Source organism: Pseudomonas sp. UBA2684 (genome assembly GCA_002354655.1).
GTDB lineage: Bacteria > Pseudomonadota > Gammaproteobacteria > Pseudomonadales > Pseudomonadaceae > Aquipseudomonas.
The window spans coordinates 1-55,766 of the sequence record DELY01000053.1; the positions used below are offsets into that span (position 1 = coordinate 1).

Sequence of the window (55,766 nt, forward strand, 5' to 3'; positions counted from 1 at the left end):
TAAACCTATTTCAGGACTAGACATGGAGAAAAACCGATGAACATGCCGTCCTTGCGTGCGCAGCACTGGCTGATCTTTGCCGCCATTGGCGCGCTGTTCTTCGCCTGCGGCACCTGGTTGGTGCGCCTGGCGCAGCCGGCCGAGCCGTTGCCAGGGCTGCGCGAATGGCAGGCCGAGGTGTTCACGCCGTTGGCCGATGAGCGTTTGACCCTGGCCCGGCTGACGGCCGCGGCCGCCGGCCAGCTGTGGTTGCAGCCGCGTCTGGACGGTGCGCGCTTGCTGTATCGGGCCGAGTGGCAGACGGGTGACCAGCCGTGGGCGCTGGAGGCGGAACTGGCGCTGACTCAGGCCGAGCGCGCCAGCCTGCTGAGCGCGTTTGGTGCCAGTGTGCAAGCCGGCGAGCAGTCGCTCGGTGAGCAATTGTTGGCTCAGTTGGGCAGTCACCAGATTGCCAGCCTGAGTCTCACGCCACTGCACGATGTCGCCGCCGAACGCCTGATCAGCAGCCTCGGGGCGCCGCGTCTGCGCCTGGCGCTGGGCGGCGGCCAGGCCTGGGTGTATCCCGATCTGGGGCTGACAGCGCACACGGATGGCGAGCGGCTGCGCCTGTTGCATGCCGTGCCGCGTGAGGCGCAGCAGCGCTAGGCTTGTTCTCTGGGGCGGTGCGCGCGAGTATGCCGAGGCCATAACCAGACACGGAGGCGGCTATGCCCATCGCTCAACGTTACCTGCTCGGGTTGGCGGCGTTTCTCGGGTATCTGTACATCGCGTTGCTGGTCTGCAAACCCTACCCGCTGAGCTGGTTGCTCAAACCGCTGCCGATGCTGCTGTTTGCCTGGTTGGTCTGGCGCAGCCCGGGTGGGGTCGGTGGTCGTTGCCTGGCGGTGGGTTTTATCGCGGCGGCAGCGGGGGATTTCTTTCTCGATTACGGCAATCGCGACGGCCTGTTCATCCAGGCGCTGCTGGCTTTTCTGTTGACCCAGGTGGCGTTCATCGGCGGTTTTCTCCAGCTCGGCCATGGCCGGCCGTGGCGTTGCTGGTGGAGCTTGCCGGTGATCGTCTATACCGCGTCGATGACGGCCTGGATGCTGCCGGGAACAGGTACGTTGCAGGTGCCGGTGGCGCTGTATTTTCTGGGTCTGCTGGGCATGGCGCTAGCGGCGGTGCGCGTCGCAGAGCGGCCAGGGCGCCTGTGGGCGGGTGCGCTGCTGTTTCTGTTGGCGGATTCGCTGATCGGGGTGAACAAGTTCATCCAGCCGTTTCCGTACGCGGTGCCGGTGATCGTGACGTTGTACTTCACCGGCCAGTTGCTGATTGCCTGGGGCCTGCTCAGGCTTTCAGCCAGTCCGGCCACCAGTCCGGGCGTGTCGGTTGCAGCTGATTGATGTAGTGGCTGCCGCCGAGTTGGCGCATCTGTTGACGAATCCAACTGGCGCGCCGGCTGACATAGCCGCTCGGGCGGCTGGCGCTCCATTCCCGCGGGTTCGGCAGCACGGCCGCCAGCAAACTGGCTTGCTGAGCCGACAGGTAAGGCGCGCCAACCTTGAAGTGATGCCGCGCCGCGGCTTCGGCGCCGAACACGCCAGCGTCCCATTCGACGCTGTTGAGGTACACCTCGAGAATCCGCTGCTTGGGCCAGAGCAGTTCGATCAGCGCGGTGAACCAGACTTCGGCGCCTTTGCGCAGCCAGCTGCGCCCCGACCAGAGGAACAGGTTTTTCGCTACCTGCTGGCTCAAGGTGCTGGCGCCGCGCACCGAGCCGCCTTGCTGATTGTGCGCCAGCGCGGCCTGGATCGCCGCGACATCGAAGCCCCAGTGTTCGGCGAACTTCTGGTCCTCGCCGGCGATCACTGCGATTTTCAAATCGTCCGACAGCTCATCCCAAGGGCGCCAATTGCGTTGCAGGTCGATCGGTTGGCCGTCGATCCAGGATTCGATCTTGCGCTCGACCATCAGCGCCGTGCCGGGCGGCGGCAGCCAACGGAACACGAGCACCAGCAGAGCCGAGCCGGCCATCAGCCAAAGCAGCAGTTTGAACAGGCGACGGCGAATGGATCGGAACATGCGAGCTTGGCCGGGTTGAGTTTGCGCGCCATTATAGCGGTCGATTCCCGCTTGTCTGGAGTGATGCATGGCGCGTCTGTGGTTGTTGTTGTCGGCCTTCGCCGGTTTTAGCGGGGTCGGCCTGGGTGCTTTCGCCGCGCATGGCTTGAAAAACACGCTCAGCGCGGAGTACCTCGCGGTGTTCCAGACCGGCACGCACTATCAATTGATCCATGCGTTGGCGCTGTTCGGCGTCGCCCTGCTGGCGTTGCAAGCGCCCGGACGCCTGGTGAACCTGGCTGGCGGCTTGTTTGCCCTGGGTATCGCGCTGTTCTGCGGCAGCCTGTACCTGCTCACCCTCAGCGGTATCGGCATGCTCGGCATCATCACGCCATTCGGCGGCCTGGCGTTCTTGGCAGGCTGGTTCTGCCTCGGTCTGGCCGCTTGGCGCTTAAGCTGACTCGGGCGTCAGAAAGCTGGACGAATGGCGCCCTTTAGCCTTGGTCATCGCCCGTGATCGGGCTAGAATGCCGGCCCTCTTTCCAGTTGTGATCGCTCCGTCATGCGCATTCAGTTGAACGGTGAATCATTCGAACTGCCCGATGGCCAGACTGTCGCGGATTTGATCGGCCGTCTGGACCTGGCTGGGCGCCGCGTGGCGGTCGAGCTCAACCTGGATATCGTGCCGCGCAGCCAGCACGCCGCCACCGCGCTTCGCGACGGTGATCGGATCGAAGTGGTGCACGCCATTGGTGGCGGCTGATCGGGCCGTTGAACATTATTGCGTTCGGCCAGGCCGCGTTGGACTCCGTGCGAAAATGCTCACGTACAGCCGTACGCGCGGTCTTTTCGTTGGATTGCAGTGCGCCCGACCGTCGCCCGCTACAGTTGCCAAAGCCTGTTGTCAGGCGTCCAGCTAGGAGTCTCCGATGAGCCACGTTCGCAGCGACAAGCCCTTTACTCTGGCCGGCCGTACCTATCAGTCGCGCCTGCTGGTGGGCACCGGTAAGTACAAGGACCTCGAGGAAACCCGCGCGGCCATCGAGGCTTCGGGCGCGGAGATCGTCACCGTGGCGGTGCGCCGCACCAATATCGGGCAGAACCCCGGCGAGCCGAACCTGCTGGATGTGATCAGCCCTGACAAGTACACCATCCTGCCCAACACCGCCGGCTGCTACGACGCCGCCGAAGCGGTGCGCACCTGCCGCCTGGCCCGCGAGCTGCTCGACGGCCACAAGCTGGTCAAGCTGGAAGTGCTGGCCGACCAGAAGACCCTGTTCCCCAACGTGATCGAAACCCTCAAGGCCGCCGAAGTGCTGGTCAAGGACGGTTTCGACGTGATGGTCTACACCAGCGACGACCCGATCATCGCCCGCGAGCTGGCGGCCATGGGCTGCATCGCGGTGATGCCGCTGGCCGGGCTGATCGGCACCGGGCTGGGCATCTGCAACCCGTACAACCTGCGCATCATCCTCGAAGAGGCGAGCGTGCCGGTGTTGGTCGATGCCGGGGTCGGCACCGCGTCGGACGCCACCATCGCCATGGAGTTGGGCTGTGAGGCGGTGCTGATGAACAGCGCCATCGCCCATGCGCAGAACCCGATTCTGATGGGCGAGGCGATGAAGCACGCGATCATCGCCGGGCGCATGGCCTACCTGGCCGGGCGCATGCCGAAGAAACTCTATGCCAGTGCCTCGTCGCCGCTGGATGGCCTGATCTAGATCGAGAGGAGCCTGCCGAGCTTGACGCGGTTCTACTGCGGAAAGCCGGGTCGGTCATTTTTCCCGCTTTTTCTCGTCAAATAGCAGGCTTTTCTCCTCGAAAACTGAAAATTGCCTCAATCCGGACTTCCCTTCGTAGCGAACGGTCAAGTCCGGCAGGCTCCTGATAACGAGCACAGCATGACTGAATCGCAGCAACAGCCCGAGCCGGCTGAAGACACCTCCAAGCACCGCGCCATCAAGAGTTTTGTGATGCGCGCCGGGCGCATGACCGAAGGCCAGCAACGCGGCCTCGATCAGGGCTGGCCGAAGTTCGGCCTGGAGCTGGAGGCCGGTGCCGCGGATTTCGACGCGGTATTTGCTCGCCGTGCGCCGCGCACCCTGGAGATCGGCTTCGGCATGGGTCATTCCCTGTTGGAGATGGCGGCAGCGGCGCCGGAGCAGGACTTTATCGGCGTCGAGGTGCACAAACCGGGCGTTGGCGCGCTGCTCAACGGCCTGATGACGCAGAACCTCAGCAACGTGCGGGTGTACAGCTGCGATGCCCTGGAAGTGCTGCGTCAATGCGTGGCCGACGCCAGCCTCGACCGTCTGCTGCTGTTCTTTCCCGACCCGTGGCACAAGTCGCGGCACCACAAGCGGCGTATCGTCCAGCCGGCCTTCGCCGAACTGGTGCGGCAGAAGCTGAAGATTGGCGGCGTGCTGCACATGGCCACCGATTGGGAGGCCTATGCCGAGTACATGCTGGAAGTGATGAACGTAGCGCCGGGTTACACCAACCTGGCCGCCGATGGGCGTTGTGTCGAGCGCCCCAGCGAGCGCCCGACCACCAAGTTCGAGCGGCGTGGCGAGCGCCTCGGCCACGGCGTGTGGGACCTGAAGTTCCAGCGCAGCGTATAAGCACCTGCTGATGCGCGCGCCAGCGAGGCCTTTCGCTGGCATAGGCTGGGCTTGCGCCCACCCCATACGGCATAGCGAGATTCCGCACGCGGAGGCAACAGGTTTCACGCGCTGAACTATCGGCGCGGCACGGCGCACAGCCGCCACAGGGACGAGATTGCAGAAGATCGGGACCACCCGGCGCCAGGACGGCTCCTCACCGCAAGACGGCATCAATAAAGCTCGGCCTCTTCCGGTCGGCGTACAAAAAAATAGTGGCGTGCGATGCGGTGCGCCGCGAGGAGAACGCTGTGTTGAGAACATCTTCAATTCTGCTGCTGGCGGCCATTGCGTTGCAGGCGCAGGCCAAGGTCGACACGGTTCAGGCCGCGCGCCTGGGCCAGGACCTGACCCCGCTGGGCGGTGAGCGCGCCGGCAATGCCGCCGGCACCATTCCGGCCTGGGACGGTGGCCTGGCGCAACCGCCGGCCAACTACCAACCCGGCATGCACCACCCTGACCCCTATGCCGGCGACCTGCCGCTGTACCAGGTCAACAGCCAGAACCTCGCGCAACACCAGGCGCAGTTGCCGGCCGGCATACAGGCCTTGCTGGAGCAGAATCCCGACTACGCTCTGCGCGTCTACCCGACCCGCCGCAGTGCCGCGGCGCCGCAGCGAATCTATGACGCCACTCGCTTCAACGCCTTGAACGCCGAGTTGATCTCCGGCGGCAACGGCGTGGCCGGGGTCGCCGCCGGGGTGCCTTTCCCGCTGCCGCAAAACGGCCAGCAAGCCATCTGGAACCACATCATGCGTTACCGTGGCGACCAGATCAGTTTTGTCACCAACCAGGCCGCGGTGCTGGCCAACGGCGCCTACAACCTGCTCAAGCTGGAACGCGACATCTACTTCCTCTATGGCCGCGCAGGCGTCAGCCCGCAGGACCTGGACAACACCCTGTTCTACTACAAGTACAAGGTGGTCGCGCCGGCCAAGCTGGCCGGTTCGGCGCTGGTGGTGCAGGAAACCCTCGATCAGGTGCTGGCGATCCGCAAGGCCTGGCGTTTCAACCGTGGCGAACGCCGCGTGCGGCGCCTGCCGATGCTGGCCTACGACACCCTGCAACCGGACACCAACGGCATGGCCACCGCCGACGTGGTCGACTCCTATAACGGCGCGCCGGATCGCTACGAGTGGAACTTGCTCGGCAAGCAGGAAATGCTGGTGCCGTACAACAGCTACGCGGTGCACCAGAAAGACCTCCCCTACGAGCGCATCCTGCAACGCAACACGGTCAACCCCGAGTTGCTGCGCTATGAGCTGCACCGCGTCTGGGTGGTCGAGGCCGAGCTGCGCAAGGGCTTCAGTCATCCGTACGCCAAGCGCCGCTTCTACCTTGACGAGGACAGCTGGCAAATCCTCGCGGTCGATCTGTACGACAAGGATGGCGAGTTGAGCGGGCTGCAAGAAAGCCACCCGATCAGCTACTACGACGTGCCGATGTTTGGCAGCACCCTGGAGACCATCTACGACTTCAAGGGCAGCCGCTACTTTGTCGATGGCCTGGATAACAACGAGCCGATGTATGACTTCAACGCGCCGTTGACGCCGCGCGACTTCACCCCGCAGGCCCTGCGCCGCGCGGGTAACTAAGCCCGCTCCGGCGCTGGCCGGCGGCCAGCGCCGAAGGCATACGGCGGCGCGTCATGATCGCTCGGCGCTGCGGCGTCCGGTAAAAAACCGAGGTGCAGCCGTTCGGCGCTGTTTAAGCGCCTCAGAACGAGGCGAGGATGCGCCCGAGCACGGCCATCGCCTGCTCGCTCTGCGCGTTCCACGGGTGGCCGTAGTTCAGCCGTGCGCAGTTACCGAAGCGCCGCGTGGCGGAAAAGATCGGCCCCGGCGCGAGGCTGATGCCCTGGGCCAGAGCCAGCTGGAACAACTGCAGCGAGTCGACCTGCTCGGGGAATTCGAACCAGAGAAAATAGCCGCCGTCGGGCCGCGTCACCCGCGTGCTGGCCGGGAAATGCCGCGCCGCCGAGGCGAGCATCGAGGCCTGCTGAGTCTCCAGGGCGTGGCGCAGCTTGCGCAGGTGGCGGTCGTAGCCGCCGTGTTGCAGGTAGTCGGCCAGTGCCGCCTGGGCCGGCACCGACGGCGAAATGGTGGTCATCAGCTGGAGCCGGGCGATCTGTTCGGCGTAGCGCCCGCCGGCCACCCAGCCAACCCGGTAGCCCGGCGCGAGGCACTTGGAGAATGAGCCGCAGTGCATCACCAGGCCGTCGCGGTCGAAGCTCTTCACCGGTTTGGGCGGCTGCGCGGAGAAATACAGCTCGGCGTACACGTCGTCCTCGATCAGCGGCACCTGATGCTGTTGCAACAACTCATAGAGCGCGCGCTTTTTCGCTTCGCTCATGCTCGCGCCAAGCGGGTTCTGCAAGCTGCTCATAAACCAGCAGGCCTTGATCGGCAGCCGCTCGAGGCTGGCGGCGAGGCTGTCCAGGTCGATGCCTTCGCGCGGGTGCATGGGGATCTCCAGTGCCTTGAGCTGGAGCCGTTCGAGGACTTGCAGGGTGGCGTAGAACGCCGGTGCTTCGATGGCCACCAGGTCGCCCGGCTGCGTCACGCATTGCAGGCAGAGGTTGAGCGCTTCCATGGCACCATTGCTGATCACCAGCTCCTCCAGCGCCAGCATGACCCCGCTGACCCTATAGCGCAGGGCGATCTGTCGGCGCAGGTTGGGGTTGCCCTCGGTCATGTCGGCGATTACCGCATGGGCCGGCATGCCGCGCAGGCTGTGGGCCATGGAGCGGGCCAGACGCTGCAGCGGGAACAGCGCCGGGCTGGGGAACGCCGAGCCGAAGGGCACGGTATCGGGGTCTTTCAGCGAGCCGAGCACCGAGAACACCAACTCGCTGACATCCACGGCGGTGGTCTCGGCCTGGCGCGTGCCGATTTCCGGCTCGGGCAACGGGCGTTGTGCATGTTCGCGGACGAAATAGCCCGAGCGCGCGCGTGCCAGAATCAGGCCGCGGCGCTCCAGCAGGTAATAGGCCTGAAACACCGTCGACGGGCTGACCCGGTAAGTGCGACTGGCATGCCGCACCGAGGGGATTTTTTCGCCCGGCGCGAGCACGCCGCTGCGGATCAGCGCGGCGATTTCATCGGCAAACTGCTCATAGCGCTTCATCGTGCCAGGGCCCGTGGCGGCTGCAGAGAGAGCACCATACTCTACTGGCTGGGCAGCGTGCATGCGACCCGCTTCAGCGCTGCGCGGGGGCGACGAAGGTGCTGGTGGCGCTGACGCGGTGGTGCGGCTCGTCCAGCTCAATCAGCTCGAAACGCAGGGTGTAGGGTGACGGCGCGGCCAGCTCGGCGGTCAGCGCCACGCTGACCGGCAGATCGAGGATTTCCCCCGCGGCCAGGCGCAGCTCACGTGTGCCCTGCAAGGTGAAGGGGCCAGCGTCGGCCAGTGCCAGGGCATAACGGCGCGTCTGCTGGGTTTTATTGATGACCTTGAGGCTGTAGATGTTCTCGATCTGCCCCAGTGGGTTCTCGCGGAACAGGCCGCGGTCTTTGCTCACGTCCAGCGACAGCAGTGGCCGGGTGTCCAGCGCCCAGACGAAGGCCGCGAGCATCAGCAGCAACATGGCGGCGTAGCTGAGCAGTTGCGGGCGCAGCCATTGCGTCTTGCCGCCCGCCAGGGCGCGCTCGGAGGTGTAGCGCACCAGGCCGCGGGCATAGCCCATCTTGTCCATCACCGTGTCGCAGGCGTCGATGCAGGCGCCACAACTGATGCAGTCCAGTTGCAGGCCGTCGCGGATGTCGATGCCGGTCGGGCAGACCTGCACGCACAGGGTGCAATCGGTGCAGTCGCCCAGGCCCTGGGCCCGGTAGTCGGCCGTTTTCTTGCGCGGGCCTCGGCCCTCGCCGCGCGCGCTGTCATAGGTCACCAGCAGGGTGCTGTCGTCGAACATCACGCTCTGGAAACGCGAGTAAGGGCACATGTGCAGGCAGATTTTTTCGCGCAGCCAGCCGGCGTTGAGGTAGGTGGCGGCGGTGAAGAACAGCAGCCAGAACGCTGTGGTCAGCCCCAGTTGCAAGCTGAGCAGCTCGCGCAGCAGTTCGCGAATCGGCGTGAAGTAGCCAACGAAGGCCAGTGCCGTGGCCAGGCTCACCGCCAGCCACAGGCCATGCTTGGCGGCGCGGCGCAGCAGCTTGTTCGTTGACCAGGGCGCGGCATCCAGCTTGATCCGCTGGTTACGGTCGCCCTCGGTGATTTTCTCTGCCCACATGAACACCCAGGTCCACACGCTTTGCGGGCAGGTGTAACCGCACCAGACGCGGCCGGCGAATACGGTGATAAAGAACAGGCCAAAGGCGCAGATGATCAACAGTGCCGAGAGCAGGATGAAATCCTGCGGCCAGAAGGTCGCGCCGAAAATATAGAACTTGCCGGCGGCCAGGTCCCACAGCACCGCCTGGCGCTCGCCCCAGTTCAGCCAGGCGGTGCCGAAGAACAACAGGAACAGCGCGCCTGCACCGTACAGGCGCAGGCTGCGGAACAGTCCGGTGAAGCTGCGGGTATGGATGGCGCCACCGGCTTGTGCGGGTGTCAGGCGCACGGACGTGCGCGGGTCGATCGTCTCGACGAGTGTGGCGGGAATGCGCTCGGTCATACAGTTCGCCCCATCTGGCATGGTCAGGCGGGGTGCATGATCGAGGTTCGGCGGTGCCGATAACAGACTCAGATTTTCAAATAAAAAGCGGATCAGATGCCGCGTCCCGCACCGCTCATCCCAGGCCGTGCGCAGGTTCGGCGTACCTCGCCGATAGCGATGACCCGCAGGGCGCGTTACGTGTGTTGATGCACTAGTTGCGATCCGCCAGCACGCCGATCAGGAAGAACACCAATAGCAGCACCGGCGCCAGGGTGTAGTTGTTGAAGTGACCGAGGCCCTGGGCCAGCCAGGGGGTGATGAAGACCATCGCCAGGCCGTAACCGACCGCGCAGACCAGCACGAAGATCAGCGTGCGGAAGAAGAAGTTCAGGCCGCCAATCGAGCGTTGCACCCAGGCATTGATGCCGGGGCCGAACAGCACGAACAGGGTGGCCATGATCGCCAGGGAAATGTCGTACAGGTGGCCACGGCTCCAGCGCGACAGGGTGGCAATCAGGTCGAAGAGCAGATCCATGCGGGGTCCTTAGCGCAGCGGGCGCACAAGCAGCCGATCAAGGCAGAAAATGTTGCAGCAGGTCGTTGAGAAACAGCTGGCCTTCGCGGGTGGCGGCCAGGCGTGCCGGGTCGCTGTGCAGCAGGCCACGGCTGAGCGCTTCGGCGCGGGCGTCGGCCAGCAGGCTCAGCGGCAGGCCGGTGCGCTGAGTGAACAGCTCACTGGCGACGCCGTCCGTGAGGCGCAGCACATTCATCAGAAATTCGAAGGGTAATTCGTCCTGGCTCAGTGCGCGCTCGCCGGCGGTAAAGCGTTTGCCGGCAGCCAGGTAGTCTTTCGGCAGGCGGGTTTTCCAGCTGCGGCTGATCGTTCCATCCGGGCGGCTCAGCTTGGCGTGGGCGCCGGCGCCGATGCCGAGGAAGTCGCCGAAGGTCCAGTAATTCAGGTTGTGCCGCGCCGCCTTGCCGGGCTGGGCGTAGGCCGATACCTCGTATTGCGCGTAGCCGTGCGCGGCGAGCAGCGCCTGGCCGGCTTCCTGGATGTCCCAGAGGATGTCATCTTCCGGCAGCGTCGGTGGCTGGTTCCAGAACACCGTGTTCGGCTCCAGGGTCAGCTGGTACCAGGACAGGTGCGTCGGTGCTTGGGCGATGGCGATGCGCAGGTCGTCCAAGGCGTCGTCGATGGACTGCTCGGGCAGGCCGTGCATCAGGTCCAGGTTGAAGTTGTCGAAACCGGCGGCACGCGCCATGTCGGCCGCGCGGATCGCCTCGTCGCCATCGTGGATGCGACCCAGGGCCTTGAGCTTGGCGGCTTGGAAGCTCTGCACGCCGATCGACAGGCGATTGATGCCGAGGCTGCGGTAGGCGGCGAACTTGGCCTGCTCGAAGGTGCCGGGGTTGGCCTCCAGGGTGATCTCGATATCCGCCGCGAACGGCACGCGGCGCTCCACGCCTGCCAGCAGGCGGCCGAGGGCCTTGGCCGAGAACAGGCTGGGGGTGCCACCGCCGAAAAAGATCGACGTCAGCGGGCGGCCATAGACCTGGGGCAGCTCTTCATCGAGGTCGGCGAGCAGGGCGTCGATGTATTCTTCTTCCGGTAGCGTCGGCCCGGCGGCGTGGGAGTTGAAGTCGCAGTACGGGCACTTCTTCACGCACCAGGGAATATGGATATACAGCGCCAGTGGCGGTAGCTCGAACGCACTGTGGTGCCCCGCGCCCTCTGGGAGAGGGATCGGGGTTGAGGACGGCTGGTTCATGTCAGGCCCAGTCGTTGCTTCAGCAGCGCCATGGCGCGGGCGCGGTGGCTCAGCTGGTTCTTCTCGGCGGGTGCCAGCTCGGCGCTGGAGCATTGGCGTTCCTCGACCCAGAACAGCGGGTCGTAGCCGAAACCGTGGGCGCCCCGCGCGGCATGCAGGATGCGTCCGTGCCAGAGGCCTTCGCAGAGAATCGGCAACGGGTCGTCGGCATGGCGCACCAGTGCCAGGGCGCAGACGAACTGCGCGCCGCGCTGCGCGTCCGGCAGGTCTTTCAGCACCTCTAGGAGTTTCGCGTTGTTCGCCGCATCGCCCTGGCCATCGGCATAGCGCGCCGAGTAGATGCCCGGCGCGCCGCCGAGAAAGTCCACCGCCAGGCCGGAGTCGTCGGCCAGCGCTGGCAGGCCGGAGACGCGTGCGGCGTGGCGCGCCTTGAGAATCGCGTTCTCGACGAACGACAGGCCGGTCTCTTCCGGCTCCACGCTGCTGAACTCGCCGATCGAGCGCACGCGCACCGCGGCGCCGAGCATGGCCTGGAGTTCCTTGAGTTTGCCGGCGTTATGGCTGGCCAGTACGAGTTCGCTGATCATTCGTCGGGGAAGAATTCCTGGTTGAAGTCGACGCTGTGGGCGACGCCGTCGCTGGCGCGCACCGTGATGGTGAAGCGCAGCACTTCCCGCGATTCGAAGGGGAACTGTGCCAGGTAGTAGATCGCCGTGCCTTCTTTGACCTGCTTGAAGTTCAGCGGGTAGTTGCGCCCGAGCAGGTTCTTCACTGCGCCGCTGACGCTGGCGTTGCTCGGCTGGCCGGCCTTGAGCACGGAGATGTTCACCACGCCCTGGGTCTTGCTGCGGACCAGGCCGTTGGCGGCGGCGATATCCGGTTGCAGGAAGCCGGAATTGAAGGCGATGTAGTGTACGTCCAGGTCGCCAAAGCTCTGCTTGCGCTCGGCAAGCGCCGGCAAGCTCAGGCACAGGGCGATAAACAGTAAGGCAATGCGACGCATGATGGTTCTCCTGATGAATCGACCTGAACGGCCGCCAGCTCAGTTGGCGATTGTCACGTCGTGGGCGGTGCGACCGCTGATCCGGTAGATGCCGATCTCACCTAATAGATTAGGCCAGATACGGCTGGCCCAGCCGTGGCGATGGTCGCGATCCACAGCCAGGCGATCCAGCACCTTGGCGTCTTGCGCGCGGCACAGGCGCTCGAAGTCGTCGAAGGTGCAGAAGTGGATGTTCGGCGTGTTGTACCAGGTGTAGGGCAAGAAGTCGGAAACCGGCATGCGCCCCTTGCTCGTCAGGTACCAGCGGCAGCGCCAGTGGGCGAAGTTGGGGAAGGTGATGATGCAGGTCTTGCCGACCCGCAGCATCTCCGCCAGCACTTTGTCCGGGAAATGCAGGGCCTGCAGCGACTGAGTCATCACCACCACATCGAAGCTGTTGCTGGCGAAGTTGCCGAGGCCCTTGTCGAGGTTCTGCTCGATGACGTTGACGCCCTTGCTCACGCATTGGGCAATATTGTCGGGGTCGATTTCCAGGCCGTAGCCAAACACCTGCTTGTGCTCCGCCAGCCAGGCCAGCAGTTCGCCATTGCCGCAGCCGAGGTCGAGCACCCGGCTGCCGGCGGGTATCCAGTCTTGGATGATGTCCAGATCGGCTCTCATGCGTGCCTCATACTGCGATTCGATTCATATAGCTGCTGAAGGCCTGCAAGTAGCGCGGGATCGGCATCAGGAAGGCGTCGTGGCCCTGCGGCGCGTCGATTTCCAGGTAGCACACGTTCTTGCGCGCGGCCGTCAGCGCATCGACGATTTCCCGCGAGCGCGCGGGCGAGAAGCGCCAGTCGGTGGTGAAGGACATCACGCAGAAATCCGCCGTGACATGCGCCAGGGTCTTGGCCAAGTCGTCAGCGCACGCGGCCGCCGGGTCGAAGTAATCCAGCGCCTTGGTCATCAGCAGGTAGGTGTTGGCGTCGAAACGCCCGGAAAACTCCTCGCCCTGGTAGCGCAGGTAGCTTTCCACCTGAAATTCGACGCTGTGGAAGTCGTAGTTGAGTTTTTCGCTTTTCAGGCCACGGCCGAATTTCTCGCCCATGGCGTCGTCCGACAGGTAGGTGATGTGGCCGACCATGCGCGCCAGCATCAGCCCTCGCTTGGGAATCACGCCCTGTTCCTGGAAGTGCCCGCCGTGGAATTCCGGGTCGGTGAGGATCGCCTGGCGCGCCACTTCGTTGAAGGCGATGTTCTGCGCCGAGAGCTTGGGCGCCGAGGCGATGGCTAGGCAATGGCGCACGCGCTCGGGGTAGCTGATGGTCCATTGCAGGGCCTGCATGCCGCCGAGGCTGCCGCCAACTACCGCGGCCCATTGCGCGATGCCGAGGGCGTCGGCCAGACGGGCCTGGCTGTGCACCCAGTCTTCCACGGTCATCACCGGGAAATCCGCGCCGAACGGTTTGCCGGTGGCCGGGTTGAGGCTGGATGGCCCGGTCGAGCCGTTGCAGCCACCGAGATTGTTGAGGCTGACGACGAAGAATTTGTTGGTGTCGATCGGTTTGCCCGGGCCGATGCAGCTGTCCCACCAGCCGGGCTTGCGCTCGTCCGCGCTGTGGTAGCCGGCGGCGTGGTGGTGGCCGGACAGGGCGTGGCAGATCAGCACGGCATTGCTCGCCGTGGCATTCAGCTCGCCGTAGGTTTCGTAGATCAGTTGGTAGTCGGCCAGGCTGCGCCCGCAGGCCAGCGCCAGGGGTTCAGCGAAATGCAGCACCTGGGGCGTTACCAGGCCAACAGAGTCTTGGGGAAAGGCAGTCGGCATCGACCCTGCTCGTAATAAAGGAAAAGGAAGTGCAAAAGAAAGAGCAGCAGTCTAAAGAGCGCCGCCCCAGGCGGCAAGAACAGTGCTTGGCTCAGTCAGGGACGCATTGCTTGATTTGCAGGGCCCATTCAGGAATATCGGCATCGGCGGCGTAGGTCTTGCAAAGATGCCCTTGGCGAGTGCGGAACAGTAGGCGAGGACTGTGATCGTTTACGGAGTTATCGTAGATGTATAGCCGATCTACCAGTGAAGCCAGTTCAACGCAGTTTGCTATGGATTTTGTATAGCGCGAGACAATTTTGCTGATGGGGACTTCATGTCCGCCGTCCATGTAGCGGTAGGTAATTCGATAGGCGTTGATGGCCGGGTGTGAGGTGCTGACGAAGAAAACCCTGACAAAGAAGCCCGCATCGACCGCGCGTTGAATGAAATCAAGCTTGTTCTGCGTGGATAGCACGGTTTCAAATGCAAGGCTGCGCCTGTCATTTAGGCATTGCTCGCGCAAGTCTTCGGATTTTTTCGCTGCTTGTCTGAACGCTTCTTCTGAGTTCCAGCCTCCGAACTCGTCTTGGGCGATTTCGTCCGGATTGACGAATGTGCAGCCGGACAACCAGTGATGCTCTCTCAGCGTTTCAGTGATTGAGGTTTTGCCGGAGCCATTAGGTCCGGCGAAAACGATCAGCTTGGGTTTGCTTTCAGGCATTGTGGGGTGTGCGAGTCGCCGCGCTTTTCTTCTTGGCTTTGATTGCTTGAGTCAGTGCTTCAGTGAGCTGGCTATCTACTCGCGCCACTCTGTTATGGGCGAGTTGACGAACCTGTGACATCAGGTTCGAGAGCTGCGTGTCGCTGGGATCGTCCTGCGAGGTAATCAGACTGAAGTGGCTTTTCATCACAATAAGCCTCCTACTTGTGGCTCTAGATTTGCAGCATATGGGGTTCGTTGCTGAAAGCCAACTGGCTATTCGCCGACGCTGTGCGGCCGTGCGGCGCCTGGCAGGCTGACCACTTTGCCTTGGCGCTGGATCGGCGCGGGGCGGCGCAGGACGCGCAGCATTTCGTTGGCTTGGGTCAGTTGCTGCTCCAGCTCGTCGCTGTAGCGCCCCAATTGCTGGCTGCGCTGGCGCGTCTGTTGGGTTTCCTGGGCCAGGGCCTTGAGCCGCAGCATGTGGGTTTCCAGCAATTGCTTGTGTTCCAGGGTGTGCTGCATCAGTGGCATCAACGCGTCGCTGGCCCATTGTTCGGCTTCCAGACGCAGGCGCTGGTGCAGGCCGATGACTTCCTGCACCAGGGTGGCGAAGAAGCGCTTGGTCAGGCTGCGCTGCTCGGTCAGCAGGGTTTTCAGGTGCAGGCGGAACTGATCGGCTTTGCCCTGCTGCTGCTTGAGTTCGCGCAAGTAGCGGGCGATGTTGAACTGCGGCGCATCGACGCCGTGCAGCGGGTTCTCTTCGTTGTGCCGGCGATAGATGGCGGCGACCATCTTGTTGGCCATCTGGGCTTCCTGCTCCAGGCTGTGCAGGTCGCTTTCCACCGCGCGGAAGAAGTGCAGGATGGCCTGGTTGATGCCCAGGGTGGTCCAGCTGCCGGTGAGGTTACGGCGCACTCTGTGCAGGTGCTCTTCCAGGCGTTCCGGGCGCGCCGCCGCCCGCAGCAGATCGCCTTGGCGCTTGAGCAGGCGCTGGTTGGTCTTCAGCCCGAGCAGGCGTTTGTGGTGCTGGCTGTGGTCTTCCTTGGTCTTGGCGGTCAGCTCAAATAGCATCTGGCCGTTGTCGTGCTGGTGGTTGCTGAGCAGCGCTTGCTGTTCGTTGACCTTCTCCAGGCGCAGGTTGAGCACATGCTGGCTGTTTTGCAGCAGCGCCAACACCTGGGTGACCACGCGGTCCTCGATCAGCCGTTCCTTCTGCGTGACGATACGCTCGCAGAGCAGGTTTTCCAGGTTGCTCATCTGGCTGCGGATCAGCAGTTCCTGGTCTTTGCGCACCTTGGCCAGCAAGGCTTGCTTGGCCGACAGCGGCAATACATCTTCGGGTTTGATACCGAGCTGTTTGGCGGTGGTTTTCTGGATTTGCTGAATCGCGTTCTGCACGAAGGCTTCGCCGGCGAGGTCGTCCCACAGCACGTCGATCTTGTTCAGTACGGCGAACAGGCTGGTCTGGGTGTCTTCGTCGAGTTGGCGGATATGTTGCTGCCAGACCGCCATGTCGCTGGCGGTGACCCCGGTATCGGCGGACAGCAGGAAGATGATCGCCTGGGCGTTGGGCAGCATCGACAGGGTCAGTTCCGGCTCGCTGCCGAGGGCATTCAGGCCGGGCGTGTCGAGAATGCGCAGACCCTGGCGCAGCAGCGGGTGATCGAAGTTGACCATGGCGTGGCGCCAGGCCGGTACCAGCACCTGACCGGGCTTGCCGGTGCCTTCCAGCATGTCCGGGTGGAAGCCCAGCTGAATCGCCTGTTCGACGGGCATCGGTTTGGTTTTCGCCACCTGGGTGAACGCCTGGACCATATTGTCCGGGTCGCTCAGGTCCAGCGGAATGTTCACCCAGTGCCGGGGGATGCGCTTGAATTGCGACACGCTGGCTTCGGCCACACGGGTCTCGATCGGCAGCAGGCGGATATAGGAGCGTTCCGAGCGCGGATCGAAGAACAGCTCGGTGGGGCACATGGTGGTGCGTCCGGCCTGCGAGGGCAGCATGCGCTGGCCGTATTCGGAGAAGAACAGGCTGTTGATCAGCTCGGTCTTGCCACGGGAAAATTCGCCGACGAAGGCCAGGGTGATGTGATCGGTGCGCAACAGGCGCAGGGCGCGTTCGAGTTTGGCTTCCACCGCGTCGGAATTCAGCCGGTTGTTCACCAGCCAGCTGCGGTAGCGGGTGATCTCGCGCATCAGCTCGCGCTTCCAGGTGACGTAGGCGTCGACCTGTTGACTGAGACGTTCCATGCTCATCCTGCGTTCCTCTCGGTAGCGCGTCCGTTGGGTGACCTTGGCGTAGCGCTCGCCCAGGTGCTCTAGGTGGTCCGCTGACTGTCCGTGGTACGCGGCTCCACGCCCAATAATCGCGCATCGGGCTATCGCGCATTATGCGGTGCGGATTAGCCGCGTCAATTGGCCATCATCAGTGTCCCGCCTTATGGTCTGTCAAACAGACCCAACGGTCAGGTTCAGCGCTGTCGGCAACTGCTGCGGTTGTTTGATGCGCACGCGCTTCTGCCGGCGTTGCTGGCGCTTTCCAGGCTCCCCCTGGCGTTTGCCGACGGCAAACGCCAGGGGGAGAAAGGCCAGCAACAGACCCGTGTCCCGGCGGTAAAACCCCATCAGATCGCCAGGCTGAGGCCTTTGAGCATGCCGGCCATCACCGCCAGGTTGCGAATCACCAGCATGTCGATCAGGTTGAGCAGGAGGAAGGCGACGATGGGCGACAGGTCCAGCCCGCCCATGCTTGGCAGGATGCGGCGGATCGGCATCAGCAAGGGCTCGCAGATCTGGTTGACCAGCTCGACGCCAGGGTTGTGGCTGCCCTGGGCGACCCAGGAGAGGATCACGCTGATGATCAGGGCGAAGAAGAACACCTTGAGGAACAGCGCGGTGACGCCAATGATCGACCAGACCAGCAGCTGTAACGGGTTGTCGAGGCCGTAGCCCATCAGCATCAGAGTCAGCGCCATCAGCAGCAACTGCACCAGAATGGCTAGCACCAGCGAGGCCAGGTCGAGGCCGGCGAAGCTGGGAATGACTTTACGCAGCGGCTTCAGCAGCGGGTGGGTGGCGCGCACGATGAACTGGCTGAGCGGGTTGTAGAAGTCCGCGCGGACCAGTTGCAGTATGAAGCGCAGCAACACGATCAGCAGGTACAGGCTGCCGATGGTTTGCAGGATATAAATAGCCGCAGTGTTCAATCCAATCATCTTCTAGCTCCTATTGGCCCAGTTGTTCGGCCAGTTCAGCCGAGCGGTGGGCAGCCGCATTCAATGCCTGTTCGACCAGCGCCGCGAAGCCGCCAGCCTGGAATGTGTTGATGGCCGCTTCGGTGGTACCGGCCGGCGAGGTGACGCGGCGGCGCAGTTCACTGGCATCGACATCGCTGGCCACGGCCATACGTGCGGCACCGAGGGCCGTGTGCAGGGTCAGCTGGGCAGCGGTGGCACGCGGCAGGCCGAGTTTTTCGCCGGCGGCGGTCATCGCTTCGATCATCAGGAAGAAATACGCCGGGCCGCTGCCGGACACCGCCGTGACCGCATCGAGCAACTGCTCTTGGTCCAGCCACAGGGCCAGGCCAACGGCGCTGAGCAGTTGCTCGGCCTGCTGGCGCTGCTCGCTGGAGACATGCGCATTGGCGTACAGGCCACTGACGCCCTGGCGCAGCAGCGCAGGGGTATTGGGCATGCAACGCACGATGGCGCAGACGTTCGGTCGGGCCGCACTGGACTGCGGGGCGAGCCAGCGCTCCAGGCTGGCGCAGCTGATGCCGGCCGCGATGGAAACGATCAGCTGACCGGCATGGACATGTGCGGCGAGGTCCAGGCACATGTCTTTCATTGCTTGCGGCTTGACGGCGAGGACGATGACATCGGCACCCTGGATGGCTTCGGCATTGCTGGCAAAGGTGTCGATCGCGTATTCCGCGGCGATCTTCGCGCGTTGTTCGGCGCCACGGTCGCTGGCACGGATGGCACTGGCTGCCACGCCTTGTGCGCGCAGGCCGCCGATCAGGCTGGCTGCCATATTGCCAGCGCCGATAAAGGCAATGCGGGGAGTGGTCATTACGGGCTTCCTTTATAGAGTCGTGGGCATGCAGGGCTTAGGCATAGTCGCGGGTGCCAAACAGGGCGGTACCGATCCTGACCCAAGTCGCCCCTTCGGCGATGGCCGCTTCCAGATCATGGCTCATGCCCATGGACAGGGTGTCGAGGCCGAGGTGCAGCTGTTCTTGCAGTTCACGCAAGCGGGCAAACGCCGCGCGTTGTGCGGCCTGATCCTCGCTCGGTTCGGGAATTGTCATCAATCCGCGCAGCTTGAGGTTGGGCAGTTGTGTAACCGCCTGTGCCAGTGCCGGCAGCTCTTGCGGGCTACAGCCCGATTTGCTGGCTTCACCGCTGACGTTCACCTGCAGGCAGATATTCAGCGCCGGTAAGTGCGCCGGGCGTTGTGCGGACAGGCGTTCGGCGACCTTCAGGCGATCGACCGAGTGCACCCAGGCGAAATGCTCGGCAATGGCACGGGTCTTGTTCGATTGAATGGGGCCGATGAAATGCCAAATCAATGGCAAATCGCTCAATTCGAGCTGTTTTTCCAAGGCTTCCTGCAGGTAGTTTTCGCCGAAATCGTGCACGCCGGCGGCATGCGCTTGGCGAATCGCGAGCGCCGGTTTGGTTTTGCTCACCGCGAGCAGGCCAATCGTCGCATTATCTCGCGCAGAGGCTTGCGCCGCCTCACGGATGCGCGCTCCGACCTTTGCAATATTCTCTGCTATCGTGGACATTACTTGCGCCAGCCGCCTAGGTCTGCGGCATTCTACCTGCTTGCTTGTCATTAGGGAGTCCCATGGATATCACCGAGTTGCTTGCCTTCAGCGCCAAGCAAGGCGCGTCGGACCTGCACCTCTCTGCTGGTCTGCCGCCGATGATTCGGGTCGACGGCGATGTGCGCCGAATCAACTTGCCGGCCCTGGATCACAAGCAGGTGCATGCGCTGATCTACGACATCATGAATGACAAGCAGCGCAAGGATTTCGAGGAGTTCCTCGAGACCGACTTCTCTTTCGAAGTGCCTGGCGTCGCGCGTTTCCGGGTCAACGCCTTCAACCAGAACCGCGGTGCCGGCGCGGTATTCCGTACCATTCCGTCCAAGGTGCTGAGCATGGAAGACCTCGGCATGGGCGAGGTGTTCCGCAAGATCACCGACGTGCCGCGCGGCCTGGTGCTGGTGACCGGGCCAACCGGTTCGGGCAAGTCGACCACCCTGGCGGCGATGCTCGACTACCTCAACAGCACCAAGTACCACCATATTCTGACCATCGAAGACCCCATCGAATTCGTACACGAGTCGAAGAAGTGCCTGGTCAACCAGCGCGAGGTGCACCGCGACACCCTGGGCTTCTCCGAAGCGCTGCGCTCGGCCTTGCGCGAAGACCCGGACATCATTCTGGTCGGCGAGATGCGTGACCTGGAAACCATCCGCCTGGCGCTGACCGCCGCGGAAACCGGCCACTTGGTCTTCGGTACCCTGCACACCACCTCGGCAGCCAAGACCATTGACCGGGTGGTCGACGTGTTCCCGGCCGAAGAGAAATCCATGGTCCGCTCGATGCTCTCGGAATCCTTGCAGTCGGTGATTTCGCAAACCCTGATCAAGAAGATCGGTGGTGGCCGCGTGGCGGCGCACGAGATCATGATAGGCACGCCGGCGATCCGTAACCTGATCCGCGAAGACAAGGTCGCGCAGATGTACTCGGCTATCCAGACCGGCGGTTCGCTGGGCATGCAGACCCTCGATTCCTGCCTCAAGGGTCTGGTGGCGAAGGGCTTGATCACCCGCGAAAATGCCCGCGAGAAATCCAAGACCCCGGAAAATTTCTAATTGTCTTCGGCCCGCCGTCCGGCGGGCTGGGGATTCGAACCGCTGGCGAGACGCGCCCCAGCAGTTGGCCATTGGTTAAGCGCGTACTGGTGATGGGCGAGACAACGCATGGAATTCGAGAAACTGCTGCGCCTGATGGTGGAGAAAGGCGGCTCCGACTTGTTCATTACCGCTGGCGTGCCGCCGTCGATGAAGGTCAACGGCAAGATCATGCCCGTCACCAAGACGCCGATGTCGCCGGAGCAAACCCGGGAAACCGTGCATTCGGTGATGAACGAGCAGCAGCGCCGCGACTTCACCGAAAACCACGAGTGCAACTTCGCCATCAGCGCCCGCGGTGTCGGGCGCTTTCGCGTCAGTGCGTTCTACCAGCGCAACCTGGCCGGTATGGTGCTCCGGCGCATCGAGACCAACATCCCGACGCTGGACGACCTCAAGCTGCCGGAAATCCTCAAGAAACTGGCGCTGACCAAGCGTGGCCTGGTGCTGTTTGTCGGCGCCACCGGCACCGGTAAATCCACTTCGCTGGCGGCGATGATCGGCTACCGCAACAGGAACAGCAGCGGCCACATCATCTCCATCGAAGACCCGATCGAATATATCCACCAGCACCAGAGCTGCATCGTCACCCAGCGCGAAGTCGGCATCGACACCGAGTCGTTCGAGGTGGCGCTGAAGAACACCCTGCGCCAGGCGCCGGATGTGATCCTTATCGGTGAGGTGCGCACCCGCGAGACCATGGACCATGCCGTGGCCTTCGCCGAAACCGGTCACCTGTGTCTGGCTACCTTGCACGCCAACAACGCCAACCAGGCGCTGGACCGGATCATCAACTTCTTCCCCGCCGACCGGCAGAATCAGGTGTGGATGGACCTGTCGCTCAACCTCAAGGCCATCGTTGCCCAGCAGCTGATTCCCACTCCGGATGGCAAGGGTCGCCGTGCGGTGATCGAGGTGCTGATCAATACCCCGCTGGCCGCCGACTTGATCCGCAAGGGCGATGTGCATGAACTCAAGGCGCTGATGAAGCGTTCCACCGAGCAGGGCATGCAGACCTTCGATCAGGCGCTGTACAACCTCTACAGCCAGGGCGAAATCACCTATGAAGATGCCTTGTTGTATGCCGACTCGGCGAACGACCTGCGTCTGATGATCAAGCTGGGTTCGGAAACCGACGGCGATCATCTGTCGAGCATGTCCCAGGGCTTGTCGCTGGAAGTCAGCGAGGAAAATCCGGGTCGGCGTTTCCGCTAACCCCCGCGCTGCGCGCGGTGTTGTGGCGAATACGCTTACCGGCCTTGTGCGCGACGGCTTGTGCCTGGCCGTTGCGCTGCGCCCCGGCCCGCGCTTGACTCATCAGTTGCGGAATCAACGGGCCTTCCGGCAGGTTCTTCCAGAACCGTACCGGCAGACTATTCTCCAGCACGCTGCGGTTCAGGCGCGCCGGGTTGAAGGTGCTGCCGTAGTAAGCCAGCCATAACGCTTCGCCTTCATCGTCCTGCGCGCGCGCCAGGCGTTGCCAGTCCACGGGGCAGGGTTTGGCGTAGTGCAGCTGCTGGCCATCGCAGTACACGCCGTCCTCCGGCGTGGCGATTAACCAACTGTGCTGGCCCATGCGCTCGGCGAAATGCGCCGAAGCGCTGGCCAGAATGTCGTGGGCCGGCTCATGCCACGCCACGAACTGCGGAGGCCCGGCGGCGGCAGTGCGCGGGTGGAAGCGCAAAAAAGCGTGCAGATGATGGGCCTCACGGCGTACCGATTTGAGGCGTTTGTGCAACTCACTGCCATCGCTGTCGCCGGGCAACATGGCCGCAAGGTCGCCCTGGGCCACTCGCCAGAGGATGCGGTAGAGCAGGCTCCAGCGGTTGTCGACGCGAAATTCTGCGGCGCTTTGCAGCTGTTCGAGCAGTTGCCGTGGAATGCGCGGTGTCCTGTCTGGCGGGGTAACTGCTAGCGGCAGCGTAGGCTCATCGAACAGGCCGCTGTTGTCCTCATCGCTCGACCAACTGATCTGGTGCGGTGCAACGGCCTGTTGTAACAGTTCGCGCGCGTGCTGGCGCCAGCCGGCGAAACTGCCGTCGAAACGGATGCAGTGCATTACCAGAGTGCCATCTGTGCGGGGCTTTCGCTGAGTTGCTGGCGTAGCAGCAGGGATTCGCTGGTCGCCTGCAATGGGCGGTAATCCTGGGTGATGATGAAGGGTTTGGCTTTTTCCAGGGCGCAGCGCAGGCGTGTGAGGTCATCGAAGCGGATGCGCTTTTGCCGCCTCAACGCGACCAGGCGCTTGGCGCTCAGCACGCCAATACCTGGGATGCGCGCGATCATGCTCGGTTCAGCACGGTTGAGGTCAACCGGGAAATGCTCGCGGTTGTTCAGCGCCCAGGCCAGCTTGGGGTCGATATCCAACGCCAGGTTGCCGGGGCCGCTGAGCAGTTCGCCGGCCTCGAAGCCGTAACCGCGCATCAGAAAATCCGCTTGGTACAGGCGGTGTTCGCGCAGCAGCGGCGGCGCTTCGAAGGGCAGGCTTTTGGGGCTTTGCGGGATCGGGCTGAAGGCCGAATAGTAGACGCGGCGCAAGCGATAGCTGCCATACAGCGCCTGGGCGGTGTGCAGGATGGTGCTGTCGTCGGTGGCGTCGGCGCCGACGATCATCTGTGTGCTTTGTCCGGCGGGGGCGAAGCGCGGCGAACCTTTCTCCTCCCTGGCTTGGCTTTCGCCTTGGTGGATCGAGTGCATGGCCTGTTTGATGGTGAGCACCTGTTTTTCCGGCGCCAGGCGAATCAGGCTGCTTTCGGTTGGCAGTTCGATGTTCACGCTGAGGCGGTCGGCGTACCGGCCCGCCTCGGCAATCAGCAGGGGGGCGGCGTCGGGGATGGTCTTCAGGTGGATATAGCCGCGAAACTCGTGCTCTTCGCGCAGCAGTTTGGCCACGCGGATCAACTGCTCCATGGTGTAGTCGGCCGAGCGAATGATCCCGGAGCTGAGGAACAATCCGCTGATGCAATTGCGCGCGTAGAAATCCAGGGTCAGGGTCACCACCTCTTCCGGGGTGAAGCGCGCCCTCGGTACGTCGCTAGAGCGGCGATTGACGCAGTATTGGCAGTCGTACAGGCAGAAGTTGGTCAAGAGGATTTTCAGCAACGCCACGCAGCGGCCGTCGGGGGTGAAGCTGTGACAGATGCCCATGCCATTGGTGGCGCCGAGGCCGCTCTTGCCCTTGGAGCTGCGCGTCGGTGCGCCGCTGCTGGCGCAGGACACGTCGTACTTGGCGGCGTCGGCGAGTACGGTGAGCTTGTCGATCAGTTGCATGGGTAGATCCAGTTAACTGTTTATATATACAGTATTGTGGATTGCCCGGCCGGCTTCAAGCGGTTCGTTGCGTAAAGCCTGCCGACGGATTTCCCCTCCACTGGAAACCTCGCGTAGATTGAGGCGTCAGATAGATCTCATGCCAGCAGGAGGCAGACATGCAGCGACAAGATACCCATAGCAAACTCATCGGTTACTTACTGTGGATCTTCGGATTTCTCGGGGCGCACCGCTTCTATTACGGCAAGCCGGTCACCGGAACCATCTGGTTTTTCACCCTCGGTTTGTTGTTCGTCGGCTGGATCATTGACCTGTTCTTGATCCCGGCGATGGACCGCGAGGCAGACCTGCGCTTTACCGCCGGCGAAACCGACTACAACGTCGCCTGGATTCTGCTGACCTTCCTCGGCATTTTCGGTGTGCACCGCATGTACCAGGGCAAGTGGATCACGGGAATCATCTACCTGTTCACCGGCGGCCTGTTCCTGATCGGCGTGCTCTACGATTTCTGGACGCTGAATACCCAGGTGTCGCTGAAGAACGCGGCGCGCGGGTAAACCGCTGCGGGTGGGCAAGGCTGTGCCATGCCCACCCCGGAGGTTTCTGCGAGTAGGGCGGGGATGCCGAAGGCTTGTCCGCCGCAATCACGCGCAATCCATGCAAAAGCCCGCCGATTGGCGGGCTTTTGCATGGGCGTATGGTTCAGGCCTGGTAGCTGATATGCCCGTCGACCAGGGTGTAGCGCACGGCGCCGGGCAGGCAGTGGTCGATGAAGGGGCAGTTGGCGCCTTTGGAATACCAGCGCTCGCCCGCCACGGTCGACGCTTGCGGATCGAACAGCAGAATATCCGCGGGCGCGCCAGCCGCCAGGCGTCCGGCCGGCAGGCGCAGGGCGTTGGCCGGGCCGCTGCTGAGACGGGCAAGCAGGGTGGGCAGGTCGAGCAGGCCGTCCTGCACCAGGCTCATGGCCAGCGGCAGCAGCAGTTGTACGCTGCTGATGCCCGGCTCGGTGGCGCCGAACGGCGCCAGTTTGGCATCGCGCTCATGGGGCTGGTGGTGGCTGGCAATCGCCGCGATCACTCCGCTCTTCACTGCGTCGCGCAGGCCGTCGCGGTCGGCGCGGGTGCGCAGCGGCGGTTGCACGTGATACAGGCTGGAGAAGTCGATCAGCGCCTCGTCGGTGAGGATCAACTGGTACAAGGCCACATCGGCGCTGACCGGCAGGCCGCGTGCCTGGGCGGCAGCAATCAGCTCGGCGCCACGGGCACTGGTCAGCTGGCTGAAGTGCGCGCGCACGCCGGTTTGTTCGACCAGCAGCAGGTCGCGGGCCAGGGCCACGGTCTCGGCGGTTTCCGGAATGCCCGGCAGGCCGAGGAAGCTGGCGGTGGCGCCTTCGTGAGCCAGACCGCCTTCGGCCAGGTCATGGTCCTGGGAGTGGAAGATCACCGTCAGGTCGAAGGTCGCCGCATATTCCAGGGCGCGGCGCAGGGTACGTACGTTGCGAAAGCTGTCCAGGCCGTTGCCGAAGGCCACGCAGCCGGCGTCGCGCAGCGCCACCAGCTCCGCCAGTTGTTCGCCTTCCAGGCCCTTGCTCAGCGCGCCGATGGGGAACACTTTGGTGTGCCCGGCTTCGCGGGCGCGGTCGAGAATCAGCTCGGCTACCGCCGGGGTGTCCAGCACCGGCTTGGTGAACGGCGGGCAGCACAGGCTGGTGACGCCGCCGGCCGCCGCAGCCAGGGTTTCCGTGGCAATGCTGCCTTTACGGCTGTAACCCGGTTCGCGCAGGGCGACGTTGAGGTCGACCAGTCCGGGGGCGGCGACCAGACCGTTGGCGTCGATGGTTTGCTCGGCGACGAAGCCGGCCGGGGCTTGGCCGATAGCGGCAATTTTGCCGCCTTCGACATAGATATCGGCGAGCTGATCGAGGCTGCTGTTGGGGTCGATCACTCGGGCTCCGAGGATACGGATACGCATCAGTTCTGCTCCTCGGCATCTTGATTGAGTTGGCGCTGGGCGGTCTGCCCGCTCATGGCCATGGACAGCACGGCCATGCGGATGGCGATGCCGTAGGTGACCTGGTTGAGAATCACCGATTGCGGGCCGTCGGCCACCGCCGACTCGATCTCCACGCCGCGATTGATCGGCCCCGGGTGCATGACCAGGGCGTCCGGCTTGGCCAGCTTGAGGCGTTCTTCGGTGAGGCCGAACAGGCGGTAGAACTCGCCTTCACTGGGCAGCAGGCCGCCGGTCATGCGCTCGCGCTGCAGGCGCAGCATGATCACCACGTCGACGTCTTTGAGGCCTGCCGCCATGTCGCTGTAGACCGTCACACCGTACTGCTCGATACCCACCGGCAATAGGGTTTTCGGCGCGATCACGCGGATGTCCGGGCAGCCGAGGGTCTTCAGCGCGAGCATGTTCGAGCGCGCCACCCGTGAGTGCAGGATGTCGCCGACGATGGCCACCGAGAGGTTTTCGAAGCTGCCCTTGTGCCGGCGGATGGTCAGCATGTCGAGCATGCCTTGAGTCGGGTGAGCATGGCGGCCGTCGCCGCCGTTGATGATCGCCAGGTTCGGGCACACGTGCTCGGCAATAAAGTGCGCCGCGCCGGAGTCGGCGTGGCGCACCACGAAGATGTCGGCGGCCATGGCTTCGAGGTTACGCAGGGTGTCGAATAGCGTCTCGCCCTTGCTGGTGGAGCTGGTCGACACGTTCAGGGTGATGACGTCGGCAGACAGGCGCTGGGCGGCCAGTTCGAAGGTGGTGCGGGTGCGCGTGGAGTTCTCGAAGAACACGTTGCACACGGTCTTGCCGCGCAGCAGCGGGACTTTCTTCACCGCGCGTGCGCCGACTTCGAGGAAGGAGTCGGCGGTGTCGAGGATTTCCGTCAGCAGCTCGCGCGGCAGGCCGTCGAGCGAGAGGAAGTGGCGCAGTTGGCCTTGGTCGTTCAGCTGCAGCGGGCGCCTGGCGGCTATGGTCGTCATCTGGCGAGTCTCAGTGGGCAAGCGTCTGGAGTTCGAGGGTCAGCGGCGTGGGGCCGGTCAATTTTACCCGCTGATCACTGGCCAGCGACAGGGTGGCGCCAACCACGTCCGGGCGGATCGGCAGCTCGCGGGCATTCAGGTCGAGCAGGCTGACCAGGGTTACGCTGGCCGGGCGGCCATAGTCGAACAGCTCATTGAGCGCGGCGCGGATGGTGCGGCCGCTCATCAGCACGTCGTCGATCAGTACCAGGTGCTGGCCTTCGATCTCGAAGGGTAGTTCGGACGGTTGCACCTGCGGGTGCAGGCCGTTCTGGGTGAAGTCGTCCCGGTAAAAGGACACATCGAGAATGCCCAGCGCGTCCTGGCGACCTAGCGCTTCCAGCAGCGCCTGAGCGACCCAGACGCCGCCAGTGCGGATGCCGATAAAGCGCGGTTCGCCGATCTGCCGTTGGTTGAGGTGGTCGATCAGTTCCGCGGCCATCTGCGGCAGCAAGTCGGCGGGGTTGGGTAGACGCATTGCAAACTCCTTGTGTGCAGGTCGTGTGAAAACCGCGGCGCATCGGTGATGCGGGGTTTTTAGCCGCCCCGTGATGTGGTTATCGACTCGGGCTGTTGTCGGCCAGCCAGCCTTCGAGCAGCAGGGCGGCGGCCAGCGCGTCGACCGGGCGTTCGCGGTAACCGCTGTTCTGCCCGTGCTGCAAGCGTTCGCCTTTGGCGGCGTAGGTGGTCAGGCGTTCATCGTGGGTGTGTACGGGCAGGTTGAAGCGGCCGTTTAGGCGGCGGGCGAATTTTTCCGCGCGCTCGCTCATCTCGCTAGGCGTGCCGTCCATGTGCAATGGCAGGCCGACGACGATGGCATCGGGTTGCCATTCGTTGACCAGCGCCTCGACCTTTTGCCAGTCGGGCACGCCGTTTTGCGCTTTCAGTACGCAGAGTTCGCGGGCCTGGCCGGTGATGACCTGGCCGACCGCCACGCCGATCTGTTTGCTGCCGTAATCGAAGCCGAGCAACAGGCGCAGCGGCTTTGCCTTCGCGTCGGCCATCAGGCGTGCCCGGCTTGCGAAGTGAGCAGGCTGAGGTTGATGCCTAGACGCGCAGCGGCGGCATTCAGGCGCTGGTCGAAGGGCAGGTCAAAGAGAATGGTGTTATCCGCGGGGCAGGTCAGCCAGGCATTGTCGGTCAGCTCGTTTTCCAGCTGGCCGGCTTCCCAGCCGGCATAACCCAGGGCGATCAGGTATTTTTCCGGACCAATGCCGTCGGCGATGGCGAACAGCACGTCTTGCGATGTGGACAAGCCCAGTTCGCCCAGTTCCAGGGTCGCCTGAAACTGCGGACCGGCCGGGTGCAGGACAAAGCCGCGGTCGGTCTGTACCGGGCCGCCGGAGAAAATCGGCAGGCTTTGGCAGCGCGCGGGCGGCTCGGTTTCAGGGCGCAGTTGCTCGAGCACATCGGCCAGGTTGAGGCCGTTCGGGCGGTTGATCACCAGGCCCATGGCGCCTTGTTCGTTGTGCTCGATCAGGTAGGTGACGGTCTGCGCAAAATGCGGATCGGCCATGTGTGGCATGGCAATCAGGAAGTGATGCTTGAGGTAGCTGGGGCTGGCGTCTTTCATGCCCGTTAGCTTAAAGCCTGTGGCCTGAGCCGGGAAGCCAAACCGCTAATCGGTGCTGCGGTTTGCCAGGCATGGCCGGCTAGTTGCTCGACAGGCGGTCGCCGCGCTCGAACCGCCAAGTGCGGATGATTTCCAGGCGGTCGACATCGGCCAGGTCGCCGGTAAAGGGCGCGAAGGGTGCGGCGAGGCGCACGATACGCTGTGCTGCCTGGTCGAGCAGGCTATGGCCGGAGGATTCGAGTACCTGGACTTCATATAAGGTGCCGTCGCGGTTGATCGACACCAGCAAGCGCAGGTTGCCATAAATCTGTTGGCGGCGAGCGTCGTCCGGGTAGTTGAGGTTGCCGATGCGTTCGACCTTCTTGCGCCACTCGTCCTTATACCAGGCGCCTTTGTCGCGCATGGTCGAGGCGGCGTTGAGGCGGTGGATCTTCGGGCGTTTGGCGTATTGCTGAATGTCCTGAGCCAGTTCGGCTTCCAGGCTGGCAATTTCTGCCGATAACTGCGCGCTGTCGAACACCGGTGCCGGACGCACTTGTGGGACTGGCTTGCTTTCTTCGCGCTTGACTGGGGTTTTTTGCGGCTGCGGGGCGCGGGTGGCGACGGCGGCTTTTGGGGCTTCCTGGCGAACCGCGGGTTGTTGCGGGGCGGCCGGCGGGGTCACGCGTTTGACTTGGGTGTCCTGGAATAGCGCCTGCTCGGTGGTCTTGGGCGCGGCCTTGTGTTCCAGGGTGCCGCTACCTTGCTGGTTGTCTTGGGCGAGGAAGTCGGCCTCTTTGGGCTTCTCCTCACTCTTGAAGGTCGACAGGGTGATTTCCAGGGTTTTGCTGATCTGACTGGGCTCGGCCAGGGTGAAGCCCAGGCCGAGGATTAGTGCGGCATGCAGCGCCGCCGCGAGGAACAGGGTGAAGCCCAGGCGATCCGCCGGGCGGACGCCGGTGGGGAGCGAATCGGGTGGGGTAGCGGCTGCGTTCATCGTGTTCGGGGTCAGCTCAGGTTGCCGCGCAGTCTGCCGAGGGCTCATGCAAAAGTCTATGAAGCACTGCGCGCATTGAGCTTCTCGGCAATCTTATCCATCAAGCGTTCGCCGATGCGCGTATCGAAGGCCGCATCGATCTCGCGGATGCAGGTCGGGCTGGTCACGTTGATCTCGGTCAGGTGCTCGCCAATCACGTCCAGACCAACGAACAGCAGGCCTTTCTCGCGCAGGCTCGGACCGACTGCGGCGGCAATCTCGCGGTCGCGCTCGCTCAATGGTCGCGCTTCGCCGCGGCCACCTGCGGCCAGGTTGCCACGGGTCTCGCCGGCAGCCGGGATGCGCGCTAGGCAGTATGGCACCGGCTCGCCGTCAATCATCAGAATGCGCTTGTCGCCGTCCTTGATCGCCGGCAGATAGCCTTGCGCCATGATCTGCTGGGTATCGTGGGCGGTAAGGGTCTCGAGAATCACCGAGAGGTTGGGGTCGCCCTCGCGGTGGCGAAATATCATCGATCCGCCCATGCCATCGAGGGGTTTGAGAATGATGTCACGCTGCTCTTTGGCAAACTCGCGCAGAATGTCGGATCGACGGCTGACCAGGGTCGGCGGTGTGTACTGGGGAAACTGGGTAGCAAAGAATTTTTCGTTGCAGTCGCGCAGGCTCTGCGGCCGATTGACCACCAGCACGCCGGCTTGCTCGGCTTGTTCCAGCAGATAGGTGGAGTAGACGAACTCGTTGTCGAAGGGCGGGTCCTTGCGCATCAGGATCACGTCCAGCTCGCTCAACGGCATGTCCTGCTCGTCGCCTAGCTCGAACCAGCGTTGCGGGTCGTTGAACACCTTGAGTGCACAGGTGCGCGCGCGGGCCTGGCCCTTGGCCTGGTAGAGATCCTTCTGCTCCATATAGAAGAGGGTCCAGCCGCGTGCCTGGGCGGCCAGCAACATGGCCAGCGAGCTGTCTTTCTTGAAGGCGATCTGGGCGATGGGGTCCATGACTATGCCGAGGCGAACGCTCATGGGGATTCTCCGTGAAGGGCGGCAACTAAAGGGGGCCGAGGCGGCGTGTGGCGCCAGGGTGGCGCTGAGCGGCCGGGTGGTCAAGGAAAAAACCTTGCCCTTCCGCGGCTTATAGCTTGCATGTAGAGAGTGTGCTAAAAAGGCCCGACGATTGGGTTGCAGCCCATCGGTGGCAGGGCCTCAGGCGCACTGATATAACGCAAAAATAACGACTCACCGAGGCGATGGTAGGGCAAACATGGAACAGCATTCCGAAGGTTTGAGGGTGATGGTGATCGACGACTCTAAAACGATTCGTCGTACCGCAGAAACCCTACTAAAGAAGGTGGGTTGCGAGGTGATTACCGCGGTAGACGGCTTCGATGCTTTGGCAAAGATTGCCGATACCCACCCGAGTATCATTTTTGTCGACATCATGATGCCGCGGCTCGATGGCTATCAAACCTGTGCCCTGATCAAGAATAACAGTGCTTTCAAATCCACCCCGGTGATCATGCTGTCCTCTAAGGACGGTTTGTTCGACAAGGCCAAGGGTCGCATCGTCGGCTCCGATCAGTACCTGACCAAGCCCTTCAGCAAAGAAGAGCTGCTCGGTGCGATCAAGGCGCATGTGCCCGACTTTACCCCGGTGGAACAAGCATCCTGACGTCTGGCTGGACAGCCTTAGACGCCTCTTCATGTATTGGGAAACACCATGGCTCGAATTCTGATTGTTGATGACTCGCCGACCGAGATGTACAAATTGACTGCCATGCTGGAAAAGCACGGTCATCAAGTGCTCAAGGCGGAAAATGGCGCGGACGGCGTTGCTCTGGCGCGCCAGGAAAAGCCCGATGCGGTACTGATGGACATCGTCATGCCTGGCCTCAACGGCTTTCAGGCGACCCGTCAGCTGACCAAAGATGCGGACACCAGCCACATCCCGGTGATCATCGTCACCACCAAAGATCAAGAAACCGACAAGGTCTGGGGCAAGCGCCAAGGCGCGAAAGACTACCTGACCAAGCCGGTCGACGAAGAGACACTGCTGAAAACCCTGAATGCGGTATTGGCCGGCTGATAATGCCGTGCAGGTCCGTAATTAAATAAGAAGAAGGCCACGGTTGGCATGTCGGACGCGCAGACTCCCTTTCAAACCCTCCTCGGAATCGACCAGCGTTGTCGATTGCTGGCGGCTGGCCTGCCTTCGCAGCAGTCGGCTGTACAGACCTGGAGCGGTATTGGTTTTCGCATGGGCGAGCGCTTGTTCGTCGCGCCGATGGGTGAGGTCGGCGAAGTGCTGCATGAGCCGCGTCATACCTTGTTGCCCGGCGTGAAAAACTGGGTCAAGGGTGTGGCTAACGTGCGTGGCCGGTTGCTGCCGGTGATGGATCTGTGTGGTTTCTTCGGCAATGAGCTGTCGCCACTGCGCAAGCAACGGCGGGTGCTGGTGGTCGATCACCAGGATGTATTCGCCGGCCTCACGGTCGATGAAGTGTTCGGCATGCAGCATTTCCCAGTGGACACCTTCTCCGAGCAGCTGCCGCCGCTCGAGGCGTCCATTCAGCCATTCATTCACGGTGTCTTTCAACGCGAGCAGCCCTGGTTGGTGTTCAGCCCACATGCGCTGGCCCAGCATCCGGGGTTTCTCGATGTGGCGTATTAACAGCTTTTCGGTTGGGTCGGCTTTGCCGGCCTTTTGGCGTTACATGGGAACCGTAGTGCGGTCGGTCCAGGCGGGGGCCAGTTAATGAAAAAACTAAATACAGGCAATCTATTCGCGGGTACGCGCAGCAGTACGCTGATCGCAGGACTGTTTATCGTCCTGATCGTTTCCATCGTGCTGTTGTTCGCCAACTTCGCCTACATCAACACCCAATCGAACTACGATACGGAATACATCAGCCACTCCGGTGAGCTGCGGGTTCTGTCCCAGCGTATCGCCAAGAACGCCACCGAAGCGGCGGCGGGCACCTCGGAGGCGTTTGGGTTGTTGCGCGATGCGCGCAACGACTTCCAGACCCGTTGGGGCTACCTGACCGACGGTAACGAAGAGGGCGGCGTGCCGCCTGCTCCGGAAGCTGTGCAAGCGCAGATGGCTGCCGTGCAGCAGGATTGGGACAGCCTGCGGCAGAATACCGATGCCATTCTGGCCAGCGAACAAACCGTTCTTTCCCTGCACCAGGTAGCCGCCACGTTGGCGGAAACCATTCCGCAGTTGCAGGTCGAGTACGAAGAAGTGGTCGACATCCTGCTGGAAAGCGGCGCGCCCGCGGCCCAGGTTTCGGTCGCTCAGCGTCAGTCGCTGCTCGCCGAACGTATCCTTGGTTCGGTGAACAAGGTGCTCGCCGGTGACGACGATTCGGTACAGGCCGCCGACATGTTCGGTCGCGACGCCAGTCTGTTTGGTCGCGTACTGGCAGCGATGCTCGAAGGCAACGCGGCGATGGAAATCGCCCAGGTGAACGACGAGGAAGCCCTCGAACGTTTGGCGGAAATTTCCGAACTCTTCGAATTCGTTTCTGGCTCGGTGGACGAGATTCTCGAAACCTCGCCGGAACTGTTCCAGGTGCGCGAGTCGGCCAACGGCATCTTCAGCGTGTCGCAGACCCTGCTGGACAAGGCCTCGGAGCTGGCTTCCGGCTTCGAAGACCTGGCCGACGGTCGTGCCCTGAATACCCTGATCGGCTATGTGCTGGGCGCTCTGGCCTTGGGCTCGATCATCCTCATTGGTATCGTCATGGTGCGTGAAACCAACCGCCGCCTGAGCGAGACCGCCGAGAAGAACGAACGTAACCAGGCGGCCATTCTGCGTCTGCTCGATGAAATCGCCGACCTCGCCGACGGTGACTTGACCGTGGCCGCGACGGTAACCGAAGACTTCACCGGCGCCATCGCTGACTCCATCAACTACTCCATCGACCAGCTGCGTGATCTGGTCGCAACGATCAACCTGACCGCCGTTCAGGTGGCGGGTGCCGCCCAGGAAACCCAGGCCACGGCGATGCACCTGGCTGAGGCTTCCGAGCACCAGGCCCAGGAAATTGCCGGCGCATCGGCGGCGATCAACGAAATGGCCGTGTCGATTGACCAGGTATCGGCGAACGCCTCGGAATCCTCCGCGGTAGCGGAACGTTCCGTAGCCATCGCCAACAAAGGCAACGAAGTGGTGCACAACACCATCACCGGCATGGATAACATCCGTGAGCAGATCCAGGACACCTCGAAGCGGATCAAGCGCCTCGGTGAATCGTCCCAGGAGATTGGTGACATCGTTAGCCTGATTAACGACATTGCCGACCAGACCAACATCCTCGCACTGAACGCCGCGATCCAGGCCTCCATGGCCGGTGACGCAGGCCGAGGCTTCGCCGTGGTAGCGGACGAAGTACAGCGCCTTGCTGAACGTTCCTCTGCCGCAACCAAGCAGATCGAGGCGCTGGTTAAGACGATTCAGACCGACACCAACGAAGCGGTTATCTCGATGGAGCAAACCACCTCCGAAGTGGTGCGCGGTGCTCGTCTGGCGCAGGACGCCGGGGTGGCCCTGGAAGAGATCGAGAAGGTATCCAAGACCCTCGCGGCCTTGATCCAGAACATCTCCAACGCGGCGCGTCAGCAGGCTTCGTCGGCCGGTCACATCTCCAACACCATGAACGTGATCCAGGAGATCACCTCGCAGACTTCATCTGGTACCACCGCCACCGCCAAGAGCATTGGTAACTTGGCCAAGATGGCCAGTGAGATGCGTAAGTCGGTGTCCGGCTTTACCTTGCCGGACGGGGAGCAGGCTTAAGCGAGCGCGGCACGGCGGTCCGTAAGGGGCGCCAGCCGAAGCCCATGGCCATGAGCGAGGGGCACACCATGCAGTCAGGCGTCTGGGCCTTGCAACCCTTGGTGGACATGTCCGCCGCGGAGTTTCGTGCTTGGCAGGCGTTGCTCGAAGAGCGTACTGGAGTGGTTATCAGTGAGCAGCGTCGGGCGTTTCTGCAGACCAACCTGAGTGCGCGCATGCGTGAGCTGGGGGTGGCGGATTACGCCAGCTATTACAGCCAGGTGACCAATGGCCCACGCGGTGCGGTGGAGTGGTCGACCTTGCTGGATCGTTTGACCGTGCAGGAAACCCGTTTTTTCCGCCATCGACCGTCTTTCGAAGTGCTCGAAAGCTACCTGCGCGAGCGTCTGGCGCAAGGTCTGCAACGGCCGTTGGAGTTGTGGAGTGTGGGCTGTTCAAGCGGTGAAGAGCCGTATTCGCTGGCGATCAGCGCCGCTGAAGTATTGCGCGATACCGAGCAGCCCGAGCACTTTGGCGTGACCGGCACTGACATCAGCCTGAACGCCCTGAGCAAGGCGCGCGATGGCCAGTATGGTGCGCGCAAGTTGGAACAGATGGACACAGACCTGTGTCAGCGCTATTTCGCGACCCAGGCCGATGGACGCTTCAAAGTAGTGCCGAGCCTGGCGGCGCGTGTGTGTTGCGCCAAGCTTAATGTGCTGGAACTGGCGAAGGCGCCAATGTCCGGTATGGATGTCATTTTTTGTCAGAACTTGCTGATCTATTTTCGTCGCTGGCGTCGCCGCGAGATCCTCAATCGCCTGGCCGAGCGCCTGGCACCGGGTGGTCTGCTGGTGGTGGGGGTCGGTGAAGTGGTCGGTTGGCAGCACCCGGAGTTGCTCCCGGTGGCCGACGAGCGAGTGCTGGCGTTTACCCGCAAGGGATAGCAGGCCGTTGAAAAATGTAGGCGAGGCAGCCAGTGCAAGGCGCAACGACCAACGGGAGTAACAGCCGAAGGGCGAGCGCCAGCGAGTCAAAACAGGCGAGGACGCGACTGGGGTCGCATTCGACTTTACGAGCGGTAAATGGGGCTCGCATCCGAGCCTGCTTTTAACGCAGCGATGGCAACGCAGGTAGTTTTTCAACAGCCTGATAAGGCAGAGCCAAGTATATGAGTGGAGTGGCTATGGGTGATCGGCACGACTATGTCGCCCTGGAGTGGGTCAAAGGCGAAATCGCGGAAACCCTGAAGCAGGCGCGCCAAGCCCTGGAGGCGTTCGTCGAGAACCCGCAGGATCCGACGCGCATGCGCTTCTGCCTGACCTACGTGCACCAGGTTCACGGCACTCTGCAGATGGTGGAGTTCTACGGCGCAGCGTTGCTCGCCGAAGAGATGGAGCACCTGGCCCAGGCGCTGATGGAAGGCCGCGTGACCAACCAGGGCGAAGCCCTGGAAGTGTTGATGCAGGCGATTCTGCAGCTGCCGGTGTACCTCGACCGCATCCAGACTGCGCGGCGCGACCTGCCGATGGTGGTACTGCCGCTGCTCAACGATCTACGTGCGGCCCGTGGCGAGAAGCTGCTGTCGGAAACCAGCCTGTTCTCCCCCGATATGTCCGGGCGCATGCCGGCGTTGTCCGTCGAGTCCCTGGCCGAGCTGCGCACGGCGGAACTGCCGGTGCTGCTGCGCAAGCTGCGGCAGATGCTGCAAATGGCCTTGGTCGGGGTGATCCGCAACCAGGACCTGGCGACCAACCTGGGTTACATGGCGCGGGTGTTTGCGCGCCTGGAAAACCTTTGTAAAGACGCGCCGCTTGGGCCGTTGTGGCAGATCGCCTCGGGCCTCGTCGAGGGGTTGGCCAATGGCAGCGTGGTCAACGGCACGTCGATGCGCACCCTGTTGCGTCAGGTCGACAAAGAGCTCAAGCGACTGTCGGAACAAGGTGCGGATGGGATTAACCAGGCCGCGCCCGATGAACTGACCAAGAATCTGCTGTTCTATGTGGCCAAGGCGCCCGCGCAGTCGCCACGTATCCGCACCCTGAAAGAGCAATACCGCCTCGACGACGCCCTGCCGGACAACGAGGTGGTCGACGAAGAGCGGGCCCGCCTGGCCGGGCCGGACCGCGATGCCATGCGTTCGGTGGTCGGTGCCCTCTGCGAAGAGTTGGTGCGGGTCAAGGACAGCCTCGATCTGTTCGTACGCAGCGATCGTCAGCAGGTCAGCGATCTGGAGACCTTGCTGGCGCCGCTCAAGCAAATCGCCGACACCCTGGCGGTTCTGGGTTTTGCCCAGCCGCGCAAAGTCATCGTCGACCAGATCGACGTGGTGCATGGCCTGTCCCTGGGCAAGCAAGAGCCAAGCGATGCGGTGTTGATGGATGTCGCGGGGGCGCTGTTGTATGTCGAGGCGACCCTGGCCGGAATGGTCGGCCCTGCGGAAGACGGGGGCCGCGAAGAGAGCCACCTGCCGACCACCGATGTCGCGCAGATTCACCAGCTGGTGATCAAGGAAGCGCGCAACGGCCTGGAGCAGGCCAAAGACGCGATCATCGAATTTATCGCCTCGCAGTGGAACCACGAACACCTGGCCCGTGTGCCCGAGCTGTTGACCCAGGTGCGTGGCGGTCTGGCGATGATTCCGCTGGCGCGTGCCGCGGAACTGTTGAATGCCTGCAACCGCTATATCCAGGAACAGCTGCTGGCGCGCAAGGCCGTGCCGAATTGGCAGAGCCTCGACACCCTGGCCGATGCGATCACCAGCGTCGAGTACTACCTGGAACGCTTAGCCGAAGATCACGCCACCCAGGGTGACCTGATTCTCGACGTGGCTGAGGAAAGCCTGGAGAGCCTGGGCTATCCGCTGAAAGAAAAACCTTCGATTCTTGACCGCGTCGAGCCGTTGCCGGAGCCTCCGGCACCGCTTGCCGATCCCCTGCATGACATCGAAGTGTTGGCCGACGAACCGCTCGACAGTGAGTGGTCGAGCGACGCGCTGGACGATTCCACGCCAGCGCTCAGCCTTGAGCCGGCAGACGAACTGAGTAGCGCATTTGCCGAGTTGGACGGTACGGCCGCCGAGCCGGTGGTGTCGTCACTCGTCACTGACCCGTCGCTGGAAACCGATCTGCAAGCGCTTGACTTCAGCGTCGAGTTGCCGGATGACGCCCCCCTGCCAATGCTGGAGTTCAGCGAAGAGCCGGGCCTGCCGTTCAGTGGCGAAGAGCTGCAACTGGACGAGCTGAGTCTGGACGAACTGAACAGCCCGGCCAATTGGGATGAAGCCGAACTGGCATCGTTGGAGCTGCCGGACATCGAGTTGCCGAGTGCGCCGGAAATTTTTGCCGAGCCGCTGGCACCGGTGGAAAAACCGCTGTCGATGGCCGATGTGATGGCCGCGCCGGTGCAAGCGATCAACCCTCCGGCGCATGACGTGCCGCCGAGTTTACTGCCGCCACCGGCCGACGAAGAGCCGATTGATGACGAGTTGCTGGAAGTCTTCATCGAGGAAGCCGGCGAAGTGCTGGAAACCATTGCCGAGTACTTGCCGCAATGGTCCGTAAACCCTGATAACAAAGAGGCCCTGAGCGAAGTGCGCCGCGCCTTCCACACCCTCAAGGGCAGTGGTCGGATGGTCCGTGCACTGGTGATCGGCGAGCTGGCCTGGTCGATCGAAAACCTCTTCAACCGCTTGCTCGATCGCAGCATCCAGCCGAGTGCCGAGGTGCAGCAGGTGGTTGACGACGTCGTCGCGCTGATGCCGGCGTTGGTTGACGAGTTTGCTGCCAAGGCCCAGCGCCAGCGCGACGATGTCGACCTGCTGGCCGCGGCCGCCCACGCCCTGGCGAAAGGCCAACACCTCCCAAAATCTGACGCCCCGGCTGCATCGGTAGCCGAGCCTGCGGGCGAACTTGAGGCTGCCGCAGCTGTGGATGACGACGCCGAAGTGCTCGATGGCGAGCTCCTCGACAGCGAGCCTCTCGATGGCGAGCCCCTCGATCCGCAGCTGTTGGAGATTTTCCGCAACGAGGCGGAAACCCATCTCGATACCCTGGTGGGTTTCCTTACCGATTGCGCCCAGGAACTGCCGCAACCGGTTACCGACGACTTGCAACGTGCCCTGCATACGCTCAAGGGCAGCGCCTACATGGCCGGTATTCTGCCGGTGGCGGAGATTGCCGCACCGCTGGAAAAACTGGTCAAAGAATTTAAAACCAACCTGATCCCCATGGATCTGGCTGAAGCCGAACTGTTGAGCAGCGCCGAGAAACTCTTCCGGCTTGGCTTGGGCCAATTGGAAAACCGGCCGCTGGCGCCGTTGCCTGGCGCGGTAGAGTTCCTCGAACGTGCGCACAAGCTGCACCAGGAACGTCTGGAAACCGCGGAAAACAACCGTAAAGGTGAGCAGGGCGAAACCCGCGATCCGCAACTGATTGGTATTTTCCTCGCCGAAGGCATGGACATTCTGCTGGACGCCGAAGATTTGCTGCGCCGTTGGCGCGAGCATCCGTCGGAGCGCCAGGAGCTCAGTGCCCTGCTGGACGAGTTGACGACCCTTGGGCGCGGCGCGGAAATGGCCGAACTGCCGCAGATCGACGAGCTCTGCGAAGCCTTGCTTGACCTCTACGGCGCCGTCGAAGAGGGCAGCCTGGCCGTCAGCGAGCGCTTCTTCAGCGAAGCCGAACAGGCCCATGAAGCGCTGATCAGCATGATGGATCAGGTCGCCGCCGGGTTGCAGGTCAGCGCTGAGCCGGCGCGTGTCGAAGCGCTGCGCGCCCTGCTCGGTGAGGCGCTGGATCCTCGTGCCCTGGCGCTATTGTCCAGCGACGGCCAGGCCGGACTGGAGATTGTCGAGCTGGATGAGGCCACGGCGGCACTCGAACGGCATCAATGGTTGCGCGAGACGGCGGCTGAAGCGTCAAGCGATCTCGACGTGCAAGTCGCCGAAGAGGCGCCGAGCCAGGCATTCGAAGGCTTCTCGTCCGAGGCCGAGTCGACCGGCCCCGCCACCGTCTACGAGGCGCTGGATGAGGAGATGGTGACGATCTTCCTCGAAGAGGCGGTGGATATTCTGGAAAGTGCTGGCCAGTCGCTTGAGCGCTGGTTGGCCGAGCCTGACAACAAGGCCGCCCTGTCGTCGCTGCAGCGTGACCTGCATACCCTCAAGGGTGGCGCGCGCATGGCCGAGATTCGCCCGATTGGCGACCTGGCCCATGAGCTGGAATCCTTGTACGAGGGCTTGGTGGATCGGCGCTACAGCCATTCCCCGCAACTCGCCGGCCTGCTGCAACAAAGCCACGACTGCCTGGCGCTGCTGCTTGAACAGCTGCAAAGCCGCGCCGAGCTGCATCAGCCGTTGGCGCTGATCGAGGCGATTCGAAATTTCCGCCAAGGTGGGGCGCAGAGCTTGTCTGCCGCCGTGGCGCAGCCCGAGACTGATTTCGAAGCCGAAGCCGAAGCCGAAGCCGAAGCCGAAGCCGAAGCCGAAGCCGAAGCCGAAGCCGAACTTGCGCTTGAAGAGCCGCAAGACCTTGCGGCGCTGCCCTTGGCGCAGGTCGACGATGAAGCGATCGTTGACGAACCCGCACAGGCATATGAGGTCGAGCCGCTGACCGCCCTGGCGGCGCACGTCGCGGCCGATGCCGTCGATCCTGCGGCGCCGACGGCCGAGGATAGTCCGCCATCGGCAGTGCCTGTGGTCGAGGAGGAGCGCGACGAAGAGTTGGTAGAAATCTTCCTCGAAGAAGGTTTCGACATCATCGACAGTTCCGGCGCCGCGTTGCAGCGTTGGATGGACGACGTCGACAACAGCCTTGAACTGGAAGCCCTGCAACGCGACCTGCATACCCTCAAGGGCGGTGCGCGGATGGCGGAGATCCGCGAGATCGGCGATCTCGCGCATGAACTGGAATTCCTCTACGAAGGGCTGTGCGGGGGGCGTTTGCGGGCCAGTCAGGCCTTGTTCGGTCTGCTTCAGGCCTGCCACGATCGCCTGGCCGAGATGCTCGACGCGGTGCGCGGCAAGCGTCCGGTACCGAGTGGCGACGCGCTGATCGAGACGATCAAACGCTTCCGCGCCAACCCCGATGAACAACTGAGCATGCCGTCCGCGGTGCAGCTCAAGGCGGCGCTCGCCAGCCAGAATGAGGATGACGCCGAGTCGGACATCCTCGATATTTTCCTGGAAGAGGCCGACGACCTGCTGGAGTCCATGGAGGCCGCTATCGGCCGTCTGGAGGACGGCCGCGAGGATGGCGGTGCACTCGATGATTTGCTGCGCATCCTGCACACCCTCAAAGGCGGTGCTCGCCTGGCTGGGCAGAAACGCCTGGGTGATTTGAGCCACGATTTGGAATCGCACCTGACGGACGCCCAGCAGCAAGGCGCGCCGTGGCCGGAAAGCTTGTTCCTCGACGTGCAGTCCGGTTTCGAAGGGCTGCAGAAGGAGCTCGACCAACTGCGCCAGCGCCTGCACGACAGCCTGGCTGCGGAAAGCGCGGAGCCGGTGCAGGGCGAGGCCGTTGTGGCGCCGACGCAATTACCGAGCCTGGCCGCGCCGATTATTGCCGCCAGTGATCGGCCGACTCACGAACTAGTAGCCAAGGTGCTGCCGTTCGTCCGTCGTGCCGAAGAGGCGGCCCAGGAAGCCGCGTCCCGCCGAGCTCCGCAAGAGCTGGTCAAGGTGCCGGCGGAGTTGCTTGAGGGTCTGGTTAATCTGGCGGGTGAAACCTCGATTTTCCGCGGTCGGGTCGAGCAGCAGGTCAGCGACTTCGGTTTCACCCTGAGCGAGATGGAAGCCACCATCGACCGCGTGCGCGATCAGTTGCGGCGCCTGGATATCGAAACCCAGGCGCAGATTCTCAGCCGCTACCAGGCCGAGGCCGAACGCGCCGGCTATGAAGATTTCGACCCGTTGGAAATGGACCGTCACTCGCAGTTGCAGCAACTGTCGCGCGCGCTGTTCGAGTCGGCCTCCGACTTGCTCGACCTGAAGGAAACCCTGGCCACGCGTAACCGCGATGCGGAAACCTTGTTACTGCAACAGGCGCGGGTCAACACCGAATTGCAAGAAGGCCTGATGCGCACCCGCATGGTGCCGTTCGACCGTCTGGTGCCGCGCTTGCGTCGTATCGTGCGCCAGGTGGCGGGCGAACTGGGCAAGCAAGTCGAATTCGTCGTCGGCAACGCCGAGGGCGAGATGGACCGTACCGTGCTGGAGCGTATCGTCGCGCCGCTGGAGCATATGCTGCGTAACGCGGTCGATCATGGCATCGAGCCGGCGGCAGTGCGTCGCGCTGCCGGCAAGACCGAGCAGGGCACCATCCGCCTGAGCCTGGGTCGCGAGGGCGGCGATATCGTCCTCAGCCTGGCCGACGACGGTGGCGGCATTAAGCTCGAGGCGGTCAAACGCAAGGCCATCGAACGCGGCCTGATGGATGCCGACTCGGACCTGACCGATCACGAAGTGCTGCAGTTCATCCTCGAAGCGGGGTTCTCCACCGCCGAACAGGTGACGCAGATTTCCGGGCGGGGCGTCGGCATGGACGTGGTGCACTCCGAGGTCAAGCAACTCGGCGGCTCGATGAGTATCGACTCGACGCCCGGCGTCGGCACCACCTTCCTGATTCGTCTGCCGTTCACCGTGTCGGTCAACCGTGCGCTGATGGTGCTGTCCGGCGAAGACCTGTACGCCATTCCGCTGAACACCATCGAAGGCATCGTGCGGGTTTCGCCGTACGAGCTGGAAGCTTACTACGCACCCGATGCGCCGCGTTTCGAGTACGCCGGGCAAGCCTATGAGTTGCGCTACCTGGGCGACCTGTTGAACAACGGTCAGCAGCCCAAACTGGTCGGTCAGAGCCTGCCGTTACCGGTGATCCTGGTGCGCTCCAGCGAGCACGCGGTGGCGGTGCAGGTCGACTCGCTGGCCGGCTCGCGGGAAATCGTGGTGAAGAGCCTCGGCCCGCAGTTCGCCGGGGTGCACGGTATCTCCGGTGCGACCATCCTCGGTGACGGCCGCGTGGTGGTGATTCTCGACCTGCTGGCGACCATTCGCGTGTTGCACGCGCACTTGCTCAACCAGTTGCAGCCGCGTCTGGCCGGGCATACGGCGACGGCGGCGGAAATCGAAGCGGATCGGCCGACCCTGGTCATGGTGGTCGACGACTCGGTCACCGTGCGCAAGGTCACCAGCCGTCTGCTCGAACGTAACGGGATGAACGTGCTGACGGCCAAGGATGGGGTGGATGCCATCTCGCAGTTACAGGAGCACAAGCCCGACATCATGTTGTTGGATATCGAGATGCCGCGCATGGACGGTTTCGAAGTCGCCACTCTGGTGCGCCACGACGAGCACCTGAAAGACCTGCCGATCATCATGATCACCTCGCGTACCGGTGAGAAGCACCGTGAGCGGGCCATGGCCATCGGGGTCAACGAGTACCTCGGCAAGCCGTATCAGGAGTCGTTGTTGCTCGAAACTATTTCGCAACTGGTGGATCGCCACCCGGCCAAACGGACATGACTGAAAAAAGCGCGGCACGTATCGCAGTGATTGCCGACACCTCGTTGCAGCGCCATGTGCTGCAACAGGCGTTGACCGGCAGCGGCTATCAAGTGGTGCTCAACAGCGACCCGGCGCGTCTGGATGAAGCAATGCTGTGCGCCTGCGAAACCGATTTGTGGTTGGTCGACCTGGCGCAGTCGGACGACTCGCCGCTGGTCGATAACCTTATGGAGCGCGCCTTGGCCCCGGTGCTGTTCGGTGAGGGGCATGCCCCCGAGCGGCACTCCGAGAATTACCCACGCTGGGAGCGGCGGCTGTTCGGCAAGTTGAAAAAACTGGTCGGCGACCCGTCGCAAGCGGTAGGCCCGAGCTTGCAGGCGTTGCTTGCCGAGGCGCAGCGCCCATCGCGCCTGGACTTGCCGCAAGTGCTGGCGGATACGCCATTGGTGGCGGGTGAGCCTGCCCGCCAAGTCTGGCTGTTGGCGGCTTCGCTCGGCGGCCCGGCGGCGGTAAAAGCCTTTCTCGATGCTCTGCCGGGCGGTTTGCCGGTGGGTTTTATCTATGCCCAGCATATCGACGCCAGCTTCGAGTCGGCGTTGCCGCAAGCAGTCGGTCGGCACAGCCAGTGGCACGTCAACCCGGCCCGGCATGGCGATCCGGTGCGCTGCGGCGAAGTGGTGGTGGCACCGATCAGCCGCGAATTGGGCTTTAGCGACGAAGGCACGATGCAGGTCAGCGAGCGTGCCTGGCCTGAGCCCTACAGCCCGTCGATCGATCAGATGATGCTCAACCTGGCGCAGCACTACGCCGGGCTCTGCGGGGTCATCGCGTTCAGCGGCATGGGCAGCGATGGCAGCGCCGCGGCCGCTTATGTGCGGCGCCAGGGCGGCACAATCTGGACCCAGCGCGGCGATACATGCGCCAGTCCGAGCATGCCGGACAGCCTGCGTGAGGGTGGTTACAGCAGTTACAGCGCCGACCCGCGCGAGCTGGCCGAGGCATTGGTCAATCACTTGGCCGAGCAATGCAGTTGATGGTGATGTCCGTTCCCTCATCTGGCGCTGCGTGGGCGCCGGGCATGAGGCCGGTGTCGCCAGGCGCTTTTCAGGTTAATTCGGGTCGAGCCCCGCATAGGATGTTTTCATGAGCCAAGCCGTAGCCACCCCGAATACTGTCAGCAGCCTGACCGGCCTGTTGGTGCCGCTGGCCGACCGTACCCTGTTGCTGCCCAACGTGGCGGTTGCCGAGTTGATTCCCTACCGCGCCCCGCAAGTCAGCACCGGCATGCCTGCCTGGTTTCTCGGCCAGATCGCCTGGCGTGACCTGCGCTTGCCATTGCTGTCGTTCGAAGCGGCTTCCGACGGCCAGGCGCAGATCGGTGCCGGTGCACGGGTGGCGGTGATCAATGCCCTCGGTGGTCGGCCCAAGGTCAAGTTCATCGCTCTGCTGGTGCAAGGCATTCCCCGCTCGTTGAAAGTCGGTGCCGACCTGCTGCGCGCCGATGCGCCCTTGGCCCCGCTGGAGCTGGATGCGGTGAGCATCGGCGACGATGTGCTGAAGATCCCCGATCTGATCGGTTTAGAGCAGAAGCTCGCGGATGCCGGATTGATCTGAGGGTAGGGCGGGTTAGGCGCGCCGGCCTCTACGCGATTACCTGGGCCCACCATCGGCCGCGAGCCGAACTCCGCTGCGCTGGGTTACGCGGCGCCCGATCATCTGTGTCGAGTGCACGCTCGCTATGCAGCGCCGCTAACCCAGCCTACAGATCCCCCCACAATTGCTGTGCCACGCTAAGCGCGACAACCGGCGCGGTTTCCGTGCGCAGCACCCGGGGACCGAGGCGTGCGGCATGAAATCCCTGATGTGTTGCCTGTTCGACTTCGGCATCGGTCAAACCGCCCTCGGGACCGATCAGAAAGGCCAGGGACTGCGGTTGTGCGTGGCTGGTCAGGGGCTTGGCGACCGGATGCAGCACCAGCTTCAACTCGGCCTGCACCTGATGCAGCCAGTCGTTCAGGCTGATCGGTGGCTGAATAGTGGGCAGCACCGAACGTCCACACTGCTCGCAGGCGCTGATCGCCACTTGGCGCCAGTGGGCCATGCGTTTATCGGCGCGCTCGTCTTTCAGGCGCACTTCGCAGCGCTCGCTGACAATCGGGCTGATCGTATTGGCGCCTAACTCGGTAGCTTTCTGGATCGCCCAGTCCATCCGTTCGCCGCGCGACAGGCCCTGGCCTAGATGGGTATGCAGGGGTGATTCGGCCTGGCCGGCAAACGCTTCGCGCAACTCGACCCGCACATTCTTCTTGCCCACCTCGATCAGCTCGCCGAGAAACTCCTGGCCACTGCCGTCGAACAATTGCACGGCATCACCGACGGCATGCCGCAATACGCGGCCGATATAGTGCGCCTGGGCTTCCGGCAGCTCGTGCTGGCCAAGGGAAAGCGGGGCGTTGATAAAAAAGCGGGATAGGCGCATGGGCATCACTACAGGCGGCAAAGTCGAAGCGGGAAAGCTTAATGCTTTTGACGTGGGTAGGGTGGATAACGCTGTGCTTATCCACCACGACGGCTGCGGGGGAGTCTGAATGACTATCGGTGGAAAACGCTTCGCGGTTTTCCACCCTACGTTCAACCCGGATCGCGAAAACCCGGGAAGCGCGTATTGCCCTGGGCCACGCTGATCGAGGTGCGGGTCGCCAGGTCGATGCCTTCGCTCGCCACCTCGGCGAGGAAATCGATCTGCTCGGGGCTGATCACGTAGGGCGGCAGGAAATACACCACGCTGCCCAGCGGCCGTAGCAGCGCGCCGCGCTCGAGGGCGTGCTGATAGACCTTGAGGCCGCGGCGTTCCTGCCAGGGGTAGGCCGTCTTGCTGGCTTTGTCCTGGACCATTTCGATGGCCAGGGCCATGCCGGTCTGGCGCACCTCGGCGACATGTGGGTGCTCGACCAGGTGTGCGGTGGCGCTGGCCATGCGTGCGGCGAGTGCCTTGTTCGCCTCGATCACGTTGTCCTGCTCGAAGATGTCCAGGGTCGCCAGTGCGGCGGCACACGCCAGCGGGTTGCCGGTGTAGCTGTGCGAGTGGAGGAAGGCGCGCAGGCTGTCGTACTCGGCGTAGAACGCCTGGTAGACCTGGTTGGTGGTCAGGCAGGCTGCCAGCGGCAGGTAACCGCCGGTGAGGGCTTTCGACAAGCAGAGGAAGTCCGGGGTAATGCCGGCCTGTTCGCAGGCGAACATCGTCCCGCTACGACCGAAGCCGACGGCGATCTCGTCGAGGATCAGGTGTACGCCGTAGCGGTCGCAGGCCTCGCGCAGCAGCGTCAGGTAGATCGGGTGGTACATGCGCATGCCGCCAGCGCCTTGAATCAGCGGCTCGACGATCACCGCCGCGACTTCGTGGGCATGCTCGGCGAGGGTCTGTTCCATGTGCGCGAACATCGTCCGCGAGTGCGCTTCCCAGCTGACGCCTTCGGGACGGAAGTAGCAGTCCGGGCTCGGCACCTTGAGGGTGTCGAGCAACAGCGCTTTGTAGGTGTCGGTGAACAGCGCGACATCGCCCACCGACATGGCCGCGACGGTTTCGCCGTGGTAGCTGTTGGACAGGGTGACGAAGCGTTTTTTCTCGGGTTGGCCGACGTTGAGCCAGTAGTGGAAGCTCATCTTCAGCGCGACTTCGATGCACGAAGAGCCGTTGTCGGCGTAGAACACCCGATCCAGGCCAGCCGGCGTCAGCTTGACCAGGCGCTCGGATAACTCGATCACCGGGGCATGGCTGAAGCCGGCGAGGATCACGTGCTCCAGCTGGTCGACCTGATCCTTGATGCGTTGGTTGATGCGTGGGTTGGCGTGACCGAAGACATTGACCCACCAGGAGCTGACGGCGTCGAGGTAACGCTTGCCGTCGAAGTCTTCCAGCCACACGCCTTCGCCGCGTTTGATCGGCACCAACGGCAACTGCTCGTGGTCTTTCATCTGGGTGCAGGGGTGCCAAAGCACAGCCAGGTCACGTTGCATCCAGTGGTCGTTCAGGCTCATCTAGGCTCTCTCCATCATCTGCGGCAAGCCTATCAGATGCGCTTACGCGGGTGCGCGCCACAGCGGCCACGATAATCCGCACAGGAGAAATCGGCGGAGGGCCATCTATCCGCTCTAGAATGCCGCTGGTAGGCTGGCTGCTGAACTTATCGAGGGCGCGCTAGCCTAATTTCTCTGGTGGAAATATCTGGCTTTAATATCGAGCTGATCGATGATTAAAAGCGGAAATTTCCGCTTTTAATCGATAGGTTTGTCGCTAGTCTTGTTTCCATCGTTTTTACGGAACGCATCTCGATGCAATTGCGCAATTCCTCCGCCCGCTATGGTGCGGTTAGTATTTTCCTGCATTGGTTGGTGGCTGTTGCGGTGTTCGGTCTGTTCGGCCTTGGCTATTGGATGGTCGGCCTGGATTACTACAGCAGCTGGTATACAACGGCGCCGGACATTCACAAGAGCCTCGGCATTTTACTGTTCGTGGTGATGCTCGGGCGCATGCTCTGGCGCTGGCTCAGCCCGCTGCCGGCCAGCCTGCCGAATCATGGCCGGCTGACCCGCCTGGGCAGCAAGTTCGGCCATGCCTTCCTGTACGTCGGCTTGTTTGTGCTGATGCTCTCCGGCTACCTGATATCCACCGCCGATGGCCGCGCTATCGAGGTATTCGGCTGGTTTAGCGTGCCGGCCACCCTCACCAGCATTCCCGACCAGGAAGACATTGCCGGCCTGGTGCACGAGTACCTGGCCTGGGCCCTGGTTATTGTTGCCGGCCTGCATGGCCTGGCAGCGCTGAAGCACCACGTTATCGACCGCGACCGTACCCTGGCGCGGATGCTCGGCCGCTAGCAGGCCGTTTTGTTCCTGGTGCGTGGAATGGTCCACGTGCCGACCCGTACACCCTCATAAGGAGAATGCCCATGTTGAAGAAAACCCTCGCCGCACTGGCACTCGGTTCCGTTCTGTTCGGCGCCGGCCAGGCAATGGCTGCCGACTACGCGATCGACAAAAAAGGCCAGCACGCGTTCGTCAATTTCAAGATCAGCCACCTCGGCTACAGCTGGCTGTACGGCACGTTCAAGGACTTCGACGGCAGCTTCAGCTTCGACGACAAGAACCCCGAGGCGAGCAAGGTCAGCGTGACGCTGAACACCACCAGCGTCGACACCAACCATGCCGAGCGCGACAAGCACATTCGCAGCGCTGACTTCCTCAACGTCAGCAAAAATCCGACCGCCACCTTTGAGTCCACCTCGGTGAAGTCCACCGGCGAAGGCGCTGCCGATATCACCGGCAACCTGACCCTCAACGGCGTTACCAAACCAGTAGTCATCGCCGCCAAGTTCATTGGTCAGGGTGATGATCCGTGGGGTGGCTACCGCGCGGGTTTTGAAGGCAGCACCACACTGAAGCTGAAAGACTTCGACATCCAGAAAGACCTCGGCCCGGCTTCCCAGGAAGTAGAGCTGATCATCTCGGTGGAAGGCGTGCGCAAGTAGGATGGGGCGGGCGGCGCTCCGCTGAGCGCAGCGATACCCATGTCGATGGCGTGATCCACAGCGCTGACTCTGCACAAACAAAAACGCCGCCCAATGGGCGGCGTTTTTGTATCCGGCTAGCTGACTAGGACTCTTCGCGGTTACGCGTCAGCAGGGCCGGCTTCTCGCCGCGCGGCCGGGCGTTCGACAGTTCGTCGAGTTGCTCCGGCGTCGGGAAGCGGTCCAGGCGCGAGCCCTTGTGCACGATCACCGGCTGCTTGTCGCGCGGGCTTTTCACGGCGGCTTCCTGGCGTGGCAGCTCGTCGCGGTTCAGCGAGGTGGTGCGGGTATCGCGCGGCGGACGCGCCCGACCGGAGCCGTTACGGCCCTGGCCGCCTTGGCCACCAGCGCCCTGACGACGGCCTTGTGCACCCGCGCCAGCACTTGCGCCGCTGCCATTGCTGCGCGGGGGTTTAGCCGGGCGCGCGCCTTGGCCAACGCCATTGCTGGCGCTCGGGCCGGAAGCAGGCGCACCGGGCCGACGGCCACGGTTCTGCTGCTTGTTCTGGTTCGGGCTGACATAGTCGGCACGGTTGCCGAAATTATCGATTTCATCATCGCGGAACTCGTCCGGCGCGCGATCCGGAGGCAAGGCAGGCACCGCCGGCGCGGCAGCACGGGCCGTGCCACGTGGCTGTTGCGTGCGGCCGCCCTGGGGCTTGGCGCGACCGTGGTCCTTGCCGGTGTCTTTGCCCTTGTCCTTGCGGCCGCCACCGTGGCGTTCGCCGCTGGGGCTGCCGCCGCGCGGTGGGCGTGGCTTCTGCGGCTCACGCACTTCCGGACGCTCCGCTTCGACCTTGCTGGCGTCGAAACCGAGCAGATCGCCATCGGGGATCTTCTGCTTGGTCATCCGTTCGATGCCCTTAAGCAGCTTTTCTTCGTCCGGCGCGACCAGCGAGATCGCTTCGCCGCTACGCCCGGCCCGGCCGGTACGGCCGATGCGGTGCACGTAGTCTTCCTCGACGTTGGGCAGCTCGAAGTTGACTACATGCGGCAACTGGTCGATGTCCAGGCCGCGTGCGGCGATGTCGGTGGCGACCAGGATGCGCACCTGGTTCGCCTTGAAATCGGCCAGGGCCTTGGTGCGTGCGTTCTGACTCTTGTTGCCGTGAATCGCCACGGCCGGCAAGCCATGCTTGTCGAGGTATTCGGCCAGGCGGTTGGCACCGTGCTTGGTGCGGGTGAACACCAGCACCTGTTCCCAGGCGCCGGCGGTAATCAGGTGGGCGAGCAGGGCGCGTTTGTGGCTGGCCGCTAAGCGGAATACGCGCTGTTCGATGCGCTCGACCGTGGTGTTCGGCGGCGTGACTTCGATGCGTTCCGGGTTGTGCAACAGTTTGCCGGCCAGGTCGGTGATGTCTTTCGAGAAGGTCGCCGAGAACAGCAGGTTCTGGCGTTTGCTCGGCAGGCGCGCGAGGACCTTCTTCACGTCATGGATAAAGCCCATGTCGAGCATGCGGTCGGCTTCGTCGAGCACCAGGATTTCCACGTGCGACAGGTCGACGCTGCCTTGTCCGGCGAGGTCGAGCAGGCGGCCGGGGCAGGCCACCAGGACGTCGACGCCCTTGGCCAGGGCTTGCACCTGGGGGTTGATGCCAACGCCGCCGAACACGCAGGCGCTGACGAATTTCAAATCGCGGGCATACAGCTTGAAGCTGTCATGCACCTGGGCGGCCAGCTCGCGGGTTGGGGTCAACACCAGCACGCGCGGTTGTTTCGGGCCATGGCGGTGCTCGCGATCCGGGTGACCGTTGGGGAACAGTCGCTCGAGGATCGGCAGGGCAAAACCACCTGTCTTACCTGTACCCGTCTGGGCCGCCACCATCAGGTCGCGACCTTGCAACGCGGCGGGGATGGCCCGCTGTTGCACCGGAGTGGGTTGGGTGTAGCCGGCGGATTCGACCGCACGGACTAATGCCTCGGAGAGACCGAGGGAGGCAAAGGACATGTGTAATCCTGTCTAGTGAGGGCGCAGCCCTATGGGGTGTATTGCCTGGCTTGAATCGCGCGTGGGGCGCGCAATCCCGTCCGGTACTACTGGCCTCTGGGGCTAGCATCCGGGCGCAAGCCTGGCGGGAAGGCCGGAGTATAACAGAGCGCAGCTATTGCGCAGCTGTCGGCTGCTTAACGGTTTAGCGCAGGTCGGCGGTCGGTGGCGCCGCACGTTGCGCGCTATAGCGCGCGATCAGGGCGGCGTAGGCCGGCTCGCGCTTGAAACGGCGCAATGCCTGGCTGAAACGTTGGGCCAATGGGGCCAGCCCGGCATCGCGGCGCAGGCCGAGGTAGAGCGCGTCGCGGCTGACGACGCGCGGATGGTGGGCGATCGCGTCGTCCAGGCCCATCTGCGCGATCAGGAAGTGCCCGCCGCGTTTGTCGTTGATCACCAGGTCGACGCGGTCACGCAGCAGCTTGCCGAAATTGGCCGCATGGCTCGGCGCCGGTTCGCGGGTAAACAGCTCGGACTCGCGAAATTCCGGGTTGGCATACCAGTAGCCGGCGGAAACCCCGACCTTCAGCCCTTGCAGGTCCTTGAGGCGCTGGTAGGGGTAGGGCCGCGCCTTGGCGTAGAACAGCACGAACTCGACCTGCGACATCGGCTCGTCGGGGAAAACGATCGTGGCCTGGCGTTCCTCGGTGCGGAAAATATCCAGAATCGCGTCGGCCTGGCCTTGTTCCAGCGCTGCCAGGCAACGCTTCCACGGCAGCAGTTGCCACTCGGCTTCGACGCCCAGGCGTTGCAGGACGATGTGCGCGGTGTCGTAGTCGAGGCCGCGCAGTTCGCCGTTTTCTTCATAGATGTACGGCGCCCAGGCTTCGCTGACGATGCGCAGGGGCTGAGCCTGCGCAGCGAGGCTCAGGCCGATCAGGAATAGTGCGACGAGTATTTGACGCTTGAATAATGGCATATCGCCAGGTTATCCAGGCTCACCCGCTTTGAGTAGTGACTCATGGGTCGCATGTCGGTGTTGTGTGATGCAGATCGCAAAAAACGCGTCGCGGCATGCGGCGGCGCCAGGGTCTTGGCTGGCGCCGCCGTCGGTGGTCTTACTTGGCTAGCCGGTAGCACGGCACGTAGGCGCTGTTGCCCGGCAGCTTCATGCGGTGCTGGTCGACGAATGCCTGCAGGAGCAGATCCAGCGGTTGCAGGATGTCGCGGTCGCCGTTGATGTCATAAGGGCCGTGCTGTTCGATCAGGCGGATGCCCTGGTCTTTGACGTTGCCGGCGACGATGCCGGAGAACGCACGGCGCAAATGCGCGGCCAACTCATGCACGGGCTGGTTACGCGTCAGCTTGAGGCTGGCCATGTTGGCGTGGGTCGGGGCGAAGGGGTGCTGGAAGCTTTCGTCGATCTTCAGCAGCCAGTTGAAGTGGAAGGCGTCATCGTGCTCGCGGCGGAACTGCTTGACCGCCTTGATGCCCTGGGCCATTTCCTGCGCCACCCGCTCCGGGTCGTCGAGGATGATCGTGTAACGCTGCTGGGCGGTCTCGCCGAGGGTCGCGCCGATGAACTCGTGCAACTGCTGCAAGTACGGCGCAGCGCGCTTCGGCCCCGTGAGGATCAGCGGGAAGGGCAGGTTCTGGTTGTCCGGGTGCATGAGGATGCCGAGGAAATACAGCAGCTCTTCGGCCGTACCGGCGCCGCCCGGAAAGATGATGATGCCGTGGCCGACGCGCACGAAGGCTTCCAGGCGCTTTTCGATGTCCGGCAGGATCACCAGCTCGTTGACGATCGGGTTGGGCGCTTCGGCGGCGATGATCCCCGGCTCGGTCAGACCCAGGTAGCGGCCGCGGACATTACGCTGCTTGGCATGCGAGATGGTCGCGCCTTTCATCGGCCCCTTCATCACCCCCGGGCCGCAGCCGGTACAGATGTCCAGGCCGCGCAGGCCCAGTTCGTGGCCGACTTTCTTGGTGTATTTGTATTCTTCGCTGCTGATCGAGTGGCCGCCCCAGCACACCACGATCTTCGGCTCCACGCCGGCGCGCAGGGTGCGGGCGTTGCGCAGCAGGTGAAACACGTAGTCGGTGATGCCCTGCGAGCTGCCGAAATCGACCCGCTGGTTTTCCAGCTCGCTCTGCGTGTAGACGATGTCGCGCAGGGCGCTGAACAGCATCTCGCGGGTGCTGGCGATCATCTCGCCGTCGACGAAGGCATCGGCGGGCGCATTCAGCAGCTCCAGGCGAATGCCGCGATCCTGTTGATGAATGCGGATCTCGAAGTCCGGGTAGGCTTCCAGGATGGTCTTGGCGTTATCGCTGTGCGAGCCGGTATTGAGGATCGCCAGGGCGCACTGGCGGAACAGCCCGTACACGCTGCCGGAGCCGGTTTCGCGCAGCTGCTGCACTTCGCGTTGCGAAAGGGTTTCCAGGCTGCCTTTGGGCGAGACTGAGGCGTTGGTGGTTTTTCGTGCGGTCATGTGGCGCTCCATGAAGGTGATACCGCGCAAGCCGTGCTCGAGGAGCCTGGCGGCCTGTGTCCGTGGCCGAAGAAGTGCTTGCTGCGGGTGTGGCGCGAGGGCGTCGTGGCGCTGAGCCTAACAGCCTGGGTGCCGGCTTTCGCGTCGCGCGTTGTGACCAGCCGGCGCTGGACAAGTGCCGCGACCCGCAACGCGCGGGTGCGGCATGCGCCGTGCAATAGCTCTGGCGCGGCACTCAGCGTGGCAGCTTGAGGTTATTCCAGATCGCCAGGCTCGGCTCGGCCTGGTTCAGGGTGTAGAAGTGCAGCCCTGGCGCGCCGCCTTGCAGCAGACGTTCGCACATCTCGCTGATCACCTGCTCGCCATAGGCCTGGATGCTCTCGATGTCGTCACCGTAAGCCTCCAGTTGCTTGCGCACCCAGCGTGGAATTTCCGCGCCGCAGGCGTCGGAGAAGCGCGCCAGCTTGCTGTAGTTGGTGATCGGCATGATGCCGGGCACCACCGGGATATTCACCCCGAGTTTCTGCACGCGCTCGACGAAGTAGAAGTAGCTGTCGGCGTTGAAGAAGTACTGGGTGATCGCACTGTCGGCGCCGGCCCGGGCCTTGCGCACGAAATTGGCGATATCGTCCTCGAAATTGCGTGCCTGCGGATGCATCTCCGGGTAAGCGGCGATTTCGATATGGAAGTGGTCGCCGCTCTCTTGGCGAATGAAGCTGACCAGTTCGTTGGCGTAGCGCAGCTCGCCGCTGGCCATGCCCATGCCGGACGGCAGGTCGCCACGCAGGGCGACGATGCGTTTGATCCCGGCGTTCTGGTACAGGGCCAGCAGCTCGCGCAGCTCGGCCTTGCTGTCACCGACGCAGGACAGGTGCGGTGCGGTCGGCACCTTGATCTCGCCATCGAGTTGCAGCACGGTGTTCAGCGTGCGGTCGCGGGTGGAACCACCGGCACCGTAGGTGCAGGAGAAGAAATCCGGATTGTAGCTGGCCAGTTGGCGCGCCACGTTCAGCAGTTTTTCGTGCCCGGCTTCGGTCTTGGTCGGAAAGAACTCGAAGCTGTAACGGCGTTCTTGGGACATAAAGAGTTTCCACGTTCGTAGGGTGGACGTGCGCAGCTTGTCCACCGTCATGCTCAAGAAGGTGGACAAGCCTTCGGCATGTCCACCCTACGCCTCGGTTGCTTAGTAGCGGTAAGCGTGCGGCTTGAACGGGCCTTCCACGGTTACGCCGATGTACTCGGCCTGGGTCTTGGTCAGTTGGGTGACGACGCCGCCGAAGCCTTTGACCATTTCCAGGGCCACTTCTTCGTCGAGCTTCTTCGGCAGCACTTCCACGGTCAGGCGCTCGGCCTTCTGTGCCGGGCTCAGGTCGGCGTACTTCTGGCCGAACAGGAAGATCTGCGCCAGCACCTGGTTGGCGAACGAACCGTCCATGATCCGGCTCGGGTGGCCAGTGGCGTTGCCCAGGTTCACCAGGCGGCCTTCGGCCAGCAGGATCAGGTAGTCGTCGTTGTGCGGATCGAAGCTGCCGGCACCGCTGCGGTGGATCTTGTGCACCTGCGGCTTGACCTCTTCCCAGGCCCAGTGCTTGCGCATGAATGCGGTGTCGATCTCGTTGTCGAAGTGGCCGATGTTGCACACCACGGCGCGCTTCTTCAGCGCTTTGAGCATGTTGGCGTCGCAGACGTTGACGTTACCGGTGGTGGTCACCAGCAGGTCGATCTTGCCCAGCAGCTGAGTGTCGATGCTGGCTTCGCTGCCGTCGTTGATGCCGTCGATGAACGGCGAAACCACCTCAAAGCCGTCCATGCACGCTTGCATGGCGCAGATCGGGTCGACTTCGGTGACGCGCACGATCATGCCTTCCTGACGCAGCGACTGCGCCGAGCCCTTGCCGACGTCGCCGTAACCGATGACCAGCGCTTGCTTGCCGGACAGCAGGTGGTCGGTGCCGCGCTTGATCGCGTCGCTCAGGCTGTGACGGCAGCCGTATTTGTTGTCGTTCTTGCTCTTGGTCACCGAGTCGTTGACGTTGATCGCCGGGATCTTCAGCTCGCCCTTGGCCAGCATGTCCAGCAGGCGGTGTACGCCGGTGGTGGTTTCTTCGGTAACGCCGTGGATGCGCGCAAGCATCTGCGGGTATTTCTTGTGCAGGATCTCGGTCAGGTCGCCGCCGTCGTCGAGGATCATGTTGGCATCCCACGGCTGGCCATCCTTGAGGATGGTCTGCTCGATGCACCACTCGTACTCTGCTTCGGTCTCGCCCTTCCAGGCGAATACCGGGATGCCGGCGGCGGCGATGGCGGCAGCGGCTTGGTCTTGAGTCGAGAAGATGTTGCACGACGACCAGCGCACTTCGGCACCCAGCGCGGTCAGGGTTTCGATCAGCACGGCGGTCTGGATGGTCATGTGGATGCAGCCGATGATCTTCGCGCCCTTGAGCGGCTGCTCGCCGGCGTATTTGCGGCGCAGGCCCATCAGGGCGGGCATTTCCGATTCGGCGATGATGGTTTCGCGGCGGCCCCAGGCAGCCAGGGAAATATCGGCGACTTTAAAGTCGGTAAAACCGGCAGGCGTCAGTACAGCGCTCATAAATGAGTTCTCCATTCGTTTGTGTCGAATGGGCGCCGTTGATGCGTTTGGTTAACGCCCCATCCGAGCCTGACAAATCCCTGGGTGACAGGGTCTGCTGCAGCGCCCCTCGGACAGGTGGCGGGAGCGACCGGAGCGGAGCCGGTCGTTTGAAGCTTGCGGATTATAGCCATGCCGGCGCCTAAGCCCAAGGTTTTCCGTCGGCCAATTGGCCGTGCCGCCAGCCTTGCGGGCGGCACGGTCATGGCATTTTTCAGGGGCCTGACACAAGCTGCCGCACTCATCCCCTGGGTTCTGGAGTTGCCATGACTGTCGCCTACTGGTGTGTGTTGATCGCCTTGTTCTTGCCTTATCTGTCCACCGTCACGGCCAAGGCCGTCAGCGGCGGCTTTAGCCCGAAGCACAACCATGACCCGCGCGCCTTGCTGGCCAGCCTCGAAGGGCTGGGGCGGCGGGCGAATAATGCCCAGCTCAACAGTTTCGAGGTCACCCCGGCATTTGCGGCGGCAGTGATCATCGCCCACCTGGCCGGTGGCGCCGAACAGGCTTTACTCGACCAGCTGGCGATCGCGTTCAT

The 55,766-nt window shown here is 63.2% G+C and carries 53 protein-coding genes and 1 riboswitch (1 of these 54 running past the window's edge); of the genes, 21 read left to right on the forward strand and 32 right to left on the reverse strand.

All coding sequences use genetic code 11. The features are described from left to right. Positions 1–36: 36 nt before the first annotated feature. Together B3M58_RS20285 and B3M58_RS20290 are read left to right on the forward strand one after the other, a co-directional pair. Positions 37–645, forward strand: coding sequence for a hypothetical protein (locus B3M58_RS20285; protein WP_296221955.1), 609 nt, complete (start codon positions 37–39; stop codon positions 643–645). A 62-nt stretch (positions 646–707) separates the two neighbouring features. Further along, the gene (locus B3M58_RS20290) at positions 708–1,385 is read left to right on the forward strand and encodes a lysoplasmalogenase (protein ID WP_296221957.1); all 678 of its coding nucleotides are present in this window, start codon (positions 708–710) and stop codon (positions 1,383–1,385) included. On the opposite strand, the gene mtgA is transcribed toward B3M58_RS20290, so the two are convergent. Next, positions 1,330–2,064, reverse strand: a complete 735-nt coding sequence (gene mtgA / locus B3M58_RS20295; protein ID WP_296221959.1) for a monofunctional biosynthetic peptidoglycan transglycosylase — start codon at positions 2,062–2,064, stop codon at positions 1,330–1,332. The genes B3M58_RS20290 and mtgA overlap by 56 nt on opposite strands. 67 nt (positions 2,065–2,131) lie before the next feature. Between mtgA and B3M58_RS20300 the strand changes: the two genes are divergently transcribed. The 5 genes from B3M58_RS20300 (at position 2,132) to B3M58_RS20320 (ending at position 6,298) form a co-directional block, all read left to right on the forward strand. Continuing rightward, positions 2,132–2,503 carry a DUF423 domain-containing protein gene (locus B3M58_RS20300; RefSeq protein ID WP_296221961.1) on the forward strand — a complete coding sequence of 124 codons (372 nt, stop codon included), beginning with the start codon at positions 2,132–2,134 and terminating at the stop codon, positions 2,501–2,503. A gap of 102 nt (positions 2,504–2,605) precedes the next feature. Then, the gene (gene thiS, locus B3M58_RS20305) at positions 2,606–2,806 is read left to right on the forward strand and encodes a sulfur carrier protein ThiS (protein ID WP_296221962.1); all 201 of its coding nucleotides are present in this window, start codon (positions 2,606–2,608) and stop codon (positions 2,804–2,806) included. Positions 2,807–2,972: 166 nt separating this feature from the next. Beyond that, complete coding sequence (locus B3M58_RS20310; RefSeq protein ID WP_296221963.1) at positions 2,973–3,764, forward strand: thiazole synthase; 792 nt, start codon at positions 2,973–2,975, stop codon at positions 3,762–3,764. Between the two features lie 180 nt (positions 3,765–3,944). Next, positions 3,945–4,664, forward strand: coding sequence for a tRNA (guanosine(46)-N7)-methyltransferase TrmB (trmB, locus tag B3M58_RS20315; protein WP_296221964.1), 720 nt, complete (start codon positions 3,945–3,947; stop codon positions 4,662–4,664). A 290-nt stretch (positions 4,665–4,954) separates the two neighbouring features. Further along, positions 4,955–6,298 carry a DUF1329 domain-containing protein gene (locus tag B3M58_RS20320; RefSeq protein ID WP_296221965.1) on the forward strand — a complete coding sequence of 448 codons (1,344 nt, stop codon included), beginning with the start codon at positions 4,955–4,957 and terminating at the stop codon, positions 6,296–6,298. A gap of 121 nt (positions 6,299–6,419) precedes the next feature. Here B3M58_RS20320 and mapR read toward each other — a convergent pair whose 3' ends face one another. The 15 genes from mapR to B3M58_RS20395 form a co-directional block, all read right to left on the reverse strand. Beyond that, positions 6,420–7,829, reverse strand: a complete 1,410-nt coding sequence (mapR, locus tag B3M58_RS20325) for a GntR family transcriptional regulator MpaR (protein WP_296221967.1) — start codon at positions 7,827–7,829, stop codon at positions 6,420–6,422. A gap of 73 nt (positions 7,830–7,902) precedes the next feature. After that, positions 7,903–9,318 carry a cytochrome c oxidase accessory protein CcoG gene (gene ccoG, locus B3M58_RS20330; RefSeq protein WP_296221968.1) on the reverse strand — a complete coding sequence of 472 codons (1,416 nt, stop codon included), beginning with the start codon at positions 9,316–9,318 and terminating at the stop codon, positions 7,903–7,905. A 193-nt stretch (positions 9,319–9,511) separates the two neighbouring features. After that, positions 9,512–9,835: a DUF3392 domain-containing protein gene (locus B3M58_RS20335; RefSeq protein ID WP_296221969.1), complete on the reverse strand. Its 324-nt coding sequence runs from the start codon at positions 9,833–9,835 to the stop codon at positions 9,512–9,514. 37 nt (positions 9,836–9,872) lie between these two features. After that, positions 9,873–11,069, reverse strand: coding sequence for a radical SAM family heme chaperone HemW (gene hemW / locus B3M58_RS20340; protein ID WP_296221971.1), 1,197 nt, complete (start codon positions 11,067–11,069; stop codon positions 9,873–9,875). Next, entirely contained in the window at positions 11,066–11,656 is a 591-nt protein-coding gene (gene rdgB / locus B3M58_RS20345) for an RdgB/HAM1 family non-canonical purine NTP pyrophosphatase (RefSeq protein ID WP_296221973.1), read from the reverse strand. The genes hemW and rdgB overlap by 4 nt, the downstream gene beginning before the upstream one ends. Next, the gene (locus B3M58_RS20350) at positions 11,653–12,072 is read right to left on the reverse strand and encodes a DUF4426 domain-containing protein (protein WP_296221974.1); all 420 of its coding nucleotides are present in this window, start codon (positions 12,070–12,072) and stop codon (positions 11,653–11,655) included. Before B3M58_RS20350 ends, rdgB begins: the two co-directional genes overlap by 4 nt. Positions 12,073–12,111: 39 nt before the next feature. Then, entirely contained in the window at positions 12,112–12,732 is a 621-nt protein-coding gene (gene metW / locus B3M58_RS20355) for a methionine biosynthesis protein MetW (protein WP_296221977.1), read from the reverse strand. A gap of 7 nt (positions 12,733–12,739) precedes the next feature. Then, positions 12,740–13,879: a homoserine O-succinyltransferase MetX gene (gene metX, locus B3M58_RS20360; RefSeq protein ID WP_296221979.1), complete on the reverse strand. Its 1,140-nt coding sequence runs from the start codon at positions 13,877–13,879 to the stop codon at positions 12,740–12,742. A gap of 91 nt (positions 13,880–13,970) precedes the next feature. Continuing rightward, a complete protein-coding gene (locus B3M58_RS20365) occupies positions 13,971–14,582 on the reverse strand; it encodes a zeta toxin family protein (protein ID WP_296221982.1) in 612 nt (203 codons plus the stop codon). Then, positions 14,575–14,769 (reverse strand): hypothetical protein, encoded by a 195-nt coding sequence (locus tag B3M58_RS20370; RefSeq protein ID WP_296221983.1) that lies wholly within the window; start codon positions 14,767–14,769, stop codon positions 14,575–14,577. Before B3M58_RS20370 ends, B3M58_RS20365 begins: the two co-directional genes overlap by 8 nt. A 68-nt stretch (positions 14,770–14,837) precedes the next feature. After that, a complete protein-coding gene (locus B3M58_RS20375; protein ID WP_296221985.1) occupies positions 14,838–16,820 on the reverse strand; it encodes a dynamin-like GTPase family protein in 1,983 nt (660 codons plus the stop codon). Positions 16,821–17,012: 192 nt separating this feature from the next. Beyond that, on the reverse strand, positions 17,013–17,189 hold the full coding sequence (locus B3M58_RS20380) for a hypothetical protein (RefSeq protein ID WP_296221986.1): 177 nt from the start codon (positions 17,187–17,189) through the stop codon (positions 17,013–17,015). After that, positions 17,189–17,779 carry a YggT family protein gene (locus B3M58_RS20385; RefSeq protein ID WP_296221988.1) on the reverse strand — a complete coding sequence of 197 codons (591 nt, stop codon included), beginning with the start codon at positions 17,777–17,779 and terminating at the stop codon, positions 17,189–17,191. Before B3M58_RS20385 ends, B3M58_RS20380 begins: the two co-directional genes overlap by 1 nt. A 10-nt stretch (positions 17,780–17,789) precedes the next feature. Next, entirely contained in the window at positions 17,790–18,635 is an 846-nt protein-coding gene (proC, locus tag B3M58_RS20390) for a pyrroline-5-carboxylate reductase (protein WP_296221990.1), read from the reverse strand. 37 nt (positions 18,636–18,672) lie between these two features. Next, a complete protein-coding gene (locus B3M58_RS20395) occupies positions 18,673–19,353 on the reverse strand; it encodes a YggS family pyridoxal phosphate-dependent enzyme (protein WP_296221992.1) in 681 nt (226 codons plus the stop codon). A 62-nt stretch (positions 19,354–19,415) separates the two neighbouring features. Between B3M58_RS20395 and pilT the strand changes: the two genes are divergently transcribed. Then, a complete protein-coding gene (gene pilT, locus B3M58_RS20400; RefSeq protein WP_296221994.1) occupies positions 19,416–20,450 on the forward strand; it encodes a type IV pilus twitching motility protein PilT in 1,035 nt (344 codons plus the stop codon). A gap of 108 nt (positions 20,451–20,558) precedes the next feature. Beyond that, positions 20,559–21,704: a PilT/PilU family type 4a pilus ATPase gene (locus B3M58_RS20405; protein ID WP_296221996.1), complete on the forward strand. Its 1,146-nt coding sequence runs from the start codon at positions 20,559–20,561 to the stop codon at positions 21,702–21,704. On the opposite strand, the gene B3M58_RS20410 is transcribed toward B3M58_RS20405, so the two are convergent. Then, positions 21,670–22,548, reverse strand: coding sequence for a TIGR03915 family putative DNA repair protein (locus B3M58_RS20410; RefSeq protein WP_296221999.1), 879 nt, complete (start codon positions 22,546–22,548; stop codon positions 21,670–21,672). The two genes, B3M58_RS20405 and B3M58_RS20410, sit on opposite strands and share 35 nt — an antisense overlap. Further along, positions 22,548–23,759: a putative DNA modification/repair radical SAM protein gene (locus B3M58_RS20415; protein ID WP_296222001.1), complete on the reverse strand. Its 1,212-nt coding sequence runs from the start codon at positions 23,757–23,759 to the stop codon at positions 22,548–22,550. Before B3M58_RS20415 ends, B3M58_RS20410 begins: the two co-directional genes overlap by 1 nt. A 158-nt stretch (positions 23,760–23,917) precedes the next feature. On the opposite strand from B3M58_RS20415, the gene B3M58_RS20420 reads away from it, so the two are divergent. Then, positions 23,918–24,316: an NINE protein gene (locus B3M58_RS20420; RefSeq protein WP_296222002.1), complete on the forward strand. Its 399-nt coding sequence runs from the start codon at positions 23,918–23,920 to the stop codon at positions 24,314–24,316. 145 nt (positions 24,317–24,461) lie between these two features. Here B3M58_RS20420 and B3M58_RS20425 read toward each other — a convergent pair whose 3' ends face one another. The 7 genes from B3M58_RS20425 to gshB all read right to left on the reverse strand — a co-directional run bounded on the left by B3M58_RS20425 (position 24,462) and on the right by gshB (position 30,350). Beyond that, positions 24,462–25,733 carry a dihydroorotase gene (locus B3M58_RS20425; protein ID WP_296222004.1) on the reverse strand — a complete coding sequence of 424 codons (1,272 nt, stop codon included), beginning with the start codon at positions 25,731–25,733 and terminating at the stop codon, positions 24,462–24,464. After that, complete coding sequence (locus B3M58_RS20430) at positions 25,733–26,743, reverse strand: aspartate carbamoyltransferase catalytic subunit (protein WP_296222005.1); 1,011 nt, start codon at positions 26,741–26,743, stop codon at positions 25,733–25,735. The genes B3M58_RS20425 and B3M58_RS20430 overlap by 1 nt, the downstream gene beginning before the upstream one ends. 10 nt (positions 26,744–26,753) lie before the next feature. Further along, entirely contained in the window at positions 26,754–27,260 is a 507-nt protein-coding gene (gene pyrR, locus B3M58_RS20435) for a bifunctional pyr operon transcriptional regulator/uracil phosphoribosyltransferase PyrR (RefSeq protein WP_296222006.1), read from the reverse strand. A 79-nt stretch (positions 27,261–27,339) separates the two neighbouring features. Beyond that, on the reverse strand, positions 27,340–27,786 hold the full coding sequence (gene ruvX / locus B3M58_RS20440) for a Holliday junction resolvase RuvX (RefSeq protein WP_296222007.1): 447 nt from the start codon (positions 27,784–27,786) through the stop codon (positions 27,340–27,342). Beyond that, complete coding sequence (locus B3M58_RS20445) at positions 27,786–28,355, reverse strand: YqgE/AlgH family protein (RefSeq protein WP_296222009.1); 570 nt, start codon at positions 28,353–28,355, stop codon at positions 27,786–27,788. The genes ruvX and B3M58_RS20445 overlap by 1 nt, the downstream gene beginning before the upstream one ends. 79 nt (positions 28,356–28,434) lie before the next feature. Beyond that, positions 28,435–29,331, reverse strand: coding sequence for an energy transducer TonB (locus B3M58_RS20450; RefSeq protein ID WP_296222011.1), 897 nt, complete (start codon positions 29,329–29,331; stop codon positions 28,435–28,437). Between the two features lie 56 nt (positions 29,332–29,387). Next, entirely contained in the window at positions 29,388–30,350 is a 963-nt protein-coding gene (gene gshB / locus B3M58_RS20455) for a glutathione synthase (RefSeq protein ID WP_296222013.1), read from the reverse strand. 238 nt (positions 30,351–30,588) lie between these two features. Between gshB and pilG the strand changes: the two genes are divergently transcribed. The 8 genes from pilG to B3M58_RS20495 all read left to right on the forward strand — a co-directional run bounded on the left by pilG (position 30,589) and on the right by B3M58_RS20495 (position 44,224). Then, entirely contained in the window at positions 30,589–30,996 is a 408-nt protein-coding gene (pilG, locus tag B3M58_RS20460) for a twitching motility response regulator PilG (protein WP_296222014.1), read from the forward strand. Positions 30,997–31,044: 48 nt separating this feature from the next. After that, complete coding sequence (pilH, locus tag B3M58_RS20465; protein WP_090446512.1) at positions 31,045–31,410, forward strand: twitching motility response regulator PilH; 366 nt, start codon at positions 31,045–31,047, stop codon at positions 31,408–31,410. 48 nt (positions 31,411–31,458) lie between these two features. Then, positions 31,459–31,995 carry a chemotaxis protein CheW gene (locus B3M58_RS20470; RefSeq protein ID WP_296222018.1) on the forward strand — a complete coding sequence of 179 codons (537 nt, stop codon included), beginning with the start codon at positions 31,459–31,461 and terminating at the stop codon, positions 31,993–31,995. An 84-nt stretch (positions 31,996–32,079) separates the two neighbouring features. Continuing rightward, positions 32,080–34,125, forward strand: a complete 2,046-nt coding sequence (locus B3M58_RS20475; protein WP_296222021.1) for a methyl-accepting chemotaxis protein — start codon at positions 32,080–32,082, stop codon at positions 34,123–34,125. 68 nt (positions 34,126–34,193) lie between these two features. Beyond that, positions 34,194–35,051, forward strand: a complete 858-nt coding sequence (locus B3M58_RS20480; RefSeq protein ID WP_296222023.1) for a CheR family methyltransferase — start codon at positions 34,194–34,196, stop codon at positions 35,049–35,051. 239 nt (positions 35,052–35,290) lie between these two features. Further along, a complete protein-coding gene (locus B3M58_RS20485) occupies positions 35,291–42,628 on the forward strand; it encodes an Hpt domain-containing protein (RefSeq protein WP_296222026.1) in 7,338 nt (2,445 codons plus the stop codon). Beyond that, on the forward strand, positions 42,625–43,644 hold the full coding sequence (locus B3M58_RS20490; RefSeq protein ID WP_296222029.1) for a chemotaxis protein CheB: 1,020 nt from the start codon (positions 42,625–42,627) through the stop codon (positions 43,642–43,644). The genes B3M58_RS20485 and B3M58_RS20490 overlap by 4 nt, the downstream gene beginning before the upstream one ends. A 109-nt stretch (positions 43,645–43,753) precedes the next feature. Then, positions 43,754–44,224, forward strand: coding sequence for a chemotaxis protein CheW (locus B3M58_RS20495; RefSeq protein ID WP_296222030.1), 471 nt, complete (start codon positions 43,754–43,756; stop codon positions 44,222–44,224). A 145-nt stretch (positions 44,225–44,369) separates the two neighbouring features. Here the strand turns inward: B3M58_RS20495 and B3M58_RS20500 are convergent, their stop codons facing one another. Beyond that, positions 44,370–45,089, reverse strand: a complete 720-nt coding sequence (locus tag B3M58_RS20500) for a 16S rRNA (uracil(1498)-N(3))-methyltransferase (protein ID WP_296222032.1) — start codon at positions 45,087–45,089, stop codon at positions 44,370–44,372. 152 nt (positions 45,090–45,241) lie between these two features. Continuing rightward, complete coding sequence (locus tag B3M58_RS20505; protein ID WP_296222033.1) at positions 45,242–46,648, reverse strand: adenosylmethionine--8-amino-7-oxononanoate transaminase; 1,407 nt, start codon at positions 46,646–46,648, stop codon at positions 45,242–45,244. A gap of 294 nt (positions 46,649–46,942) precedes the next feature. Here B3M58_RS20505 and B3M58_RS20510 point away from each other — a divergent pair, with 294 nt between their 5' ends. Both B3M58_RS20510 and B3M58_RS20515 read left to right on the forward strand, forming a co-directional pair. Further along, positions 46,943–47,488, forward strand: coding sequence for a cytochrome b (locus B3M58_RS20510; RefSeq protein WP_296222034.1), 546 nt, complete (start codon positions 46,943–46,945; stop codon positions 47,486–47,488). Between the two features lie 71 nt (positions 47,489–47,559). Then, a complete protein-coding gene (locus B3M58_RS20515) occupies positions 47,560–48,138 on the forward strand; it encodes a YceI family protein (protein WP_296222035.1) in 579 nt (192 codons plus the stop codon). A 124-nt stretch (positions 48,139–48,262) separates the two neighbouring features. On the opposite strand, the gene B3M58_RS20520 is transcribed toward B3M58_RS20515, so the two are convergent. The 5 genes from B3M58_RS20520 to ahcY all read right to left on the reverse strand — a co-directional run bounded on the left by B3M58_RS20520 (position 48,263) and on the right by ahcY (position 55,189). After that, positions 48,263–50,125: a DEAD/DEAH box helicase gene (locus B3M58_RS20520; protein WP_296222036.1), complete on the reverse strand. Its 1,863-nt coding sequence runs from the start codon at positions 50,123–50,125 to the stop codon at positions 48,263–48,265. Positions 50,126–50,309: 184 nt separating this feature from the next. Further along, positions 50,310–51,083: a substrate-binding periplasmic protein gene (locus tag B3M58_RS20525; RefSeq protein WP_296222038.1), complete on the reverse strand. Its 774-nt coding sequence runs from the start codon at positions 51,081–51,083 to the stop codon at positions 50,310–50,312. 139 nt (positions 51,084–51,222) lie between these two features. Beyond that, positions 51,223–52,596, reverse strand: a complete 1,374-nt coding sequence (gene ppnN, locus B3M58_RS20530) for a nucleotide 5'-monophosphate nucleosidase PpnN (protein ID WP_296222039.1) — start codon at positions 52,594–52,596, stop codon at positions 51,223–51,225. 235 nt (positions 52,597–52,831) lie between these two features. After that, positions 52,832–53,677, reverse strand: a complete 846-nt coding sequence (gene metF, locus B3M58_RS20535) for a methylenetetrahydrofolate reductase [NAD(P)H] (RefSeq protein WP_296222041.1) — start codon at positions 53,675–53,677, stop codon at positions 52,832–52,834. 102 nt (positions 53,678–53,779) lie between these two features. Next, positions 53,780–55,189, reverse strand: a complete 1,410-nt coding sequence (gene ahcY, locus B3M58_RS20540) for an adenosylhomocysteinase (RefSeq protein ID WP_296222043.1) — start codon at positions 55,187–55,189, stop codon at positions 53,780–53,782. A 23-nt stretch (positions 55,190–55,212) separates the two neighbouring features. Continuing rightward, positions 55,213–55,306, reverse strand: a riboswitch (S-adenosyl-L-homocysteine riboswitch). Between the two features lie 188 nt (positions 55,307–55,494). Here ahcY and B3M58_RS20545 point away from each other — a divergent pair. Further along, positions 55,495–55,766 carry the 5' portion of an MAPEG family protein gene (locus B3M58_RS20545; RefSeq protein WP_296222045.1) on the forward strand. 115 nt of this gene lie beyond the right edge of the window, so only the first 272 of its 387 coding nucleotides appear in the window; its start codon is at positions 55,495–55,497; its stop codon lies beyond the right edge, outside the window.

Excerpts from the sequence above, each read along its gene's own strand:
- B3M58_RS20395 (WP_296221992.1), bottom strand. The coding sequence starts at position 19,353 with ATGTCCACGATAGCAGAGAATATTGCAAAGGTCGGAGCGCGCATCCGT.
- metW (WP_296221977.1), bottom strand. The coding sequence starts at position 12,732 with ATGAGAGCCGATCTGGACATCATCCAAGACTGGATACCCGCCGGCAGC.
- thiS (WP_296221962.1), top strand. The coding sequence starts at position 2,606 with ATGCGCATTCAGTTGAACGGTGAATCATTCGAACTGCCCGATGGCCAG.
- B3M58_RS20490 (WP_296222029.1), top strand. The coding sequence starts at position 42,625 with ATGACTGAAAAAAGCGCGGCACGTATCGCAGTGATTGCCGACACCTCG.
- B3M58_RS20425 (WP_296222004.1), bottom strand. The coding sequence starts at position 25,733 with ATGCGTATCCGTATCCTCGGAGCCCGAGTGATCGACCCCAACAGCAGC.
- B3M58_RS20510 (WP_296222034.1), top strand. The coding sequence starts at position 46,943 with ATGCAATTGCGCAATTCCTCCGCCCGCTATGGTGCGGTTAGTATTTTC.
- proC (WP_296221990.1), bottom strand. The coding sequence starts at position 18,635 with ATGACCACTCCCCGCATTGCCTTTATCGGCGCTGGCAATATGGCAGCC.
- B3M58_RS20365 (WP_296221982.1), bottom strand. The coding sequence starts at position 14,582 with ATGCCTGAAAGCAAACCCAAGCTGATCGTTTTCGCCGGACCTAATGGC.
- B3M58_RS20310 (WP_296221963.1), top strand. The coding sequence starts at position 2,973 with ATGAGCCACGTTCGCAGCGACAAGCCCTTTACTCTGGCCGGCCGTACC.
- B3M58_RS20525 (WP_296222038.1), bottom strand. The coding sequence starts at position 51,083 with ATGCCATTATTCAAGCGTCAAATACTCGTCGCACTATTCCTGATCGGC.
- B3M58_RS20285 (WP_296221955.1), top strand. The coding sequence starts at position 37 with ATGAACATGCCGTCCTTGCGTGCGCAGCACTGGCTGATCTTTGCCGCC.
- B3M58_RS20410 (WP_296221999.1), bottom strand. The coding sequence starts at position 22,548 with ATGCACTGCATCCGTTTCGACGGCAGTTTCGCCGGCTGGCGCCAGCAC.
- B3M58_RS20480 (WP_296222023.1), top strand. The coding sequence starts at position 34,194 with ATGCAGTCAGGCGTCTGGGCCTTGCAACCCTTGGTGGACATGTCCGCC.
- B3M58_RS20450 (WP_296222011.1), bottom strand. The coding sequence starts at position 29,331 with ATGAACGCAGCCGCTACCCCACCCGATTCGCTCCCCACCGGCGTCCGC.
- B3M58_RS20415 (WP_296222001.1), bottom strand. The coding sequence starts at position 23,759 with ATGCAACTGATCGACAAGCTCACCGTACTCGCCGACGCCGCCAAGTAC.
- pilH (WP_090446512.1), top strand. The coding sequence starts at position 31,045 with ATGGCTCGAATTCTGATTGTTGATGACTCGCCGACCGAGATGTACAAA.
- B3M58_RS20470 (WP_296222018.1), top strand. The coding sequence starts at position 31,459 with ATGTCGGACGCGCAGACTCCCTTTCAAACCCTCCTCGGAATCGACCAG.
- metF (WP_296222041.1), bottom strand. The coding sequence starts at position 53,677 with ATGTCCCAAGAACGCCGTTACAGCTTCGAGTTCTTTCCGACCAAGACC.
- B3M58_RS20350 (WP_296221974.1), bottom strand. The coding sequence starts at position 12,072 with ATGCGTCGCATTGCCTTACTGTTTATCGCCCTGTGCCTGAGCTTGCCG.
- B3M58_RS20500 (WP_296222032.1), bottom strand. The coding sequence starts at position 45,089 with ATGCGCCTATCCCGCTTTTTTATCAACGCCCCGCTTTCCCTTGGCCAG.
- B3M58_RS20485 (WP_296222026.1), top strand. The coding sequence starts at position 35,291 with ATGGGTGATCGGCACGACTATGTCGCCCTGGAGTGGGTCAAAGGCGAA.
- B3M58_RS20420 (WP_296222002.1), top strand. The coding sequence starts at position 23,918 with ATGCAGCGACAAGATACCCATAGCAAACTCATCGGTTACTTACTGTGG.
- ppnN (WP_296222039.1), bottom strand. The coding sequence starts at position 52,596 with ATGACCGCACGAAAAACCACCAACGCCTCAGTCTCGCCCAAAGGCAGC.
- mapR (WP_296221967.1), bottom strand. The coding sequence starts at position 7,829 with ATGAAGCGCTATGAGCAGTTTGCCGATGAAATCGCCGCGCTGATCCGC.
- B3M58_RS20300 (WP_296221961.1), top strand. The coding sequence starts at position 2,132 with ATGGCGCGTCTGTGGTTGTTGTTGTCGGCCTTCGCCGGTTTTAGCGGG.
- B3M58_RS20385 (WP_296221988.1), bottom strand. The coding sequence starts at position 17,779 with ATGATTGGATTGAACACTGCGGCTATTTATATCCTGCAAACCATCGGC.
- rdgB (WP_296221973.1), bottom strand. The coding sequence starts at position 11,656 with ATGATCAGCGAACTCGTACTGGCCAGCCATAACGCCGGCAAACTCAAG.
- B3M58_RS20495 (WP_296222030.1), top strand. The coding sequence starts at position 43,754 with ATGAGCCAAGCCGTAGCCACCCCGAATACTGTCAGCAGCCTGACCGGC.
- pilT (WP_296221994.1), top strand. The coding sequence starts at position 19,416 with ATGGATATCACCGAGTTGCTTGCCTTCAGCGCCAAGCAAGGCGCGTCG.
- pyrR (WP_296222006.1), bottom strand. The coding sequence starts at position 27,260 with ATGCGTCTACCCAACCCCGCCGACTTGCTGCCGCAGATGGCCGCGGAA.
- B3M58_RS20475 (WP_296222021.1), top strand. The coding sequence starts at position 32,080 with ATGAAAAAACTAAATACAGGCAATCTATTCGCGGGTACGCGCAGCAGT.
- B3M58_RS20290 (WP_296221957.1), top strand. The coding sequence starts at position 708 with ATGCCCATCGCTCAACGTTACCTGCTCGGGTTGGCGGCGTTTCTCGGG.
- B3M58_RS20505 (WP_296222033.1), bottom strand. The coding sequence starts at position 46,648 with ATGAGCCTGAACGACCACTGGATGCAACGTGACCTGGCTGTGCTTTGG.
- trmB (WP_296221964.1), top strand. The coding sequence starts at position 3,945 with ATGACTGAATCGCAGCAACAGCCCGAGCCGGCTGAAGACACCTCCAAG.
- hemW (WP_296221971.1), bottom strand. The coding sequence starts at position 11,069 with ATGAACCAGCCGTCCTCAACCCCGATCCCTCTCCCAGAGGGCGCGGGG.
- ruvX (WP_296222007.1), bottom strand. The coding sequence starts at position 27,786 with ATGGCCGACGCGAAGGCAAAGCCGCTGCGCCTGTTGCTCGGCTTCGAT.
- pilG (WP_296222014.1), top strand. The coding sequence starts at position 30,589 with ATGGAACAGCATTCCGAAGGTTTGAGGGTGATGGTGATCGACGACTCT.
- ccoG (WP_296221968.1), bottom strand. The coding sequence starts at position 9,318 with ATGACCGAGCGCATTCCCGCCACACTCGTCGAGACGATCGACCCGCGC.
- gshB (WP_296222013.1), bottom strand. The coding sequence starts at position 30,350 with ATGAGCGTTCGCCTCGGCATAGTCATGGACCCCATCGCCCAGATCGCC.
- B3M58_RS20335 (WP_296221969.1), bottom strand. The coding sequence starts at position 9,835 with ATGGATCTGCTCTTCGACCTGATTGCCACCCTGTCGCGCTGGAGCCGT.
- B3M58_RS20370 (WP_296221983.1), bottom strand. The coding sequence starts at position 14,769 with ATGAAAAGCCACTTCAGTCTGATTACCTCGCAGGACGATCCCAGCGAC.
- ahcY (WP_296222043.1), bottom strand. The coding sequence starts at position 55,189 with ATGAGCGCTGTACTGACGCCTGCCGGTTTTACCGACTTTAAAGTCGCC.
- B3M58_RS20445 (WP_296222009.1), bottom strand. The coding sequence starts at position 28,355 with ATGAAAGACGCCAGCCCCAGCTACCTCAAGCATCACTTCCTGATTGCC.
- B3M58_RS20405 (WP_296221996.1), top strand. The coding sequence starts at position 20,559 with ATGGAATTCGAGAAACTGCTGCGCCTGATGGTGGAGAAAGGCGGCTCC.
- mtgA (WP_296221959.1), bottom strand. The coding sequence starts at position 2,064 with ATGTTCCGATCCATTCGCCGTCGCCTGTTCAAACTGCTGCTTTGGCTG.
- B3M58_RS20430 (WP_296222005.1), bottom strand. The coding sequence starts at position 26,743 with ATGACGACCATAGCCGCCAGGCGCCCGCTGCAGCTGAACGACCAAGGC.
- B3M58_RS20520 (WP_296222036.1), bottom strand. The coding sequence starts at position 50,125 with ATGTCCTTTGCCTCCCTCGGTCTCTCCGAGGCATTAGTCCGTGCGGTC.
- B3M58_RS20515 (WP_296222035.1), top strand. The coding sequence starts at position 47,560 with ATGTTGAAGAAAACCCTCGCCGCACTGGCACTCGGTTCCGTTCTGTTC.
- B3M58_RS20375 (WP_296221985.1), bottom strand. The coding sequence starts at position 16,820 with ATGAGCATGGAACGTCTCAGTCAACAGGTCGACGCCTACGTCACCTGG.
- metX (WP_296221979.1), bottom strand. The coding sequence starts at position 13,879 with ATGCCGACTGCCTTTCCCCAAGACTCTGTTGGCCTGGTAACGCCCCAG.
- B3M58_RS20380 (WP_296221986.1), bottom strand. The coding sequence starts at position 17,189 with ATGGGGTTTTACCGCCGGGACACGGGTCTGTTGCTGGCCTTTCTCCCC.